General features: G+C 60.9%; 45 protein-coding genes. 28 read left to right on the plus strand and 17 right to left on the minus strand.

Translation table 11 applies throughout. From position 1 onward, the window contains the following. The 8 genes from CYR52_RS22705 to tssJ form a co-directional block, all read left to right on the plus strand. Positions 1-575 (plus strand): hypothetical protein (locus CYR52_RS22705; protein WP_101828934.1); only part of this gene is annotated, 575 nt, incomplete at its 5' end. A 58-nt stretch (positions 576-633) separates the two neighbouring features. Further along, positions 634-1401, plus strand: a complete 768-nt coding sequence (locus CYR52_RS16075; protein ID WP_101828935.1) for a hypothetical protein — start codon at positions 634-636, stop codon at positions 1399-1401. Positions 1402-1685: 284 nt separating this feature from the next. Beyond that, the gene (locus tag CYR52_RS16080; protein WP_072933541.1) at positions 1686-1952 is read left to right on the plus strand and encodes a PAAR domain-containing protein; all 267 of its coding nucleotides are present in this window, start codon (positions 1686-1688) and stop codon (positions 1950-1952) included. A gap of 186 nt (positions 1953-2138) precedes the next feature. Further along, complete coding sequence (locus CYR52_RS16085) at positions 2139-3128, plus strand: type VI secretion protein (RefSeq protein ID WP_241522426.1); 990 nt, start codon at positions 2139-2141, stop codon at positions 3126-3128. Next, positions 3112-6540: an ImcF-related family protein gene (locus CYR52_RS16090; RefSeq protein ID WP_101828937.1), complete on the plus strand. Its 3429-nt coding sequence runs from the start codon at positions 3112-3114 to the stop codon at positions 6538-6540. Before CYR52_RS16085 ends, CYR52_RS16090 begins: the two co-directional genes overlap by 17 nt. Positions 6541-6752: 212 nt before the next feature. After that, positions 6753-8516, plus strand: a complete 1764-nt coding sequence (tssF, locus tag CYR52_RS16095) for a type VI secretion system baseplate subunit TssF (protein WP_101828962.1) — start codon at positions 6753-6755, stop codon at positions 8514-8516. Continuing rightward, entirely contained in the window at positions 8480-9574 is a 1095-nt protein-coding gene (tssG, locus tag CYR52_RS16100; RefSeq protein ID WP_101828938.1) for a type VI secretion system baseplate subunit TssG, read from the plus strand. The genes tssF and tssG overlap by 37 nt, the downstream gene beginning before the upstream one ends. After that, positions 9555-10088: a type VI secretion system lipoprotein TssJ gene (gene tssJ, locus CYR52_RS16105; protein WP_277622369.1), complete on the plus strand. Its 534-nt coding sequence runs from the start codon at positions 9555-9557 to the stop codon at positions 10086-10088. The genes tssG and tssJ overlap by 20 nt, the downstream gene beginning before the upstream one ends. 314 nt (positions 10089-10402) lie before the next feature. On the opposite strand, the gene araA is transcribed toward tssJ, so the two are convergent. Together araA and CYR52_RS16120 are read right to left on the minus strand one after the other, a co-directional pair. Next, positions 10403-11908: an L-arabinose isomerase gene (gene araA, locus CYR52_RS16115; RefSeq protein WP_072933549.1), complete on the minus strand. Its 1506-nt coding sequence runs from the start codon at positions 11906-11908 to the stop codon at positions 10403-10405. A 52-nt stretch (positions 11909-11960) separates the two neighbouring features. Beyond that, complete coding sequence (locus tag CYR52_RS16120) at positions 11961-13670, minus strand: ribulokinase (RefSeq protein ID WP_101828939.1); 1710 nt, start codon at positions 13668-13670, stop codon at positions 11961-11963. Positions 13671-14047: 377 nt separating this feature from the next. On the opposite strand from CYR52_RS16120, the gene CYR52_RS16125 reads away from it, so the two are divergent. The 6 genes from CYR52_RS16125 (at position 14048) to CYR52_RS16150 (ending at position 20992) form a co-directional block, all read left to right on the plus strand. Continuing rightward, positions 14048-15031, plus strand: a complete 984-nt coding sequence (locus CYR52_RS16125; protein WP_072933553.1) for an arabinose ABC transporter substrate-binding protein — start codon at positions 14048-14050, stop codon at positions 15029-15031. Between the two features lie 71 nt (positions 15032-15102). Further along, a complete protein-coding gene (gene araG / locus CYR52_RS16130) occupies positions 15103-16638 on the plus strand; it encodes an L-arabinose ABC transporter ATP-binding protein AraG (RefSeq protein WP_072933555.1) in 1536 nt (511 codons plus the stop codon). A 14-nt stretch (positions 16639-16652) separates the two neighbouring features. Further along, entirely contained in the window at positions 16653-17669 is a 1017-nt protein-coding gene (gene araH / locus CYR52_RS16135; RefSeq protein ID WP_072933556.1) for an L-arabinose ABC transporter permease AraH, read from the plus strand. Positions 17670-17793: 124 nt separating this feature from the next. Beyond that, complete coding sequence (gene araC / locus CYR52_RS16140) at positions 17794-18726, plus strand: arabinose operon transcriptional regulator AraC (RefSeq protein WP_072933558.1); 933 nt, start codon at positions 17794-17796, stop codon at positions 18724-18726. 100 nt (positions 18727-18826) lie between these two features. Beyond that, positions 18827-19870, plus strand: coding sequence for an oxidoreductase (locus CYR52_RS16145; RefSeq protein WP_101828940.1), 1044 nt, complete (start codon positions 18827-18829; stop codon positions 19868-19870). Between the two features lie 90 nt (positions 19871-19960). Next, a complete protein-coding gene (locus tag CYR52_RS16150; protein WP_101828941.1) occupies positions 19961-20992 on the plus strand; it encodes a bile acid:sodium symporter family protein in 1032 nt (343 codons plus the stop codon). Positions 20993-21188: 196 nt separating this feature from the next. Here the strand turns inward: CYR52_RS16150 and CYR52_RS16155 are convergent, their stop codons facing one another. The 4 genes from CYR52_RS16155 to CYR52_RS16170 all read right to left on the minus strand — a co-directional run bounded on the left by CYR52_RS16155 (position 21189) and on the right by CYR52_RS16170 (position 25419). Beyond that, the gene (locus CYR52_RS16155; protein WP_072933562.1) at positions 21189-22298 is read right to left on the minus strand and encodes an endonuclease/exonuclease/phosphatase family protein; all 1110 of its coding nucleotides are present in this window, start codon (positions 22296-22298) and stop codon (positions 21189-21191) included. Between the two features lie 120 nt (positions 22299-22418). Further along, positions 22419-23420 carry an adenosine deaminase gene (gene add / locus CYR52_RS16160; RefSeq protein WP_072933191.1) on the minus strand — a complete coding sequence of 334 codons (1002 nt, stop codon included), beginning with the start codon at positions 23418-23420 and terminating at the stop codon, positions 22419-22421. 154 nt (positions 23421-23574) lie between these two features. Continuing rightward, positions 23575-24672: a diguanylate cyclase gene (locus CYR52_RS16165; protein ID WP_101828942.1), complete on the minus strand. Its 1098-nt coding sequence runs from the start codon at positions 24670-24672 to the stop codon at positions 23575-23577. Between the two features lie 201 nt (positions 24673-24873). Further along, positions 24874-25419 carry a YfaZ family outer membrane protein gene (locus tag CYR52_RS16170; RefSeq protein ID WP_072933195.1) on the minus strand — a complete coding sequence of 182 codons (546 nt, stop codon included), beginning with the start codon at positions 25417-25419 and terminating at the stop codon, positions 24874-24876. A gap of 342 nt (positions 25420-25761) precedes the next feature. On the opposite strand from CYR52_RS16170, the gene CYR52_RS16175 reads away from it, so the two are divergent. Next, positions 25762-26493: a YoaK family protein gene (locus CYR52_RS16175; protein ID WP_079205337.1), complete on the plus strand. Its 732-nt coding sequence runs from the start codon at positions 25762-25764 to the stop codon at positions 26491-26493. 47 nt (positions 26494-26540) lie between these two features. On the opposite strand, the gene CYR52_RS16180 is transcribed toward CYR52_RS16175, so the two are convergent. Both CYR52_RS16180 and malX read right to left on the minus strand, forming a co-directional pair. Further along, positions 26541-27737 (minus strand): MalY/PatB family protein, encoded by a 1197-nt coding sequence (locus CYR52_RS16180; RefSeq protein ID WP_101828943.1) that lies wholly within the window; start codon positions 27735-27737, stop codon positions 26541-26543. A gap of 53 nt (positions 27738-27790) precedes the next feature. Next, on the minus strand, positions 27791-29401 hold the full coding sequence (malX, locus tag CYR52_RS16185; RefSeq protein WP_101828944.1) for a maltose/glucose-specific PTS transporter subunit IIBC: 1611 nt from the start codon (positions 29399-29401) through the stop codon (positions 27791-27793). Positions 29402-29615: 214 nt separating this feature from the next. Here malX and malI point away from each other — a divergent pair, with 214 nt between their 5' ends. Then, on the plus strand, positions 29616-30647 hold the full coding sequence (gene malI, locus CYR52_RS16190) for a Mal regulon transcriptional regulator MalI (RefSeq protein WP_072933204.1): 1032 nt from the start codon (positions 29616-29618) through the stop codon (positions 30645-30647). Between the two features lie 66 nt (positions 30648-30713). On the opposite strand, the gene CYR52_RS16195 is transcribed toward malI, so the two are convergent. Both CYR52_RS16195 and manA read right to left on the minus strand, forming a co-directional pair. Then, complete coding sequence (locus tag CYR52_RS16195; protein ID WP_101828945.1) at positions 30714-32276, minus strand: YdgA family protein; 1563 nt, start codon at positions 32274-32276, stop codon at positions 30714-30716. A gap of 142 nt (positions 32277-32418) precedes the next feature. Then, complete coding sequence (manA, locus tag CYR52_RS16200; protein ID WP_072933208.1) at positions 32419-33597, minus strand: mannose-6-phosphate isomerase; 1179 nt, start codon at positions 33595-33597, stop codon at positions 32419-32421. A 215-nt stretch (positions 33598-33812) separates the two neighbouring features. On the opposite strand from manA, the gene fumC reads away from it, so the two are divergent. Next, positions 33813-35210 (plus strand): class II fumarate hydratase, encoded by a 1398-nt coding sequence (gene fumC, locus CYR52_RS16205; RefSeq protein WP_072933210.1) that lies wholly within the window; start codon positions 33813-33815, stop codon positions 35208-35210. Between the two features lie 51 nt (positions 35211-35261). Here the strand turns inward: fumC and tus are convergent, their stop codons facing one another. Together tus and CYR52_RS16215 are read right to left on the minus strand one after the other, a co-directional pair. Continuing rightward, the gene (gene tus / locus CYR52_RS16210; RefSeq protein ID WP_072933213.1) at positions 35262-36203 is read right to left on the minus strand and encodes a DNA replication terminus site-binding protein; all 942 of its coding nucleotides are present in this window, start codon (positions 36201-36203) and stop codon (positions 35262-35264) included. A gap of 161 nt (positions 36204-36364) precedes the next feature. Then, the gene (locus CYR52_RS16215) at positions 36365-37696 is read right to left on the minus strand and encodes an MFS transporter (protein WP_072933215.1); all 1332 of its coding nucleotides are present in this window, start codon (positions 37694-37696) and stop codon (positions 36365-36367) included. 130 nt (positions 37697-37826) lie between these two features. Here CYR52_RS16215 and CYR52_RS16220 point away from each other — a divergent pair, with 130 nt between their 5' ends. The 4 genes from CYR52_RS16220 to CYR52_RS16235 all read left to right on the plus strand — a co-directional run bounded on the left by CYR52_RS16220 (position 37827) and on the right by CYR52_RS16235 (position 42534). Then, positions 37827-38732, plus strand: a complete 906-nt coding sequence (locus CYR52_RS16220; protein ID WP_072933284.1) for a LysR substrate-binding domain-containing protein — start codon at positions 37827-37829, stop codon at positions 38730-38732. A 136-nt stretch (positions 38733-38868) separates the two neighbouring features. Next, positions 38869-40086 (plus strand): sugar metabolism global transcriptional regulator Mlc, encoded by a 1218-nt coding sequence (gene mlc, locus CYR52_RS16225; protein ID WP_072933217.1) that lies wholly within the window; start codon positions 38869-38871, stop codon positions 40084-40086. Between the two features lie 171 nt (positions 40087-40257). Then, on the plus strand, positions 40258-40926 hold the full coding sequence (gene bioD, locus CYR52_RS16230; RefSeq protein WP_072933219.1) for a dethiobiotin synthase: 669 nt from the start codon (positions 40258-40260) through the stop codon (positions 40924-40926). Between the two features lie 117 nt (positions 40927-41043). Next, complete coding sequence (locus CYR52_RS16235) at positions 41044-42534, plus strand: MDR family MFS transporter (RefSeq protein ID WP_101828946.1); 1491 nt, start codon at positions 41044-41046, stop codon at positions 42532-42534. 59 nt (positions 42535-42593) lie between these two features. On the opposite strand, the gene CYR52_RS16240 is transcribed toward CYR52_RS16235, so the two are convergent. Then, positions 42594-42902, minus strand: a complete 309-nt coding sequence (locus tag CYR52_RS16240; RefSeq protein ID WP_072933223.1) for a DUF1161 domain-containing protein — start codon at positions 42900-42902, stop codon at positions 42594-42596. Positions 42903-42992: 90 nt separating this feature from the next. After that, positions 42993-43358 carry a DUF1283 family protein gene (locus CYR52_RS16245; RefSeq protein WP_072933225.1) on the minus strand — a complete coding sequence of 122 codons (366 nt, stop codon included), beginning with the start codon at positions 43356-43358 and terminating at the stop codon, positions 42993-42995. A gap of 152 nt (positions 43359-43510) precedes the next feature. Here CYR52_RS16245 and CYR52_RS16250 point away from each other — a divergent pair, with 152 nt between their 5' ends. Further along, complete coding sequence (locus tag CYR52_RS16250) at positions 43511-43837, plus strand: YnfA family protein (RefSeq protein WP_101828947.1); 327 nt, start codon at positions 43511-43513, stop codon at positions 43835-43837. A 44-nt stretch (positions 43838-43881) separates the two neighbouring features. Here the strand turns inward: CYR52_RS16250 and ydfG are convergent, their stop codons facing one another. Together ydfG and CYR52_RS16260 are read right to left on the minus strand one after the other, a co-directional pair. Further along, complete coding sequence (gene ydfG / locus CYR52_RS16255; RefSeq protein WP_072933240.1) at positions 43882-44631, minus strand: bifunctional NADP-dependent 3-hydroxy acid dehydrogenase/3-hydroxypropionate dehydrogenase YdfG; 750 nt, start codon at positions 44629-44631, stop codon at positions 43882-43884. Positions 44632-44736: 105 nt separating this feature from the next. Continuing rightward, complete coding sequence (locus tag CYR52_RS16260; protein ID WP_072933242.1) at positions 44737-46188, minus strand: MFS transporter; 1452 nt, start codon at positions 46186-46188, stop codon at positions 44737-44739. A 567-nt stretch (positions 46189-46755) separates the two neighbouring features. Here CYR52_RS16260 and guaD point away from each other — a divergent pair. The 6 genes from guaD to dcp all read left to right on the plus strand — a co-directional run bounded on the left by guaD (position 46756) and on the right by dcp (position 56064). Continuing rightward, positions 46756-48069, plus strand: coding sequence for a guanine deaminase (gene guaD / locus CYR52_RS16270; RefSeq protein WP_101828949.1), 1314 nt, complete (start codon positions 46756-46758; stop codon positions 48067-48069). 105 nt (positions 48070-48174) lie between these two features. Further along, positions 48175-48810, plus strand: coding sequence for a TetR/AcrR family transcriptional regulator (locus CYR52_RS16275; protein ID WP_072933248.1), 636 nt, complete (start codon positions 48175-48177; stop codon positions 48808-48810). Positions 48811-49000: 190 nt separating this feature from the next. Continuing rightward, positions 49001-50428: a xanthine dehydrogenase small subunit gene (gene xdhA, locus CYR52_RS16280; RefSeq protein WP_101828950.1), complete on the plus strand. Its 1428-nt coding sequence runs from the start codon at positions 49001-49003 to the stop codon at positions 50426-50428. Next, a complete protein-coding gene (gene xdhB / locus CYR52_RS16285) occupies positions 50421-52835 on the plus strand; it encodes a xanthine dehydrogenase molybdopterin binding subunit (protein ID WP_175578998.1) in 2415 nt (804 codons plus the stop codon). The genes xdhA and xdhB overlap by 8 nt, the downstream gene beginning before the upstream one ends. Beyond that, positions 52822-53610 carry a xanthine dehydrogenase accessory protein XdhC gene (gene xdhC, locus CYR52_RS16290; RefSeq protein ID WP_101828952.1) on the plus strand — a complete coding sequence of 263 codons (789 nt, stop codon included), beginning with the start codon at positions 52822-52824 and terminating at the stop codon, positions 53608-53610. The genes xdhB and xdhC overlap by 14 nt, the downstream gene beginning before the upstream one ends. A 303-nt stretch (positions 53611-53913) precedes the next feature. Continuing rightward, entirely contained in the window at positions 53914-56064 is a 2151-nt protein-coding gene (dcp, locus tag CYR52_RS16295) for a peptidyl-dipeptidase Dcp (protein WP_241522427.1), read from the plus strand. 152 nt (positions 56065-56216) lie between these two features. On the opposite strand, the gene CYR52_RS16300 is transcribed toward dcp, so the two are convergent. Next, positions 56217-57650, minus strand: a complete 1434-nt coding sequence (locus CYR52_RS16300) for an MFS transporter (protein ID WP_101828953.1) — start codon at positions 57648-57650, stop codon at positions 56217-56219. Positions 57651-57671 lie beyond the last annotated feature (21 nt).

The raw sequence follows: 57671 nt of genomic DNA on the forward strand, positions 1-57671 counted from the left end.
TGGTAAAAGAACCCAGTTATAAAGGCATTCAAATTCCTTTGCAACAGCAAGAAAGGAGCGATATCTGGCAGGGCAAAGTGGCCATGACCGGGGGCGGGGCCTGTGGCTGGACACTGAGTAAATTTAATTTGGGCATTGAGTATATCGATGCCACCCATTTGGGTAAAGAGTTAGTTCCCGGTACGGCAGTTGGTGCTACTATTGCATTTGATGATGATGCATCACGGAATGGAAAATTTTATGATATATCAAGTGATCTATTAAAATATTCACCTAAATATTACCCGGTGATAATAAGGTGGAGTAAACAAAAAAACGGAAAAGCAGCTGATAAATTATATCTCTTTGGTAAGGAGGATGCTTTTTGGAATGTTAGGCTGTATTTAAAGAATGAAGTTACTCCTTCAGTGAGCTATCATCCAACTATTGAGGAAGGTAAAGTTGTCGAAATGCTATTTCCTTATGAAAAAAAAGAAGGAGCCATGTATGCATTTGTTTATCCTAATGGGGAAAAGGTTTTAACAACAAGTATAAAACCTGATTTTGAGAAAGTTGAGAAGCTTAATATAAAATAAAAATTATCCTTAATATAGGTTATAAAATTAACATTCTTGACCGCATAGGAAATTAATAATGTATAAGTATTTTAATGTCATGAATATTTGCCTGTATATGTTTATTCTAAGCGGATGTGTAAATGAAACTAATAGCACCTTGTCGCCTCCCCCTGAGACTAAATGGGTCAATGTTGAAGTTAAAAACCCTTCACCTTATACAAAACCCTTTCCTCTTGAGGTAACGTATATTTCCCATAAATGCCAGAAAAAAAGAATCAGCGGGTTTGATGGTTCTCTGGTAAAAGAACCCAGTTATAAAGGCATTCAAATTCCTTTGCAACAGCAAGAAGGGAGCGATATCTGGCAGGGCAAAGTGGCAATGAGCGGGGGCGGGACCTGTGGCTGGACACTGAGTAAATTTAATCTGGGTATTGAGTATATTGATGCCACCCATTTGGGTAAAGAGTTAGTCCCCGGTACGGCAGTTGGTGCCACTATTGCATTTGATGATGATGCATCACGGAATGGGCAGTTTACCTCATTTTATGGAGATATAAAATTAGAACCGAAATATTACCCTTATATAAGAGAAAGGAATATTTCTTATAGAACAAAAGAGCTTTCTCTTTTGGGGAAGGAGAGTTTTCTTAGTTATAGAGCTTTCAATTCGGAAAGAATAATTTTCTCCCCTGACTTGGATGAGAGTAAAGTTGTTAAGAACATAGAGCCTATGAAGAAAGAAAAAGGTGTTTACACTAAAATAATTTACCCTGATGGGAGTATGGTATCGGATGGAACTGTATTTCCTGATTTTGAAAAGGTTGATAAGATGAAAATTAGATAATATTTTTTATTAAAAGTAGGGGTGTGTGAATCCAGATGTGGCTTGATAATTTATAGTGAATATGAACTTCTCCTTTCGAAGATTAATAATGCGATGTCAAATGTCACGTTATATCGTAAAAGTTAATAGAAAGACTTTTTCTCTGCCACGCTAATAAAAGTGCTGTGGGCGTGAAGCTCTAACGTTTTTATCTGCCTGCAAGATAAATTTTTCCGTTATTTTTACAAGGTCACAGAAATTTTTATATATTTATTAAGCCTTAATTATTAGCTTAAAGGTGTTTTATGTTCAAAGGTCTTGTATTACTCGGTGACAAAACCACACACGGCGGTGCCGTTATTTCCGCTTCCTCTACCATGATTGTTAATGGCAAAAAGGTGGCCTTGATCGGTGATAAAGTGAGCTGCCCAATCCCTGGGCACGGCACCAACCCGATTGTTGAAGGCTCCTCAGAATGGTTCTCTGACGGCAAAGCGGTTGTGGTGAATGGTTGCCGCTGCCAGTGCGGATGCCAGGTTATCTCCAGTGCGCCGGATTGCGCGATAGGGTAAATCATGGGTTGGGATCGTCAAAAGCCGCTTACGACAGCGCCTCCCGCGCCGTTTTCCACCGGGCGCTGGTTATTCAGTGGCGGGCTGGCCGTGATTTCAGGTGGGCTGCTGTTTGTTTTACATGCCTCCGGGGCGCTGAGTATGCTGGGCGCCGTCAATATCTGGTTGTTCTCTTTAAGCCCGGTATTGCTCTGGCTGCTGACGTTCAGCCTGTGCGGCTATTTTTACGGGCGCAGGCTGGCACACGTTCAATTCCTGCAACAGGAAGCTGATTACGCGCAGCAGCAATGGACTGCCTGGGCAGAACGTTACCTCGCCGTGTTGGCAAGCTGTGTCATGCTGCCTGACCATCTCTCAGCCACACTGTTGCAGCCCGGTACGGCAGGTCTGGTGCAGCGCCAGGGGCAGGTGCGCCGTATCGATTATTTAACAGAAGATAAACCCGCCTTTGTGGCGGCGCTCGACGGTTTGCTTGCCGGTATACAGGATGCACTTCTGGCGCTGCCGCGTGAGTTGCCTCTTCAGGTCACCTTAGCCACTGATGAACCGGAAACACCGCAGGCCCTGTCCACCCTGTTTGGTCATTGCTGGCAGCAAAAGTTTCCTGGTTACGCGGAACCGGTATCGCTGAACATCATGGGCCGTTTATCTTTCCTCACTGTAGATGAACGGCTTAAGCAACCTGAAGCCACAATTCAGTTAGTTCTGATAGTGCAATTACAGGGGGGTGAAGAGTATTCCGACGGCCTGGCTGCACTCTTATTGACCAGTGATGATGCAGCACACAAATATGCCTTATCCCATCCGGCACGGTTGCTGCGCCCGATGCCGCTGGATGCGGACAATCTCATCGAAGAGCTGATGCTGTTTCTGACCACACAGGCTCAGGCGCAACGCACCATTACTATTCTTGGCGACCATGAAAAATGGGCGGCAGCATCTGCCGGGCTGACTACCACAGGAAATGCGCTGGGCACCGCCTGGCGTGCAGAAGATATTCAGATTATTGAGCGGTATTGCGGTATCCAGGGGCCATTTTCACCCTGGCTGACCGCGGCCCTGGGCGCGTATTTTGTCGGCCTCGGGCAGCGGTCATGGTTAGCGTTATCTGCCGCAGGCGCAGAAAGCGTTGTCTATACCATCACAACAGGACGTGGGGATGAACATACTGAGTAGAGTAGGGCGTATCGGAGGGAAAACCACTCTGCTGCTGGTGGTGCTGAGTGTGGCCGGCTGGTTTATCTGGCATTACGGTGAAAAAATAGGGCTCGATACTAACAGCAACAAAGTACTGGGTTTACTGGGTGCTTGTATCTTCGGCACGGCACTGTGTTTTCTTCCTGTTCTAAGAAGTCTGGTGCGTCAGCGGGCGCACCGTCAGGAAGCGAAGCAGCAACATATTTTACCGGACGGTGAAGAACGCCTGGCGCAGACCCCACCGCGCCACGTTACGGTCAATGAACTCCGTACTGCCCTGAGCCAGATTTACGGCCGTTTCTGGTTTTGCAAGATCCGTATTCTGCTGCTCACCGGCAGTGCTGCGGATGTGGAAAAACTCGCACCCGGCCTGAGCACCCATTACTGGCAGGAGGAGGCAGGCACGGTGCTGCTGTGGGGCGGTGAGCTGGCTGCGTCTGTGGACAACCGCTGGCTGGATGCCCTGCGTACCCTGCGCCGTCGTCCGGTGGATGCACTGGTCTGGGTCACGTCAGCCTTTGACCGGCGCACCACGCTGGCCTGCCGGGACACCACCCCACCGCTCAGCGCCGACAGCATGGACAGCGTGGCACAGGCGTTATCAGCCCGCTATAAACAGCTTGGCTGGCGGCTGCCGCTGTATGTCTGGTCACTGCATCAGGAGGATGAGGGGAGCAGGGAGACAGAAGGCAAGCCGGGCAACGTCCCGCGCATCACCCAGTCGATTGGCTGCCTGCTGCCTGCGGGCTGCCCGCCTGATGAGCTGGCCGCTCAGCTGGCCGGGCTGGTGCCGGGCCTGATTGCCCAGGGAACGCAGCAGACCTGCGCCGATACCAACCAGCCGTTTTTACTGCAGCTCGCGGCCCAGCTGGCCCATAACCTGGTGCCGGTCACCGCGCCGCTCAGTATGCTGCTGAACCCCTATCGTCCGTTACCGCTGGCCGGGGTGATGTTCAGCTCTGCCTCCGTCAATGCCGGGCGCAGCGTGCCCCATCACTGGGGCAAAGATAATCGCTGGGATGTGATGCTGGACTCCCTTGCCCGGCTGCCTGCCGGGCTGGCCGCAGAGAGGCTGGGTATCGCCTGGCGCAAAATGCTGGCCACCGCGGCGGCAGGCGCCATGGTGCTGTGGGGCGCGGGCATGGTGATGTCATTTTTAGTGAACCGCGATGCGATTGTGACTGCCGGGGCGCAGGTCACCCGGGCGGCAGATGCGGCGCAGCCGGTAGCGATGCGGCTGGAGGCGCAGCTCGGGTTACAGCAGAGGCTGGACACCCTCCAGTACCGGCAGCAACGGCACGCCCCCTGGTACAGCCGCTTTGGCCTGAGCCAGAACAGCGCACTGCTGGCCGCGCTCTGGCCGCGTTACGCCGCAGGCGCGCTTCCATTACTGCGGGACGCGGCAGCGCGCCACCTGGAGCAGCAGCTCACCACCCTGACACAGCTCCCGCCGGATGACCCGATGCGCGACAGCCTGATAAAACCCGCCTATGACCAGCTGAAGCTTTATCTGATGCTGGCGCGTCCGGAGAAGATGGAGGCCGACTGGTTCAGCCGCACGCTGCTGGCGGACTGGCCGCGACGGCGCGGGTTGCCGGACGGCACCTGGCAGGGAAGCGGGGCACTGCTGCTCGACTTTTATGCCCGCCACCTGCCGCAGCACCCGGCATGGCGCCTGGCACCGGATGAAGCGCTGGTCAGCCGGGTACGCACGCTGCTGGTACGCCAGATGGGGGTTCGCAACAGTGAGTCTTCGCTCTACCAGAAGATGCTGCGGCAGGTGGCCCGGCAGTATGCGGATATGCGCCTGGCAGACATGACCGGCGATACAGAGGCAGAACGCCTCTTTACCACCGGGGAAGTGGTGCCCGGCATGTTCACCCGTAAAGCCTGGGAAGAGGCCGTTGAGCCGGCGATTGAGAAGGTGGTCAGCGGCCGCCGGGAGGAGATGGACTGGGTGCTGAGTGACGGCAGACAGGCTCTGTTGCCGCAGGAGACGCCGGAGGCGCTGCAGGCGCGTCTGAAGGCGCGCTACTTTGCTGATTTTGCGGAAAGCTGGCTTGCGTTCCTTAACAGCCTGCAGTGGCAGCCGGCCGGCACGTTGTCGGAAGCGATTGACCAGTTGACCCTGATGGCAGATGTGCGCCAGTCGCCCCTGATCGCGTTAATGAACACCCTGAATATACAGGGGAAAACCGGCCAGACCGGCACGGCCCTGTCGGACTCGCTGGTAAAATCCGCGCAAAATCTGCTGAACCGTGATGAACAGCCTGTGATTGACCAGCAGGCGGGCGTGCATGGGCCACTGGCCGCGACCTTCGGCCCCTTGCTGGCGCTGACGGACACCAGCAGTGACGGGCAGGGCGATACGCGGCTGAGCCTGCACACCTTCCTGACCCGCGTCACCCAGGTGCGACTTAAACTGCAGCAGGTGGTGAACGCCGCCGACCCGCAAGCCATGACCCGCACGCTGGCGCAGACGGTGTTTCAGGGCAAAGCCGTAGACCTCACCGAAACCCGCGATTACGGCAGCCTGGTGGCCGCCGGCCTGGGTCAGGAGTGGAATGGCTTTGGGCAGACGGTGTTTGTCCGGCCGCTGGAGCAGGCCTGGCAGCAGGTACTGACGCCCGCGGCCGCCAGCCTGAATGCCCAGTGGCAGGCAGGGGTGGTGGAGGCGTGGAACAGCACCTTCGGCGGCCGCTATCCGCTGAAAAACAGCAGCAGTGAGATCTCCTTACCGCTGCTGGCGCACTACCTCAACAACGACAGCGGGCGTATCACCCGTTTTCTGCAGACCCGGCTGAACGGGGTGCTGCATAAAGAAGGCAGCCACTGGGTGCCGGACAGCATCAATGCCCAGGGGCTGCACTTTAACCCGGCGTTTTTAAGTGCCATGGACACACTGAGCCACCTGGCTGATGTGGTATTCGCGCAAGGCGAAGCAGGCCTGCATTTTGAGCTGCGTCCCGGCACAGCCCAGGGGGTGATGCAGACCGACCTGGTGATAGACGGCCGGACACTGCGCTATTACAACCAGCTTCCGGTCTGGACGCGGTTCAGCTGGCCCGGAGACACCGAGGCGCCGGGGGCGGCGTTAAGCTGGGTCAGTACCGAGGCCGGCACCCGGCAGTATGCCGACCACCCCGGTGCCTGGGGGCTTATCCGGTTGCTGGAGCAGGCAACGGTGACGCCGTATCCCGGCGTAAGCAGCAGTTTTACCCTGAACTGGCAGGCGCCGGACGGCCGGGCGCTGAACTACACCCTGCGCACCGAGGCGGGTGCCGGTCCATTGGCCTTGCTAAGGCTGCGGGACTTCGTGCTGCCGGCACACATATTTGATGTGGAGTCTACCGGCGCGGCCGACGCTGCAGACGACGAGGAGAGGTATTGATGATGATACTGAGCGCACTGCTTAACGCCTGCCACACTTTATGGATAAGTAAAATGGAATAAAAAATTATTCGGCTGTTGTATTGATGGGGTTTTTATTTTTATGCCCAACTTTTTTATTTACTGTGGCTCTGTTGCCAGCCATCAAAAAATAATGCCTCTGAATCCTCCTCCCTCTTTTGACTTTTTATTAATAAACCGACCCTGACTATGATGAAAGACCTTACCCTGCGTTATTTTGACGCCGAGATGCGCTATTTGCGTGATGCGGCAAAAGAGTTTGCGCAAACACACCCTGATCGCGCCGCTATGCTGGATCTGGATAAGCCCGGCACGCCTGACCCTTATGTAGAGCGATTATTTGAAGGCTTCGCCTTTTCGATGGGGCGGCTGCGCGAAAAAATTGATGATGATCTGCCGGAATTTACTGAAGGGCTGGTAAGCATGTTATGGCCGCATTATTTGCGTACCATTCCCTCTCTGTCCGTGGTGGCGCTGTTTCCGCACGTCCCGCTGATGAAAATGGCTGAAACCGTACCCGCAGGAACAGAAATTTATTCCCGGCCAATAGGGCCTAAACAGACCGTCTGCCGGTACCGCACGACGCGCGATACGCTGCTCACCCCCTTGACCGTGTCCAGGGTAGTGATGACCACCGAGCCGGATGGGCGCTCGGTGCTGCGCGTGCGGCTGGCGTGCAGCCCGCAGGCAGACTGGTCACAAGCCGATTTACGTCGTCTCTGTTTCTATCTGGCAGGCGATGCGGCGGTCAGCAGTGCGTTACATCTGGCGCTGACCCGGCACCAGGTCGCGCTTTACCTGCGGTTGCCTGAACAAACTGACAGGATAAAACTGGATGGGTGGTTCTCGCCTGGTGGGTTTGCGGATGATGATTTGCTGTGGCCAAAGGGAGAGAGCGCCTTCACCGGCTACCAGTTGCTGTTGGAATATTTCACCTTTCGTGAAAAGTTTATGTTTGTACATCTCAATGGGCTGGAGACGGTGTCGCTGCCTGCCGGCATTACGCACCTGGATATTGAGGTGGTGTTTAATCATCAATGGCAAAACGATCTGCCGGTAACAGACGAGGCGCTTTACCTGCATTGTGTGCCGGTCATTAATCTGTTTTCTCTGGAGGCTGATCCCCTGCTGATTAATGGCCTGGAAAGCGAATATCTGCTGCGCCCGCGTCGTCTGCAGGACGGACATACCGAAATTTACTCGGTTGATGCCGTGACCGGCTCACAACGTACTTCAGATGCCGCCTACGTGCCCTTTACCAGTTTCCGGCACCAGGGCGGCATGCAGCGCCGGCATGCACCAGAACGCTATTACCATACACGGGTAAAACGGGGGGTGACCGGGCTGTATGATACCTGGTTGATCCTGGGCGGCCAGCAGTGGGAGGCAGACAGGCAATTCGTACATGAGACGATCTCCCTGAAAATTACCGGCACCAACGGCCAGTTACCGCGTAAGGCGTTGCAGAGCACGTTACTTGACCGTTGCGAAGCCGTCTTACAGACCCCGTTGAGCGTACGTAATCTCTGTAAGCCGACTCTGCCTGCCTATCCCCCGGCAGAAGATCGCTTCCAGTGGCGGATATTGAGCCACCTGGGTTCAAGTTACCTCAATCTGATGAGCAGTGCGAAAGTGCTGCGCGGTACGCTGGCGTTATATAACTGGCACGGTGATGAACTCAATAACCGGCGGCTTGATGCCATTCTTGAGGTACGGCAGCACCAGATCCAGCGTTTTGAAAAAGGCTTTCTGCTGCGGGGAATCGATATAGAGGTAACGCTGGACGGTAACGGGTTCACCGGCGAAGGTGATATTCATCTGTTCGGTGAGATGCTCAATCGATTCTTTGCCCTCTATGCCGATATTCACTTATTTAACCAGCTTACCCTTATTGTTCAGCCACAGGGCAAATGTATCCGATGGAAAGAGAACCACAACTCACGCCTGCCCGGTTAATTGAGCAGATGCGCGATAAACTGCCTTATACCCAGTTTTATCGCTTCTGTTGGTTGCTGGAGCAAAGCCAGCCAACGGCGCCTGCGCTGGGCAGCCACTGGCAGGTCAGACACGACCCGGTGCGTTTTCGTCCTGATCCAGGCATGGGGTTTCCGGCCAGTGAATTTAAGCGGGTGGAAATGCCGGAGCACCCGCACCTGCCGCCGACCATTCGCACCACCTTTATGGGGCTATATGGGGTGGAGTCACCACTACCCACCGCGTATATCGATGATATTGCCCAGCGCAGGGAGGGGTATGAGGCAGTCAGCGATTTTCTGGATATCTTTAATCACCGGCTGATTACGCAGTTCTACCGCATCTGGCGAAAGTATTCTTATCCGGCAACGTTTTCACCCGGCGGTACAGATACAACGTCGCAGTATCTGCTGAGCCTGTGCGGTCTGGGTATTGAGGGGTGCGCACAGGAAGTGAATACACCGGTTTCCCGCTTCCTGGCGTTAACCGGCATGATGCGCCTGCCTACACGCACCACCGAGGGCCTGGTCGCACTGGTTGCACTGCTCGCGCCGGAGACAAACGCGCAGGTTATCCCGCATGACCGGTGCCGCATACCGTTACGTCATCCGCTTGCCGTGAGCGCGCGTGACCCCGTCAGTCTGTGTACCAGCCCGGTTATGGGCAGCCACGCGGTGGAGGTCAACAGCCAGGTATTACTGCATCTCAAGACAGATAACGCTGACGAAGCCAAAGAGTGGCTGCCGGGCGGGCAACTGCATACCGATTTGCTCGCATTGCTGCATGTCTATCTGGGGGCACGGCTGCATGTGCGTTTACAGCTTTCCCTGGCACGCTCGCTGCTGCCTGATGCACAACTTTCTTGCCGGCCTGAAAGCAGGGGTGTGCTGCTGGGCAGAACCGCGGTGATGCGGGCACCACGTACAGCGGCCACTCAACATAACACTGACATTATCACCATTAATCTGGGCCGTTATCAGCGCGTTCAGGAAAATTTTCACCGAAGGGAGATCGATGAACATGGCGATTATCGCTGGTAAACCTCATTTGACATTATTGATGTTGGCCATCATACCCGTCTTAAGCGGGTGCGGGCTGACCCAACAGGTCAGTGACGGGACTGTCGCGGTGACAAAATCTATTTTTTATAAACAGGTTAAAACACTGCATCTGGATATCCGGGCGCGCGACGCGATAAACAATAATGCAGCAGGTGCTCCGCTGGCGACGGTAGTGCGTATCTATCAGCTCAAAGATCGCGCCGTATTTGACGGAACCGATTATCCCTCACTGTTTGCCAAAGACAGCCAGGCCCTCAGCGCCGATCTGGTCGCAGAAAAAGATATCCGGCTGCGGCCAGGTGCAGCCGTGGCCATCGATATGCCGATGGACGAAAAAGCGCAATATGTGGCGGTAGCCGGAATGTTTCTGTCACCTGACATTGCGGGTAATAGCTGGCGGGTGGTACTGAGCCGCGACGACCTTGATCCGGATAAGGCACGCCATATTGAACTGAATCACCATGGAATGACCCTGCTGCCGGAGAAAAATTAGTGAACACATACAACGGCCCATCATTTTATGAAGCCCTGCCCGGCAATTTCTCGGGTGGGCTTGATCTTCATCAGGTCATTCTTTCGATGCACGACAATATGCACGCATCCTGAACTGCCGCGTGGGCATGTTGAGCCTTGTCCGGGCACCGCCCCGGAATAGATGACGTGCTGGCAGACATACGGGTATTAATTACAAAAGGATTATCGTAAAAAATAAGGCCGGTCACGTTAAGTGATTGGCCTTATTTTTTTATTCTCTTTTTGCGTGTTCAGTTTTATATACCAGCCGCTGACCTCCGCGGCCGGGCAGGCTTATTTGGCGCAGATCTTGTAGTAGACCTCATTCCAGCGCAGCGCGTCCTTGAAGGCCGGCAGCGTGGTCTGGTTGTCAATCACCAGCAGTTCGATATTGTGCATCTCTGCGTACAGGCGCATATGCTCCAGGTTCAGCGCCTGGCTGAACACCGTGTGGTGTGCGCCGCCGCCGAGGATCCAGGCTTCCGCCGCGGTCGGCAGGTCCGGCTGAGCTTTCCAGATAGCGCGCGCCACCGGCAGTTTCGGCAGCGGGTGCGGCTGCTCCACGGTATCGACCACGTTGACCAGCAGGCGGAAACGGTCACCCATGTCGATCACGCTGGCGTTCAGCGCCGGGCCGGCCGGGGTGGAGAAGATCAGGCGCGCCGGGTCCGCTTTGCCGCCGATGCCGAGGTACTGGGCGTCGAGGGTCGGTTTCTGCTCTTTGGCGATGCTCGGGCAGACTTCCAGCATGTGCGAGCCGACCACCAGATCGTTGCCGCTCTGGAAGTTGTAGGTGTAATCCTCCATAAAGGAGGTGCCGCCTTCCAGCCCGCTGGCCATCACTTTCATGATGCGCAGCAGCGCGGCGGTTTTCCAGTCACCTTCGCCGCCGAAGCCGTAACCTTTCTGCATCAGGCGCTGTACCGCCAGGCCCGGCAACTGCTGCATCCCCCACAGGTTTTCGAAGTTGGTGGTAAAGGCACGGAAGTTGCCCTGTTCCAGGAAGCGGGTCATGCCCAGCTCAATGCGCGCCGCGTCCAGCAGGTTTTCCCGTTTGTCGCCGGTGGATTTCACCGCGTCGGTGAGCGTGTAGCTCGCCTCATACTCCTCGATCAGCGTATCGACATCGCCTTTGCTGACTTCATTGATCACACTGACCAAATCGCCGATGCCGTAGGCGCTGACGCTGTAGCCGAACTGGATCTGTGCGCCGACTTTGTCCCCTTCGGTCACGGCCACTTCACGCATGTTGTCGCCGAAGCGCGCCACTTTCAGCTGCTGGCTCTCCTGGCGGGCGGCGGCCACGCGCATCCACTGGGCGATGCGGCGGTGGGATTCGCCGTCCTGCCAGTGCCCGGCGATCACGCTGTGCTGCTGGCGCATCCGCGCGCCGATGAAACCGAACTCACGGCCGCCGTGCGCGGTCTGGTTCAGGTTCATAAAGTCCATGTCCATGGTTTCCCACGGTACCTGGGCGTTGAACTGGGTATGGAACTGCAACAGCGGCTTGTTGAGGATGCTCAGCCCGGCGATCCACATCTTGGCCGGGGAGAAAGTGTGCAGCCAGGTGATGATGCCGATACAGTCGTTCTGGTAGTTGGCGTCGCGGCAGATGGCGGTGATCTCATCCGGCGAGGTGCCGAGCGGTTTCAGCACCAGTTTCACCGGCAGGCCGGCCTCTTTGTTCAGGCTGTTGACCACCTGCTCGGCGTTCTCCTTGACCTGGCGCAGGGTTTCCGGCCCATACAGGTGCTGGGTGCCGATCACAAACCATACTTCTTGCTGTTTAAATGCGTCCATTTTCAACTCCTGACAAAAAAGGGGGGCGGGTGACGGGCACCCGCCGGAAAAATTAGGCAAGGGGTTCCGCCACCGGGGCGGCAGGCTGGGCCGGGGCGTGGGCGAAACGCGGCTCGGCGGCGGCGCACCACTGCTGGTAACGCTCATACAGGCGCTGGAACTCCGCGACCCGCACCGGGTCGGGTTGCAGCGTGCGTTCGATGGCGCAGGCCATCTGCTGCTGGGCGTCCGGCACGCTGGCGTACTCGCCGGCGGCTACCGCGGCAAAGATCGCCGCACCCAGCGCACAGCATTGGTCAGAGGCGACAATCTGTAGCGGGCGGTTCATCACATCGGCGCACACCTGCATGATCACCGGGGATTTGCGGGCGATGCCGCCCAGCGTCAGCACGTTTTCCACCGGGATGCCCTGTTGTTCGAAGCACTCCATGATGGCGCGCGCGCCGAAGGCCGTGGCCGCGATAAAGCCGCCGAACAGTGCCGGGGCCTCGGTGCCGAGGTTCAGGTCAGTGATCACACCTTTCAGGCGCTGGTTGGCATTCGGGGTGCGGCGGCCGTTGAACCAGTCCAGCACCAGCGGCAGCGTCTCGAGCGACGGGTCCTCCGCCCAGGCGCGGGTCAGTGACGGCAGCAGATCCGCTTCAATCTGTTTCAGCTGCGGGGCCAGCGCCGGGTTGGCGGCGGCGGCCTGTTTCAGCGGCCAGCTCAGCAGGCGGCTGAACCAGGCGTACATGTCGCCGAAGGCGGATTGCCCGGCCTCCATGCCGATCATCCCCGGCACCACGCTGCCGTCCACCTGGCCGCAAATCCCGGCGATGGCGCGGTCGTTGACGCGCTCTGCATCCGCCAGCAGGATGTCGCAGGTGGAGGTGCCGATCACCTTCACCAGCGTATAGGGTTGCGCCCCGGCGCCCACGGCACCCATGTGGCAGTCAAACGCGCCGCCGGAGAGCACCACGCTCTGCGGCAGGCCGAGGCGTTCTGCCCATTCGGCGCTCAGGGTGCCGACCGGCACCTCCGCGGTAAAGGTGTCGGTGAACAGCGGGTAGGGCAGGTTCTCCACCAGGCACGGGTCGAGCGCTTCAAAGAAGTCACGCGGCGGCAGGCCATCCCACGACGGGTGCCACAGCATTTTGTGGCCGGCACTGCAACGCCCGCGCAGCAGGTCGCCCGGCGCGGTTTTCCCGGCCAGCAGCGCCGGTACCCAGTCGCACAGCTCCACCCAGGAGGCGGCGGCGTCACGCACGGCGGCATCCTGGCGGGAAACATGCAGGATCTTGGCCCAGAACCACTCAGAGGAGTAGACGCCGCCGATGTAACGGGTGTAATCCGGGAAGCGGCCGCTGCGGCACAGGCGGTTGATCTCTTCGGCTTCTTCAATCGCCGTGTGGTCTTTCCACAACACGAACATGGCGTTCGGGTTGTCAGCAAATTCAGGGCGCAGCGCCAGCACGCGGCCTTCGGCATCCACCGGGGCGGGCGTCGAGCCGGTGGAATCCACGCCGATGCCGACCACCGCCGCGCGTTGTTCTGCACTTAAGCGGTTGACCACGTTGCGAAGAGCCTGCTCCATCGCCTCGATATAGTCGAGCGGGTGGTGGCGGAACTGGTTGTGCGCCGGGCGGCAGTAGCGGCCCTCCTGCCAGCGTGGGTAGTACACGACATCCGTCTCGAGTTCAGTGCCCCGTTGGCAATCCACTGCCAGCGCGCGTACCGAATCGCTGCCGAAATCAAGGCCGATAGCAATGGCACCTTGCGTCATTCTGGGTACTCCTTTGGTTCTCAGGGTAAGTGCTGACTACCATAGGAGCGTGGGGGGGCGCAGGGTGAGGAGCCGCTTGCTGCAAGTATGCACTTTCCTGCTTCTTTGAATGTTTCTGTGATGTCAGTCAAAAGTTAATGGTTGGCTAAATTTGCTATATCTATGCACTTTCCTGCTGTAATCCCCAGATGTGATAGCGCTCTACATTTTGCGTCTTGATTCCCGTTAAAACTTACCCCGTCTTACAGAGGGTGTGCGGCCGCAATGCGCCTGAACCGGGCACTCACGGCAAGCCCACCCCGTTTTACCTCTACTGATAGCGTTTTCACACCGCCCGTTGCACCGGGTGAACAACACCAATAAGACCGGAGAGCATCATGCATAAATTCACTAAGGGACTCGCTGCCGTCGCGCTGGCTGCGGTTATGTCACATTCAGCTATCGCCGAAACCATGAAACTCGGTTTCCTGGTCAAGCAGCCCGAGGAGCCGTGGTTCCAGACGGAGTGGAAGTTCGCTGATAAAGCGGGCAAAGATCTCGGCTTTGATGTGATCAAGATTGCGGTGCCGGACGGCGAGAAAACGCTGAACGCCATTGACAGCCTGGCCGCCAGCGGCGCGAAAGGGTTTGTCATCTGCACGCCGGACCCGAAACTTGGCTCGGCCATCATGGCGAAGGCGCGCAGCTATGACCTGAAAGTGATCGCGGTGGATGACCAGTTCGTGACCGCCAAAGGCAAACCGATGGAAACCGTGCCGCTGGTGATGATGGCCGCCACCAAGATTGGCGAACGCCAGGGGCAGGAGCTGTATAAAGAGATGCAGAAGCGCGGCTGGAACGCGGCTGAAACCGGCGTGATGGCCATCACCGCCGACGAGCTGGACACCGCCCGCCGCCGCACCACCGGCTCAATGGACGCGCTGAAAGCCGCCGGGTTCCCGGAAAAACAGATCTACAAAATCCCGACCAAATCCAATGACATCCCCGGCGCGTTTGATGCCGCCAACTCGCTGCTGGTGCAGCACCCGGAAGTGAAAAACTGGCTGATCATCGGCATGAATGACAACACCGTGCTGGGCGGCGTGCGCGCCACCGAAGGCCAGGGCTTCAAAGCGCCGAACGTGATCGGCATCGGCATCAACGGCGTGGACGCGGTCAGCGAACTCTCCAAAGCGCAGGCCACCGGCTTCTACGGCTCACTGCTGCCAAGCCCGGACATCCACGGCTACAAGAGCATCCAGATGCTGCATGACTGGGTAGAAAAAGGCGCTGAACCGGCCAAATTCACCGAAGTCACCGACGTGGTGCTGATCACCCGTGACAACTTCAAACCGGAATTGCAGAAGAAAGGGCTGATGTGATCCTGCGGCGGCCGTCACGGCCGCCGTTTCCCGCACCCGAACCTGTTCCTGTTACCCATGAGGTCAATGCCATGACAACGCAGTCGCCCTACCTGGAGTTTTGCGCCATCGGCAAGCAATTTCCGGGCGTGAAAGCGCTGGACGACATCAGCTTCCACTGCCGCGCCGGTGAGATCCACGCCCTGATGGGCGAAAACGGCGCCGGTAAATCCACGCTGCTGAAGATCCTCAGCGGCAATTACACCCCGACCAGCGGCGAAATCCGCCTGAAAGGGCAACCGGTCGCCTTCAGCTCCACCACCGACGCGCTGAACGCCGGGGTCGCCATCATCTACCAGGAACTGCACCTGGTGCCGGAGATGACGGTGGCGGAGAACATCTACCTCGGCCAGTTGCCGCAAAAGCGCGGGCTGGTGAACAAAAAACTGCTGCGTTATGAGGCGGAGTTGCAGCTGAAACACCTGGGGCTGGAGATTGACCCGGACACCCCGCTGAAATACCTCTCCATCGGCCAGTGGCAGATGGTGGAGATCGCCAAGGCGCTGGCGCGCAACGCCAAAGTGATCGCCTTTGACGAACCGACCAGCTCGCTCTCCGCCCGCGAGATTGAGCAGCTGTTCCGCGTGATCCGTGAATTGCGCGCCGAAGGGCGGGTGATTTTGTATGTGTCGCACCGCATGGAGGAGATCTTTGCGCTGAGCGACGCCATCACCGTGTTCAAAGACGGGCGCTATGTGCGCACCTTTGACGACATGGCGCAGGTGGACAACGAAAAACTGGTGCAGGCGATGGTGGGGCGTGACCTCGGTGACGTCTACGGCTACTCGCCGCGCCCGCACGGCGCGGTGCGCCTGAAAGTCGATAACGTGAAAGCGCCCGGCGTCCGGACGCCCATCTCGCTCGAGGTGCGCGCCGGGGAGATTGTCGGCCTGTTCGGGCTGGTGGGGGCCGGGCGCAGTGAGCTGATGAAAGGGCTGTTTGGCGGCACGCGCATCACCGGCGGCCAGCTTTCGCTCGACGGCCAACCGCTCACCATCCGCTCGCCGATTGACGCCATCCGCGCCGGGATCATGCTCTGCCCGGAAGACCGCAAAGCGGACGGCATCATCCCGGTGCATTCGGTGCGTGAAAACATCAACATCAGCGCCCGGCGCAAAACCCTGACCGCCGGTTGCCTGATCAACAACGGCTGGGAAAGTGCCAACGCGGACAAGCATATCCGTGGGCTGAACATCAAAACGCCGACCGCCCACCAGCTGATCATGAACCTCTCCGGCGGCAACCAGCAAAAGGCGATTTTAGGCCGCTGGCTGTCGGAAGAGATGAAAGTGATCATGCTCGATGAGCCGACGCGCGGCATTGATGTCGGGGCCAAACATGAGATTTACCACGTGATCTATGAGCTGGCGAAACAGGGCATTGCCGTGCTGTTCGCCTCCAGCGATCTGCCGGAGGTGCTGGGCCTGGCCGACCGGATCCTGGTGATGCGGGAAGGCGCGCTCTCCGGCGAGCTGACCCACGACGAGGCCACCGAAGAGAAAGCGCTCAGCCTGGCGATGCTGCGCACCCCTGATATTGCCCCCGATGCCGCTGCGGCGGTTGCCTGATTGAGGAATGCATGATGTCCAGTGTTACCACGCCTGCTATGAAAACAAAAAGCCTTAAGCCGGAAAATGGCCCGGTAAAAGCCCGTGGCCTTGGCCTCTCCCGCGTCTGGGACAGCTACGGCATGTTGGTGGTGTTTGCCGTGCTGTTTATTGCCTGTGCGGTGTTTGTGCCGAACTTTGCCTCGTTCATCAACATGAAAGGGCTGGGGCTGGCGATTTCGATGTCCGGGATGGTGGCGTGCGGGATGCTGTTCTGCCTCGCCTCCGGGGACTTTGACCTCTCCGTCGCCTCCGTCATCGCCTGCGCCGGGGTCACCGCGGCAGTGGTGATTAACCTGACGGAAAACCTCTGGATCGGCGTTGCCGCCGGGATGGGGCTGGGCCTGATCTCCGGGCTGGTCAACGGCTTTGTCATCGCCAAACTGAAGATCAATGCGCTGATCACCACGCTCGCCACCATGCAGATTGTGCGCGGGCTGGCCTACATCATCTCTGACGGCAAAGCGGTCGGCATTGAGGATGAGCGCTTCTTCGCGCTGGGCTACACCAACTGGTTCGGCCTGCCGGCACCGATCTGGATAACCGTCGGTTGTTTGATCCTGTTCGGGTTCCTGCTGAATAAAACCACCTTTGGCCGCAACACGCTGGCGATCGGCGGCAACGAGGAAGCCGCTAGGCTGGCCGGGGTACCGGTGGTGCGCACCAAAATCATCATCTTTATCCTCTCCGGGCTGGTATCCGCCGCGGCAGGCATCATCCTCGCCTCGCGCATGACCAGCGGCCAGCCGATGACCTCTATCGGCTATGAGCTGATCGTGATCTCCGCCTGCGTGCTGGGCGGCGTGTCGCTGAAGGGCGGCATCGGCAAAATCTCCTACGTGATTGCCGGTATCCTGATCCTCGGCACGGTGGAAAACGCCATGAACCTGCTGAATATTTCGCCGTTCTCGCAGTATGTGGTGCGCGGCGCCATCCTGCTGGCAGCGGTGATTTTTGACCGCTACAAACAAGCGGCCAAGCGCACGGTTTGATGCTGCAAAGGTGAACAAACCCGCATCTTGTTCACAATTTCATAACCTTATCGGGCGGCAGGCTTGTCGCCCGGTAGACTTGTCTGCACTCTGCTAAGTTAACGCGTTGATGTTGGAGGCTCAGATGTATCACCGCATGATCCAGGAACCGCAACCAAACCCGCTGCTGCCGGGGTATAACTTCAATGCTTATTTAGTCGCCGGGCTGACGCCGATCATGGCCGAGGGCCCGCTTGATTTCTTTGTTGACCGGCCGGGCGGCATGAAAGGTTACATCCTTAACCTGACCATCAAAGGGCAGGGCAAAGTGTTTGACGGCGAACAGACCTTCTATTGCAACCCCGGTGACCTGCTGCTGTTCCCGCCGAAAGCCTCACACCATTATGGCCGTTCCGCCAACAGCGACTGCTGGTACCACCGCTGGGTCTATTTCCGCCCGCGCGCCTACTGGGCCGACTGGCTGGAGTGGCGCAGCAAAACCAATGACGTCGGGCGGCTCACGCTGCCGGACAACACCCTGCTGCTGGAGTTCGACCGGCTGTTTGCCAACATTGAGCAGACCCAGCGCTCCGGCCGCCGCTTCTCCGAGGAGCTGGGCATGAACCTGCTGGAGCGCCTGCTGCTGAGGGCGATGGAAGAGGATCCGCAAAGCCCGCAGAAAATCCTCGACCCGCGGGTGATTGAAGCCTGCCAGTTCATCACCGGCAACCTGGCGGGGGAGTTGCGGATTGATGAGGTGGCGCGCCACGTCTGTTTGTCACCGTCACGGCTGGCGCACCTGTTTCGCGAGCAGGTCGGCATCAATATCCTGCGCTGGCGGGAAGACCAGCGGGTGATCCGCGCCAAGCTGCTGTTGCAGACCACCCAGGAGTCGATCGCCACCATCGGCCGCGTGGTGGGCTACGACGACCAGCTCTACTTCTCCCGCGTGTTCCGCAAGCGGGTCGGCGTCAGCCCCAGTGATTTCCGCCGCCGCAGCACCGAGATTAACTACCCGGCACGCCCCTACCGGGAACGCCCGTGGCCGGAACAGGAGGTCGCCGGTTACCGCTATTAGCCGTTGCTGATGTTAAAATCAGTTAACAATTAATTTACTCTTGTTCTGCCGCCTGTCATGGTGTCAAATCGTGACAGGTTACTGTTCAAGAGGATGTGAAATGGCTGAAAAAATTCGTGTCGGGCTGGTGGGTTACGGCTATGCCAGTAAAACCTTCCATGCGCCATTGCTGGCGGGAACGCCGGGCCTGGAGCTGGCGGCGGTCTCCAGCAGTGACGCCGGGAAGGTCGCGGCGGACTGGCCTTCGCTGAAGGTGGTAAAAGACCCGCAGGCCCTGTTTGATGACCCCACTATCGATCTGATGGTGATCCCCACCCCAAATGAAACCCACTTCCCGCTGGCGCAGGCGGCACTGACCGCCGGTAAACATGTGGTGGTGGACAAACCCTTTACCGTGACGCTGGCGCAGGCGCGCGAGCTGGAGAAACTGGCGGGCCTTACCGGCAAGGTGCTGTCGGTGTTCCATAACCGCCGCTGGGACAGCGACTTCCTGACGCTGAAATCGCTGATCGGCGAAGGCAGCCTCGGCGACATCGTCTATTTTGAATCCCACTTTGACCGCTACCGCCCGGAAGTCCGCAACCGCTGGCGCGAAGGCGGCGGCCCCGGCAGCGGCATCTGGTTTGATCTCGGCCCGCACCTGATTGACCAGGCGCTGCAACTGTTCGGCATGCCGGACAGCCTCTACGTTGACCTCGGTATGCTGCGCCCCAACGCCCGCGCCGTGGACTACTTCCACGCCATCCTCAGCTACCGTAACCTGCGCGTGGTGCTGCACAGCACCGTGTACGCCGCGGCCGAAACCCCGCGCTTCACCGTGCAGGGCACCGCGGGCAGCTACGTGAAATTTGGCCTCGACCCGCAGGAAGATCGCCTGAAAGCGGGTGAGCGCCTGCCGCAGGAGGATTGGGGCTATGACATGCGTGACGGCGTGCTGACGCTGGCGCATGACGGCATCATGGCGGAAAAGTCCGTGCTGACGCTGCCGGGCAACTACCCGGCCTACTATGCGCAGGTGCGTGACGCCATCAATGGGCAGGGCAATAACCCAGTCACCGCTGCGGACGCGATCCGGGTGATGGAGCTGATTGAGCTGGGGCTGGAGTCGGCCGGCCAAAAACGCGCCTTGCCGGTCAGGGCGTAATCATGATGCAGGTGCCGGTACGCCGGTGCCTGTTTTTTTTGGGGCTGTGTGCGTTAAAGCGCGTTAATTTACGATGGAAGGGAATGTGTCATGTCCTGGTTGCAACGTCTGCGGGTAGACACCTTTTTGCTGGTTCTGGTGGGGGTAGTGATCATCGCCTCCCTGTTCCCGTGTGAAGGCAACACCAAACTCTTTTTTGAATACCTGACCACCGCAGCGATTGCGCTGCTGTTCTTTATGCACGGCGCGAAGCTGTCACGCGAGGCGATTATCGCCGGGATGGGCCACTGGCGGCTGCATCTGGTGGTGTTCCTCAGCACCTTTGCCCTGTTCCCGCTGCTGGGGCTGGCGATGAAAGCGCTGGTGCCGGTGGGCATCCTGACGCCGACCGTTTACCTCGGCTTCCTGTACCTCTGTGCGCTGCCTGCCACCGTGCAGTCGGCCATTGCCTTTACCTCGGTGGCGGGCGGGAACGTCGCGGCGGCGATTTGCAGCGCCTCTGCCTCCAGCATCCTCGGCGTGTTCCTGTCGCCGCTGCTGGTCGGCGCGCTGATGCAGACCCAGGACGGCGGCAACAGCCCGGACATCCTGCACGCCATTGAGTCGATCATCCTGCAACTGATGGTGCCGTTTGTGGTGGGCCACCTGTCGCGCCCGTTGATCGCCAACTGGGTGCAGCGCCACAAAAAGCTGGTGAACATCACTGACCGCTCCTCGATCCTGCTGGTGGTCTACACCGCGTTCAGTGCGGCGGTGGTGGAAGGGATCTGGCAGCAGATTGACGGCTGGTCACTGCTGTCGATTCTGGTGATGTCGCTGGTGCTGCTGGCGATTGTGCTGGTGATCAACACCTGGGCCGCGCGGCTGCTGAAGTTCAGCACGGCCGATGAGATAACCATTGTGTTCTGCGGCTCCAAGAAAAGCCTGGCGAACGGCATCCCGATGGCCAACGTGCTGTTCCCGGTGGCGGCGGTCGGCGCGATGGTGCTGCCGCTGATGATTTTCCACCAGGTGCAGCTGATGGTCTGTTCGGTGCTGGCCGCCCGCTATGCGCGCCGTACCGCGGCAGAGCAGGCTGCCGCCGCCCCGGCACCGGCGGTGAAAAGCCCGGCGCGCCGTTAACGCTCTTCTCATAGCGCGCCATTAACACGACTCGCCCGGCGCGCCGTTAACCCCTTTCTCCCGGCGGGGGCCTTTCCCGCCATTTTTGTGCCAGAAAGAGGCTGAACCAGACCCTCCTTTGTGGTTGGGCCGGGCTGGCGATGCCGGGCAACCGGAGCCGGGGGAGAGGCCAGCGCGGCTATCCTCCGGCCGGCGGCTAAATATCGAGGTCCACCCACAGGGCGGCATGGTCAGACCCGGCGTTGATCGGCTCTTTGATCTCCGGGTAGGCCTCCCATTTCACCGGGCGGACGCCGGGCCACATGCCTTTGCGCAGCACGCCGCCCGCTTTCACCTTATCCCACAGTGCCGGTGACAGCAGGATATAGTCGAGCTTGTTATCCGCGTTGCAGTTGCCCCAGGTGCCGGGATAGCCGCCCTGATCGAACGCCGGGTGGGTGAAGGCGTCACGCAGATCCGTCTCTTTCAGCAACGGGGCCAGCGGGTCACTCTCCGGCGTGTCGTTGAAATCCCCGACAATCGCGATCAGCGGGTGGCCTTCGCCGATCCGCTGCTGGTAAATCGCCTTGATCCGCTCTGCCTGCCGGCGTCGGCGGGCATCTGAACTGCCTTTGCTGCCGTAACCTTTACTTTTCAGGTGGTTGACCAGCACCCACAGCGTTTCGCCGGAGGCCAGCGGGATGCTGTATTCCGGGCAGTCACGCGAGAAGACCAGCGCCTCGCCGTCGCGGTCATCCACGTGGCTGCGCATCTCGCCGATCGGGTAGTCCGGGCCGGTCATCAGCCCGACATCAATGCCGCGCGTGTCGTTGCCGTCGATCACCATCACATGGCGGAACGGCTCACCGCCCATCGCCCTCACGATCTCCTGGTTAAACGCTGCCAGCGACGGGCGGCTCTCCGCCTCAATCACCGCCAGGATGTCGGTTTGCAGGTCAATCATCACTTTGGCGGTGACGCGCATCGCAATTTCATCCACCGGCTCCTCGATAAGCTCCAGCGAGCCGACCCAGTCCGCACGCCCCCCGGCCGTGATCTCCAGGCCCCCGGCCCGCGGGCGTTTCAGCAACGCGCCGTGGTTGCGCCGCAGAATCACAAACGGGCCGGTGTCTGAACGCTCCAGCCCCAGATCCTTCATCAGCGACACCATTTTTTTCTTCATCGCGTCGGTGTAGGTGATCTCGCCCAGCAGCTCATTCAGGGCGGCGAATTTCTCCAGCACCGGCTTGCCTTTGCTCCAGCCGGTCTGGTCCATGACCGCGGCGCGGTCGAACAGGTTTTCCACGTTATACGATGCAAGACGCATAGCCTTCTCCTGTGTTGCGCTGCTTTCAGCGTAGTCAGGGCAGGCGGTTTTACCAGCAGGGGGAGGCGGAATCAGAAAAGGGCGGGCAGGGGCGCAGGCGGGGAGCCTGCGCCGGGGGGCTTAGCGGGCGCTGACTTTATCGCGCAGTGCCTGTTTTTCGGCGTCGCTGATAAACGCCATCGTCAGGCCGTTCTCCTGCGCCTGGCGGATCTCCGCGGCCGTCAGCCCGGCTTGCGGGGCCGCGACCTGGTACTCGTGCGGCAGTTCAATGCCCTGGACGGCCGGGTCATCGGTGTTGATCGAGGCCAGCACGCCGTGGCGCAGGAAGGTGGCCAGCGGGTGTGCGGCCAGCGAGGAGACGGTGCTGGTCTGGATGTTGGAGGTCAGGCAGGATTCGATGCCGATCTGATGCGCCGCGAGGAAATCCATCAGCGCCGGGTCTTCCACCGCTTTCACGCCGTGGCCGATGCGCTCTGCGCCCAGTTCACGGATCGCCTGCCAGATGCTGTCCGGCCCGGCGGCTTCCCCGGCGTGCACGGTGATGCGCAGCCCGGCGTCACGTGCGCGGGTGAAGTGGCTGAGGAACAGGCTGCCGGGGAAACCGAGCTCATCCCCGGCCAGATCCAGCGCGGTGATGCCGTCGCGGTTGGCCAGCAGGCCGTCCAGTTCACGCAGGCAGGCCTCTTCGCCAAAGGTGCGGCTCATGATGCCGATCAGCCGCACGTCAGTGCCGGCATCACGGCTGCCGGCACGCACGCCGTCAATCACCGCCTCGACCACACCCTCGACCGGCAGGTTGTGGGTCATCGCCATGTAACCCGGTGAGAAACGCAGCTCGGCGTAGTGGATGCCGGCCCTGGCGGCGTCTTCCACGTTTTCATAGGCGATGCGGCGGCACGCGTCCAGCGAGCCGAGCACCGCCACGCCCAGATCCAGCTTTTGCAGGAAACTCACCAGATCCGGTTCATTTTTCATGACCTGCACATGCGGGCGCAGCGCCTCCAGCTCATTGGCCGGCAGGGGGTGGTTGAACTGGCGGCCCAGTTCCAGGATGGTTTGTGCACGGATGTTGCCGTCAAGGTGGCGGTGGATATCAGTCAGGGGCAGGCGGGGATCAATCATGATGTGCACTCTTAGGTCAGTAAACCGTGATAGGTAAAAGTGCATATCAGTATAAAAACAAATGGATGAAAATTTCCATCAGGTTGCAGTAGAAAGTGACGATAATCACATTATTGCGTGCTGCATCGCATTTCTCTGCAACCTGTTCCGGCGGTTATTTCACCAATGACGCCGTTTCTGTGATGTTAACCGGTATACCTTCCGCCAGAAAAACACCGTTACGGCCACTGCGTTTGACGTGGTAGAGCGCGTGGTCTGCGTTGCGCAACCATTCATGGATCGACGCGGCGTCACCGGCCGGGGCAATGCCGATGCTCACCGAACAGTGGAACGTGGCGGACGCGGGCAAGCGGATACGGGCGATTTTCTCTCGCAACCTCTCTGCCAGCATCAGGATGCGCGTATCATCGGCGTTGCGCACAATCACCCCCAGCTCATCGCCGCCGAAACGGGCAGGGATATCCTCCAGCCCGACCTCTTTGCGCAGCAGCGCGGAGATCTCCGCCAGCAGGAAATCCCCGGTTTCATGGCCGAAGGTATCGTTGACCTGCTTGAAGTGGTCAACATCCAGGATCATCAGGTAGGCGGCGCTCTCACCGCGCCGGGTGCGCAACAGCTCACTCTCCAGCCGCCGTTCAAACAACCGGCGGTTAGGGATTTGCAAACCGGGGTCCATCAGGGCGATCCGCTCCAGCTCGCGGTTTTTGCTGCGCAGGCTCAGGGTCAGATGGTATGACACCGCGCTGAGCGCCAGGATATAGCAGGTGGCCAGCGGCAGGGTCAGCCACACGGTCAGCGTGCTGAACGTGAGGTGCAGCGGCATCCCAGCGGCCGTCCAGACCAGCAGGAACGCCGCGAAAAAGGCCGCCAGCGCCGGTTTCAGCTGCGGCCAGCCGCCCGCCGAGTAGCGGTCAGCCGCCAGGATCGCCATGATAATCAGCGAAGGGACGGGGCTTAAGCCCATCAGCGCCACCCACACCCCGCCGAAAGCGGCGTCCAGGGTCAAATGGCGGCGCTCCCGGCCTATCGGGTCCGGGGCTGCGCGCGCCAGCCGGTAAGCCACCACGGGCCAGACAAAAGCATTCACCCCCAACAGGATACAGAAATCCTGATGGCTTTTTATCGCCAGCAGCACCGACAGGATCGGGATAAAGCATAAGAAGGTACCCAACTGACGCATGATAAACATCCGGCGCACAAACCGGAGAGCACGTAACGTCAGGTGACTGTCGTCAGGGGAGTAATAGTTCATGGGGGGACAACGTAGCAGGAAGGTAACAGGCAGTTTACCGGTTTTTTAACAGAAACCAGATCATATTTTGCGAATTTTCTTATAGGAACAACGCGATGCCTGTGGCGCTTTTCCGGCTTTTATCAGGCAGGAAAGCATGTTATGCGGGAAAGCAGGAAACCGGGCCGCCGTGGCCGCCCGGTGATGGCCGGAAAAAACCGGTCAGAAACGCAGGGAGGCGCCAACGTAAGGGCCGTCAACCAGGACGTTGTCCTTGCGGCCGCCCTTGTTGTCCAGCTCAACGTACTGGTAACCCACACGCAGGTTCAGCAGGGAGATCGGCGTGAAGCTCAGGCCGCCGGAGGCTTCCTGATAGTTGTCCAGATGGTCGGAGAACGCTTCCGGCGCGTAGTAGTACTCGCCATACAGGCCCCACATGTTGTTGAAGCTGTATTGTGCACCGGCACCCACGGCCACGCCGAAGCCGTCTTTACCGTCTTCCGGGTGGGTGAACAGGGCTTTGGCCGTCGGGGCCACACGCAGCGGGCCGGCATCAATGTTGTAGCCCAGCGCCACGCCGGTGGTGCTGCCGTCGTGATCGCTGCGCAGCCAGTTACCTTTCAGGAACAGGCCGGGGGAGGTAGTGCCCAGGCCCACATTCAGGTTGGTGTTGTGTTCACCCACATCCACGCTGCCTTCGATGGCCTGCGCAGCACCGCTCATCAGCACCAGGCTGACCACACTCCCGGTAACAAGTTGCTTAAACATACTTCCACTCCCTTAAGGACAATAAATAACGGCGGAAAGGGTAAACAGCCGGGGCAGGACAGACAACGTTATTCAGTAACATTTACGTAATAATATGTTTCATTAAAGGAAATGTTGCCGTTAATCCGCCTGATGATCGCGCGTACGCACCGGGCCGGGCGGGCATCTTTACATTTCTCGATAAAAAACTGCGACAACTTGATAAATGAAAGTAAATGTAACAAATTGATCTAGATCAATTTTTGCTCGCCGCCTCACAGACCCGCTGCCAGGTTATATGCTGTAGGGAGCATCGCCGTTTGCAGGATGCCTTGTCCAAAACATGAGATAACGGGTGGTAATGTGCTGATAAAAAAGAAGCGGGTGAGATCGCATACGGAAGATCGTTATCTGGCGCTGGTGCTGGCCACCACGGCAGGCATATTGAACGCGATGGCGTTGGGGGCGTTTGGTTTTTTTCCCTCCCACATGACCGGCAACGCCTCACAGATTTCCAGTGAAGTGTCGAGTTCTGACCTTAACGATTTGGTGTTTCTGGCGGTGCTGATTACCGCCTTTGTGATTGGGTCGGCCAGCGCCCGTTTTGTGGTGGACGCCGGTTTGCGCAATAAAATACGCACCATTTACTGCTTTGTGATTCTGGCGGAAGGGGTGGCGCTGACCCTGACGTCGGTGTTTGAGGCGATGCGCTACTCGCCGCACAATAACCGCGAGATCCTGGTGTTGCTGGGCTTCCTGATGGGCATCCACAACTCCACCTCCACGCAGATCTCCAATGGCCGGGTACGCTCAACCCACATCACCGGCACCCTGACGGACGCCGGTATCGCGCTCGGCTCCTTTGTCTCCTCATTGATAACCCGCGCCGCGCCGGACGACCGCCGCCCGCACAAGAAACAGCTGAACACGCACCTGACCACCGTGTTCTCCTTCCTCTCAGGCTGTATCGCCGGCCTGTTGCTGTTCAAGGAGTTCGGCTTTAATGCGATGACCATGCTGGGGATTTTCCTGGTGGGGGTGGCATTGTTGTCGCTGGTGGATACCCTGCGCACCGCGCGCAAGAGCCTCTATTGATCCTTGGGGGATACCCTTAACAAAAAGCCGCCCGCAGGCGGCTTTTTTTATCGTCCGGCCGTGTCAGGCGGGGGGAGCAAAGTGGTGATGGCGTTAATCAGGGCCGTGATGCCGGCGTCCAGCTTGCTGTGCGGGCAGCCCACATTCAGCCGCAGGAAACCGGCACCCTCTGCGCCATAGGTGGTGCCCGCCATGATCGCGACGCGCTCCTGCTCAATCAGTACCTGCTGGAGCTGCTGGTCATCCAGCGCCAGCGGCCGCAGATCGAGCCAGGCGAGGTAGGTGGCCTGCGGCGGCTGCCAGTTAAGCTGTGGGAACGCGCTGTTGAGCCGCGCTGCCAGGTGCCGCAGGTTCCCCGCCAGATAGCGGCGCAGGTCATCCAGCCACGGCGCACCCTCCCGGTAAGCGGCAATGTGTGCCACCAGCGCCAGCACCGCAGGGGAGGAGAGGCCGTCACGCCCTTTCAGGTGCGCCAGGTAAGCCTCACGCGTGACGTTGTCACTGATAAAGCCATAGGCACCGGTCAGCGCCGGGATATTGAAGGATTTCGAGGCGGAGGTCAGCAGTGCCCACGGCGTGCGCGCCACCTGTGGCCAGGGCAGGTGGCGGTTGTCGCCCCAGACCATATCCATATGGATTTCATCGCTGATCACCCGCACGCCGTGGCGTTCACACAGCCGTGCCATCTGCTGCAATTCGTCCGCCTGCCAGACTTTGCCGGTCGGGTTATGCGGGCTGCACAGCAGCAGGATTTTGCATTCCGGCCGCGCCAGCAGCGCCTCCAGGTGGGCCATATCGGCTCGCCAGGTGACGTTGTCACGAGTGAGCGGGCAGGCCAGTACCTGCCGTTGGTTGCCTTCAATCGCCTTGTAAAAGGCATCATAGGCAGGGGTGTGGATCACCACGCCCTCACCGGGCGCTGACCAGAGCCGGATAAGTTCGGCCACCATATAGATAACTGACGGGCCGTACACCGCCATCCGGGTATCGACAGGGGTGTCAAAGCGCGACTGATACCAGTGGCGCAGTGCGCCGAGGAAATCCTCATGCTGCCAGCGGCTGTAGCCCAGTACGCCGTGTGCTAGCCGCTGTTGCAGGGCGGCCAGCACACAGGGTGCGGTGGGGAAATCCATGTCTGAGATGGTAAACGGCAGCAGGTCTGCCCGGCCGAAGCGGTCGGCAACAAAGTCCCACTGCGTGCACCAGGTGCCGTGCCGGTCAACCGGGGTAGAAAAATCAACCATATCCCTTTCCTTTGTTCTTGGCGTCAGCGGGGCGGTCAGGCCGCCCCATGACGTTACGCTGTCACTAATGGGGCCTGCCGCTCAACGGCGATCAGCGCGTCCAGCTCATCTTTGACCGATTGCACCTGCGGGCCAATCACCACCTGCACGTTATGCTCATTCAGATGCACCACACCAATCGCCCGCAACGCTTTCAGCGCTGCGTCATCCACCGCCGCCATCTCGTTGACCGACAGGCGTAACCGGGTGATGCAGTTATCCAGCGAGATAATGTTGCCCGCGCCGCCCAGGGCCGCCAGGATCGCCGGGGTGTTGTAGCCCGATTTGCTGCCGCTGGTGGCTGGGGCAACACTGACGCTTTCGCTGCTGTCCGGCTCGCGGCCGGGGGTGTTGAGGTTGAAGCGCAGAATGGCAAAACGGAACAGCCCGTAGTAGACGGCGAACCACACCGCAGCCACCACCGGCACCCAATACCATTTGGTGGCGGTGCCGTGCAGGATGCCGAACACCACGAAGTCGATCAGGTTGCCGTCAGTGTTGCCGATGGTGACGCCCAGCAGCGCCATCATGGTAAAGCCCAGCCCGGTCAGCAGCGCGTGGATCAGGTAGAGCACCGGGGCCACAAACAGGAACAGGAACTCAATCGGCTCTGTGGTGCCGCCAATCACGCAGGCAACCACACCGGAGATCAGCAACCCTTTCACCTTATGCCGGTTACCGGGGCGGGCGCAGTGGTACATCGCCAGTGCGGCACCCGGCAGGCCGCCAAGGAACGCCGGCATCTTACCCTGTGACAGGAAGCGGGTGGCGCTGTTGGCAAAGCCGTGCGTCTCCGGGCAGGAGAGCTGCGCCTGGAAGATGGTCAGCGCGCCGCTCACCGGCTGGCCGCAGACCTCCAGTGTACCGCCCGCCTCGGTGAAGCGGATCAGCGCCACCAGAATGTGGTGCAGACCAAACGGCAGCAACAGCCGCTCGCCGCTGCCGAAAATCATCGGCCCGAACATCCCGGCCCCGCTGATCATCCGCCCCAGCGCGCTGATCCCGGCGGCAAACCACGGCCAGACCAGCGGCACCAGCAGCCCGGCGATGCCCAGCACCACGGTGGTAATGATCGGCACAAAACGCGTGCCGCCGAAAAACGCCAGGGCATCCGGCAGGCGGATGGTGTGGAAGCGCGAATGCAGCAGGTACACCAGCACCCCGACAATCACCGCGCCGAGGATCCCGGTGTCGATGGAGGGGATCCCCAGGATCATCTGGATGTTGTTGGCTTTCAGCACTTGCGGGTCGCTGGTCGGCAGCACACCGTTGGCGGTGAGGTAGAAGTTGGTGGCGAGGTTCAGTACCGCAAAGCCGACAAAACCAGAGAATGCCGCCACGCCTTTATTGTCCCGCGCCATGCCGAGCGGAATGGCGATGGCAAACATCACCGGCAGGAAGCTGAAGGCAAAGGAACCGACTTTGCTCATCCAGGTAAACAGCAACTGGAACAGCGGGTGGCCGAGCGCCGGTAACAGGGTGATGACATCACGGCTGCTGAGTGAACTGCCGATGCCGAGCAGGATGCCGCAAAAAGAGAGCAGGGCAACCGGCAGCATAAAGGTTTTGCCGAGGCTCTGGAAAAACTCCCAGAGGGTGATTTTGGGCCGGGTGGGCACAGACATAGATGCTCCTTGCAAACGTCAGGTAAACGGGAAGTAAACTGGGTAAAATGCCGGGTTAAATCGGGTAAAATAAGATAAAACGTTTTACCATCGTGGTCTGCGGGGCGGATCACAGTTGCTCAGTGCTGTGTATCGGCACGGCAAAACGTGGGCTGCCGGGGTACAATGCCGCTTTCGTTTTAATTTTTCGTGAGTTGCTGACAGGTAAGGGCCTATGACGCCAAAAAAGATCACCATCAACGATGTGGCTGACCACGCCGGGGTGTCTGTCACCACCGTGTCGCTGGTGGTCAGCGGCAAGGGGCGCATCTCCCCACAGACCGCCGCCAGGGTGCAGCAGGCGATCCAGGCGTTGGGCTATGTGCCGAACCGGCAGGCGGTGACGCTGCGCGGCGGCCGCTCCGGCGTGATTGGGCTGATTGTGCGTGACGTCTGCGACCCGTTTTATGCCGAGGTCACGGCCGGGTTGAGTGAGGTGCTGGAGGCGCAGGCGCGGGTACTGTTCCTGACCCAGAGCGGCCGCGAGGGGCTGGGCAGTTTGCGGGCGGCAGAGAGCCTGCTGAAACAGGGCGTGGACGGCATCGTGCTGGCCGGAAACCTGTTGCACGGGCCGGATGTGCGCCAACGCGCCGCGGCGGCCGGGGTGCCGCTGGTGTGTGCGGCGCGCGCCAATGCGCTGGAGGGGATGGATCTGGTGCGGCCGGATAACCAGCTGGCGGCGCGGCTGGCGACCGGGCACCTGGTCGCCGAAGGGCATAAGCAGATCGCCTACATCGGCGGGGCCGGGCACTCCCTGACGCGCGCTGAGCGGCTGGGCGGTTTCTGCGCCACCCTGTTGCAGTACGGGTTGCCGTTCCGCCCGGAGTGGATGGTGGAGAGTGGGGTACACCGGCACGGCATGGCGGCGAAAGTGGAGGCGCTGTTACGCCGTTACCCGCAGATCACCGCACTGGTCTGCCATGACGCGGCAGTGACCCTCGGCGCCTATTTCGGCGTGCTGAATGCCGGGCGCAACGTCGGCGGGCAGGCGCTGGAGGGGCTGTATTCGCCGCAGGTGGCGCTGGCCGGTTTTGGCGAGGACGCAGATGACGCGCTGGCGGAACTGCCGCTGACGCGCGTCTCTGCCGCCGGGCGCGAGGTGGGGCGCAGCGCGGCGGAAAGGCTGCTCCAGCGGATTGACAACCCGGACGCCACGCCGCAACAGTGGGTGGTCGCCCCTGTGCTTATCGCCCGCGCACCGGGATAACCGGGGCATAAAACGCGCGCATAAAAAAACCGGCCCAGGGGCCGGTTGGTCAGCAGGCTGTGTGGCTTATTGTGCCGGAGCCGGAGCCGGAGCCGGGACAGGTGCCAGCGGTGACGGCGGCACGGCCGGGGCGGCCTGCGGGGCCGGGGCCACGTCAGCCGGGCCGCCAAAGATGCCGAACAGGCCGGCAAACTGTTGCAGCGTCATCTTCTGGCCGTTCAGGTCAACGATGTTATCGGCAAAGTGGAAGCGGGTGGTGATGGTGTCATCTTTCACGGTGGTCAGTTTGAACATCTGGCCCATCGCCGCCAGGCCCTGCACCTGCTGTTTCGCCAGCTTCCCCGCTTCCTCTTCACTGTATCCCTGCATTTTACCGATCTGGGTCGCCATCTGGGTCGCCATCGGCATCGGGATGGTCAGGGTGGCATCCAGGTTACGTACCAGTTGGGCAATCAGCTGATCCTGCGTTTGGGCGGCGGGCTGGCCCGCGGCCGGGTCGCTGAAGTTCAGGTTCAGCGTGAAGGTGCTTTCACCGGCGCTGTTTTTCCAGCTCAGCGGGCTGACGCTGATGCTCGGGCTGCCTTTCAGCAGCAACGGCAGGTTCTGGCTGAACAGCGCGGCCGCCTGGGCCTGGTACACCTCAGGGTCAAGCTGTTCGCCCTGCTGCATCAGCTGCATCGCCTGCTGGTTATAGTTGTCGGAGAACTGCTTGAGCGCGGCGCTGTCGAGCTTGTCCAGTTTCACCGTCAGCTTGCCGGAACCGAGATCCGCCCCCTGGACTTTCAGCGCACCGAGGCTGTAGTCCAGTTGGCCGTTAATCGCGTTGTTCTGCTCGCCGAAGTTGCTGTTGAGGCGGACATCCTCCAGCGTGGCGGCATCTTTGCCTTCCACATTGAAGATAACCTGTCTGGCGGTCAGGTGCTGTTCGCCCAGGCCAATCTGGGCCGTGCCTTTGTGGGTATTGCCGGCGGCGTTCACGCCGGAGAGGGTAATTTTCTCCAGCTGGCCGAACTGGTTGCGCGAGGTCAGGGCAATGCTGTCGCTGCTGGCGTCAGCTTTGATGCGGTCACCGTCGCGGGAGACCTCGGCATTCACCGTCGCACCGGAGAATTGCAGGCGGGTGGCGTTGTTCTGGTAGTCGATCGGCACCAGGGTAATGGCGGATTCGGTATCACCACTGTAGGCGATGCGCGTCTCGGCGGTGGCCGGGGAGACGCCCTTGGTCATCTCAAACAGCCCCTTGACGGCGGCGGTGTTGGCCAGCTCGCTGTGCACGGAGGCCATCGCCGGGATCAGGTTGAATTTCTTCAGCTGCGCCAGCGGGAACGGGCCGTGGTCGATGGATTCATTAAACGCCACTTCCTCGCCCGGTTTCAGGGCTTTCTCCCCTTGTGCTGCCGGGTCCGGCTGGAGCACAAAGCGCGCGCGGCTGCTGAACAGGTGGCGCTGGTAATCCTGGTACACCAGCCGTACGCCCGCCTGTGGGAACTGCGAGGCGATCTGGCTGTTCGCCTGCGCCACGATGTCGCCGATGCGCTGTTCGAACTGTTTGCCGGTGTACCAGGCCGCGCCGGTCCAGGCAGCGCCCAGCACCACAATCACACTCACGGCAACTAACGATTTTTTCATAATCCGCTCATCCTTTTTTGGGCACGGAAAAGGTCCGTGCAAAATGTCCACGCGCTGCCGGCAAAAAAAAACGCCCGCAGGCGTTTTTCGTTAACTGGCCGGCCCCAGTTTAGCAAGAAATGGGGCGCGGCGTCGGGGGGAATCAACCCAGCTGGTTGAACACCCGCGCAATACGGCCGATGCCGCTCACGTTCACCGGGGATTCAAATGCGCCGATAAAGCAGGATTCGCCCGGCTTCAGCACGACCTGCTCGCCGTTTTTCTCCAGCACGGTTTCGCCTTCCACGCAGAACACGATCGCCGCGCTCTGTTGGGCCAGCGTTTGCGGTTCGGCAGAGAGGTCATGCAGCGAGAAGGCGAAATCCTCGACCGGGATCGGGAAATTCAGCTCGCTGCCGCGCTGCGCCGGCTGAGTCAGCAGGGTGGCGGCGGGTTTCGGCTCAAACTTCAGGTTCGCCATCAGTTCCGGGATGTCGATATATTTCGGCGTCAGCCCGGCGCGCAGCACGTTGTCGGAGTTGGCCATCACTTCCAGCGCCACGCCGTTCAGGTAGGCGTGCGGGGTTTCGGCATACAGGAACATCCCTTCGCCCGGCTGGAGGGTGATGACATTCAGCAGCAGCGGCGAGAACAGGCCGCTGTCATCCGGGTAGAAAGTGGCGATGCTGCGGATGGCATCCCAGGTTTCACCCTGCTGGCTGTTCAGGGCGGCTTTCAGCACGCCCAGCGCCAGGGATTTGGTTTCGCCTTCCATGCTCAGCAGCCCGGCAAACAGCGTCGCCAGGTGATCGGCGTCCGGGTGTTGCAGGAACGCGGCGATGTCCGGGTGCGCACCGGCCACCGGTTGCAGCAGGGAGATGATGTCGCTCAGCTCACGGAAACCGTTCAGCGCCTGGAACGGCGTCAGGGCAAACACCAGCTCCGGCTTGTGGTTGGCGTCTTTGTAGTTGCGCTCGGCGGCATCCAGCGGGATCCCGGCCTCGTTCTCTTTGGCAAACCCGACTTCCGCCGCGGCTTTGCTCGGGTGTACCTGAATCGACAGCGGCTGGTCAGCGCACAGCACCTTGAACAGGAACGGCAGTTCGCCGAAGCGATCGGCTACCGCACGGCCGAGCCAGGTGGCCGGGTCATCCCCGATCACGTCGCGCAGCGCACGGCGGTTGCCCTGCGCATCCGTGACCTGGGAGCTGCTTTTAGGGTGCGCGCCCATCCAGAGTTCGGCCATCGGCTTGCCCTGCGGGTTGGCAATACCATACAGGCGGGTCAGCGCATCCGGGCTGCCCCAGGCATAGTTCTGAACCGCGTTGTGCATCTTTTGCATGTGGCTATCCTGCTCATGAAGAAAATAGGGGGATTTTGAAAATTCTGTTTAGTAAACAGTGAGTACAGGTGATTATCAATAAGGAAAATCTAATAAATCAAACTGCGTCGCATAATGCGCTGCTTTTCTGTGTCACTATACTAGGCTGTGCCGTGGGACTGATGGGAACGTCCGCGGCACATTCATTTATGTGCTATGTATCTAAGGAGAAAGTAATGGCAGCCACTCGCATTGAAAAAGACTCAATGGGGCCGATTGAAGTTCCTGCAGAACAGTTGTGGGGCGCGCAAACCCAGCGTTCATTAGAGCATTTCCGCATTTCCTCGGAAAAAATGCCCACTGCGCTGATCCACGCCCTGGCGCAGACCAAACGCGCCGCCGCCAGCGTCAATATGGATTTGGGCCTGTTGCCGGCTGAGCGCGGCAACGCGATCCTGCAAGCCGCAGACGAAGTGCTGGCTGACAAGCACAGCAATGAGTTCCCGCTGTCAGTCTGGCAGACCGGCTCCGGCACCCAGACCAACATGAACATGAATGAAGTGCTGGCCAACCGCGCCAGCGAGCTGCTGGGCGGTGAGCGCGGTGACGGCCGCCGGGTGCACCCGAACGATGACGTCAACAAGAGCCAGAGTTCCAACGACGTCTTCCCGACGGCGATGCACGTCGCGGCGGTGATCGCCGTGCGTGAAACCCTGCTGCCGGAGCTGAAAACCCTGCAACAGACGCTCTCTGACAAAGCCGACGCGTTCAAAGACATCGTCAAAATCGGCCGTACCCACCTGCAGGACGCCACGCCGCTGACCCTGGGCCAGGAGATTTCCGGCTGGGTGGCGATGCTGGCCCACAACCTGAAGCATATTGAAGCCTCCATCCCGCACCTGTGCGAGCTGGCACTGGGCGGCACCGCGGTCGGCACGGGCCTGAACACCCACCCGGAATACGCCGAACGTGTGGCGAAAGCGCTGGCTGACCTCACCGGCCAGCCGTTTGTCACCGCGCCGAACAAGTTCGAGGCGCTGGCAACCTGTGACGCACTGGTGCACGGCCACGGCGCGCTGAAAGGGCTGGCAGCCTCGCTGATGAAGATCGCCAACGATGTGCGCTGGCTCTCCTCCGGCCCGCGTTGCGGCATCGGCGAAATCTCCATCCCGGAAAATGAGCCGGGCAGCTCCATCATGCCGGGCAAAGTCAACCCGACCCAGTGCGAAGCGATGACCATGCTGTGCGCGCAGGTCATGGGCAACGACGTGGCCGTCAACATCGGCGGTGCATCCGGTAACTTCGAGCTGAACGTGTTCCGCCCGATGGTGATCCATAACTTCCTGCAATCGATCCGCCTGCTGGCAGACGGGATGCGCGGCTTCAATGAGCACTGCGCGGTGGGCATTGAGCCAAACCGTGACCGCATCACCCAGCTGCTCAATGAGTCGCTGATGCTGGTCACCGCCCTGAACACCCACATCGGCTATGACAAAGCGGCCGAGATCGCCAAAAAGGCGCACAAAGAGGGGCTGACGCTGAAAGCCTCCGCGCTGAAACTGGGCTACCTGACGGAAGAACAGTTTGACGAGTGGGTGCGCCCGGAAGAGATGGTCGGCAGCATGAAGCTGTAAGCCGTCCCCCGGAAAGCAAAAAGCCGGCGATTGCCGGCTTTTTTACGCCTGTCAGTTGACCAGGTGGTCGGTGTAAAGGTGCAAACGCGGGATCAACAGGTGCAGCGGCTGCGCCGCCGGGCGGTATTTGTGCTTGATGTTGGCGGCGTCGTAGTCGGGCAGGGCGCCAAGTTTGGGGGCCTTGACGTGCGAACCGACGCGGCCGCACAGCACAATCAACGGCATCGGGCAGGGGTGCTGCACCTGCTTCTGCTGCGCCGGGTACCAGGCGCGGGCAATCGGCTGCACTTTCACCGGGCGGCGGATCTTCAGCGCCGCATTTTCCGGCAGCCGCATCACGTCATTGATTTCACGCGTGATGTGCTCGGCCCACTGCTCACGGGTATAAGGTGCCACGGCACGCCCGGCTTTGAGGCTGCGGTTAAGCTGTTCGACAATCTCTTCCCGCGTCACATTTTTAATGATGTGCTTGTTCGCCCAGCCAAAGCGCACGGAACCCGGCTCCAGCAGGCAGGTGATGGTGCGGTAGGCGTTCAGGGTAATCAGCCCGCGCAGGTGGGTGTGCACAAAGTCAAAACGCTGCTCACGCTCCAGGCCGGATTCCACCGTCACGATGTGTTCCAGCTCCGCCTTCAGTTTGTTCACTTCCTCAATCAGCAACTGCACCGCCTGTTGCTCGTCCGGCGTCACCACGTAGCAGAGCACCCCCGGCAGCCTGACCGCCGCCTTGCTGCTGATATTTTCAGCATTGTCATGGATGAACAACCGGCGGAAATGCTGCAACGCCCGCTGGTGCGCCTCAATGCCCATCAGCGGGGTGACGGCAATCTGGTCTGCCGGGTCATTCTCTTTGCCTTTCTCGATTTCCGGCAGCACAAACACCCGTGCATCCTGTAACGGTAATTTGCCCAGCAGGTGGGTAAGGTCATCCAGTGCCAGTTCCAGCTCATGAAAACACTCATTCATGCGGCCAATCAGCTCATAGTTACTCATTCACCCCTCCAATTAGTTACAACACACTTTATACTGCATATAAAACAGGCTGGCTACCTTAACTTCACGGTTTTATGCGCTTAACAGGGAAAACAGGGCATCACAGAGGGGGAAAGAAGGAAAAAAGGGCAAAGCCGGGTGCACGCGGCACCCGGTCAGGGTCAGGCAAGGGCGCGTTTTTCCGGCAGGGATTTCAGGCGCAGTGCTACGGCCAGGCCGACAAGCAGCATCACGCTGATGTAGCCCACCACCCCCAGCCAGCCAAAGCTGTGCCAGAAGAAGCCGCCGCCGGTGCCGGCCACGCTCGACCCGGCGTAATAGCAGAAGAGGTAAAGGGAGGAGGCCTGGCCTTTGGCGCGGCGGGCGCGGCGGCCGATCCAGGCGCTGGCGACCGAGTGCGCGGCGAAAAAGCCGCCGGTGACCAGCATCATCCCGAGCAGGATCACCGGCACCGGCGACAGCCCGGTCAGCAGTATCCCGGCCAGCATCATGCCGATGGCCCCCATCAGTACCGGGCCGGGCCCATAGCGGGTGGAGAGCAGCCCGGCTTTCGGCGAGCTGTAGGTGCCCATCAGGTACACCACGGACAGCACGCCGACAATCGCCTGGCTGAGATGGTAAGGCTGGGCCAGCAGCCGGTAACCGATATAGTTAAACAGCGTCACGAAACTGCCCATGATCACAAAGCCTTCCACAAACAGCAGCGGCAGCCCGGCATCACGGAAATGCAGGCGGAAGTTGATCAACAGGTTGCGCGGGCGCAGGGAAGCGGGGCGGAAATGTTTCGACGGCGGCAGAATGCGCCAGAACATCAGCGCCGCTGCCAGGGCAAATACGCCCACCACGCCGACCGCCACCCGCCAGGAGAAGAAATCGGACAACACCCCCGACACCAGGCGGCCGCTCATGCCGCCGATGGAGTTACCGCTGATGTACAGCCCCATCGAGAACGCCACAACGCTTGGGTGGATCTCCTCACTGAGGTAGGTCATCGCGACCGCCGCCACACCGCTCAGCGCCAGCCCGACCAGCGCCCGCATCAGCAGGATGCCGTTCCAGCTGGTCATTACCGAACAGAGCAGCGTACAGACCGCCGCCAGCAGCAGCGCCACCCCCATCACCTGCTTGCGTCCTACCGCATCGGAGAGCGGCCCGGTAAACAGCAATCCAATCGCCAGCATCCCGGTGGATGCCGAAAGCGAGAGGCTGCTGCTGGCGGGCGAGATGCCGAAATCCTGCGACAGGATCGGCAAAATCGGCTGCACGCAGTAGAGCAGGGCGAAGGTCGCCAGCCCGGCGGAAAACAGCGCCAGCGTCACGCGGATAAACTGTGGCGTGCCGCGTTTGATAAACGGGGTGGCGGCGCGCGGCGCAGCGGGAATAATCAGGGTACGGCGGGCGTCAGTCGGCAGTGGGTGTTGGTGGGCAGCGTCACTGTCATTGGCTGCGTCGCTCGTAGAAGGGGCGTTCACGGAGCGTTGGGGGCTGTTCACGGTCAATCCTTATGTGGGTGAAACAAAAATGGGAATGAAATCATCAGAAATTTGGTGTGATGAAAGCATAGGCAGGTCACATTTTTCTGTCTAATATATTAATAATCACAATTGATACTTTTAAAATATGATGAACATTGAACTGCGCCATTTGCGGTATTTCATCGCGGTGGCAGAGGAGCTGCACTTTGGCCGGGCGGCGGAACGGCTCAACATTTCCCAGCCGCCGCTGAGCCTGCAAATCCAGACGCTGGAACAGCAGATTAACGCCCGCCTGCTGACCCGCACCAACCGCAGCGTCAGCCTGACGCAGGCGGGCGAACAGTTTTTGCGCCATGCCTACCAGATCCTGGCGCAGGTCAATGACGCGGCCGAGCAGGCGGCGCGCATCCACCGCGGTGAAGTCGGCGAACTGACCATCGGCTTTACCTCCTCGTCGCCGTTTATCGGCAGCATTTCACGCAGCCTGCGCCGTTTCCGCCAGCTCCACCCGCACGTGCATATCCAGATGGAAGAGCTGAACACCAAGCAGCAGATCGGCCCGCTGCTGGAGGGCAAGCTGGATCTGGGGGTGATGCGCAACACCGTGCTGCCCGAGGCGCTGCACTACCAGCTGATGCTGCGCGAGCCGCTGGTGGCGGTGCTGCCGGAGGATCACCCGCTGGCGGCCGGTAATCCGTCGCATTTGCCGGTACAGGCGCTGGCCGACCAGCCGTTCGTGTTCTTCTCCCGGCTGGTGGGCACCGCGCTGTATGACGAGATCCTTGACCTGCTGGCTGCGGCGGGCATCCGCCCCTATATCACCCAGGAAGTGGGGGAGGCGATGACCATTATCGGGCTGGTTTCCTCGGGGTTGGGTGTCTCGATTCTGCCCGCCTCGTTTATGCGGCTGCGCATCAGCGGCGTGCGTTACGTGCCGCTGGAGGACCCGCACTTCGCCACGCAGGTGTGGCTGGTCAGCCACCGCCACCGCCCCCTGGCCGCCCCGGCGCAGGCCCTGCTTGATTTGCTGCTGGAAGATCGCGGGCTGGCGTGATCTGCCCTTACGCATTTCAGGGTGAATTTGTGCGTTAAATCACATAACGAATCAAATAGTTGTGCCTGTGCTCCCAATGGATTGGGATGTCGAATATGATTTATTTTGAGGCGCGAAAAATAGCAGGAGCAGGTACGTGATTGTCGATGGGCAGCCTGGGCATATAGACCAAATCAAACAAACCAATGCAGGGGCTGTGTATCGACTGATCGACCAATGCGGGCCGGTTTCGCGCATTGAGCTTTCCAAACTGGCGCAGCTTGCGCCGGCCAGCATCACCAAAATCGTCCGTGAATTGCTGGAAGCCCACCTGGTGCAGGAAACCGAATTCCAGGATGTCGGCAGCCGCGGCCGCCCGGCGGTAGGGCTGGTGCTGGACACCGACGCCTGGCACTACCTCTCCGGCCGCATCGGCCCCGGCAACCTGACCCTGGCCCTGCGCGATCTCAGCAGCCGGCTGGTGGTGGAGGAGCAACTCCCGCTGCCCGCCGACGCTGACGAGCCGCTGCTCGATCGTCTGCTGGCGGCCATCGACCAGTTTTTCATCCGCCACCAGCAGCAGCTTGAGCGCCTGACGGCCATCGCCATCACCCTGCCGGGCATGATTGATGCCCAGGCCGGGATCGTCCACCGTATGCCTTACTACCCGGTTGATGAGATGCCGCTCGGCCCGGCGCTGGCGCAACGCACCGGGGTGCCGGTGTTCCTCCAGCATGATATCGGTGCCTGGACGATGGCCGAAGCGCTGTACGGCGCGTCATTCGGTTCGCAGAATGTGATTCAGGTGGTCATCGACCACCATGTCGGTGCCGGGATCATCACCGGCGGCCGGGTGCTGCACAGCGGCAGCCGCAGCGTCGCCGAGATCGGCCATGTGCAGGTCGACCCTTACGGCAAGCGCTGTTACTGCGGCAACCACGGCTGCCTGGAAACGGTGGCCGGGATCGACAGTTTGCTGGCGCTGGCGCAGCAGCGGCTGAAAGGCTCCATGAGCTCGCAACTGCACGGCGTGCCGCTGACGGTGGACGCGCTGTGCGATGCGGCGCTGGCCGGCGACCCGCTGGCGCGGGACCTGATCCTGGATGTCGGCAACAATGTCGGCCGCATCGTGGCGATTATGGTCAACCTGTTCAACCCCGATAAAATCCTGGTCGGCTCCCCGCTGAACCGCGCGGCCTCCATCCTCCACCCGGCGATGATGGCCTGCATCCGCCGGCAATCGTTGCCCAGCTACAGTGAGGCGCTGCAACTGGAAGCGACCCGTTTCCACAACCACGGCACCATGCCGGGCGCAGCGCTGATCAAGGATGCGCTCTATAACGGCTCGCTGCTGGTCAAGCTGTTGCAGGGGTAATCCGGGGTCAGATCATATTCGCCGTAGTTATGGATGTTCACCAAACAAAACCTTGCGCTATCTCAAGATAGCGCCTGCCCCTCATCCCCTAGACTGACCCGATAACGTGAGCACCGCAGTATTGCCTGCGGTAATTTTTTGATTCAACACGATTTTCGGAGCAGACCCACCATGTTGACACAGGTATTTGTCACCGGCACCGATACGGATGTCGGTAAAACCATCGTTTCACGCGCCCTGTTACAGGCGCTGGCTGCGCAGGGGGCCGAGGCGGTGGGGTATAAACCGATTGCCACGGCGTGCACGGAGACGGCAGAAGGCTGGCGCAGCAAAGATGTGCTGACGTTGCAGGCCTCATCGGCGGTAAGCCTGCCGTATGAGGCCCTGAATGTGCTGTCGCTGGCGGAGGATGAGCCTTACGCCGCCCCGGCTGACAGCACGCTGTTTAGCCGTATGTCGGACGGGCTGGCCACGCTGAAGGCGCGCGCCGGGTGCGTGGTGGTCGAGGGCTGCGGCGGCTGGCGGACGCTGCTGGATGAGCAGCACAGCTATGCCGACTGGGTGATCGCGCAGCAACTGCCGGTGATCCTGGTGGTCGGCATCAAGCAGGGCGGGATGAACCATGCGCTGCTGACGGCGCAGGCGGTGCTCAACGACGGGCTGCCGCTGCTGGGCTGGGTGGCAAACCGCATCAACCCTTGCCTGGCGCACTACGCCCAGACCATTGATCTGCTCAGCCGCAAGCTGCCTGCGCCGCTGCTGGGTGAAATTCCGTACCTGCCGCGGGCGGAAACGCGCGATCTGGGGCAGTTCCTCGACCTCCGCCCGCTGGCACTCTGACCCCCGCTTTTTGCTGCTTTTCGGCACCCCTCGCAAAAATCCCCTGTGGCCCGCCCGGTATGGCGGCGGGCTGATATACTCACAGGGAGAATAAAATCAGCGAATTGCGAAGGTTGAATGAAACAGCACGAAAATTCCCCGCACCCGATCCCGCATCGCGGCCGGATACTGGCCGCCTGTATGCTGGCGATGTTTATGGCGGCGATTGAAGTCACCATTGTCGCGACCGCCATGCCGACCATCATCGGCGAGCTGGGCGGTTTTTCCCTGCTTGGCTGGGTGTTTGCCGTCTACCTGCTGACGCAGGCCATCAGCGTGCCGATTTACGGGCGGCTGGCGGACCTCTACGGCTGCCGGCGGATGTTCTTTATCGGCACCCTGATTTTCCTGCTCGGGTCGGTGCTGTGCGGCATGGCACCGTCGATGCTGTGGCTGATCCTGTTCCGCGCCTTGCAGGGGCTGGGCGGCGGGGCCATTATGCCGATCGCGTCCACCATCATCGCCCATATCTACTCGCCGGTAGAGCGCTCCAAAGTGCAGGGTTACCTGTCGAGCGTCTGGGGCGTCTCAGCGGTGATCGGCCCCCTGCTGGGGGCGTTTATCGTCGGGCATTTCAGCTGGGCGCTGGTGTTCTGGATCAACGTGCCGATCGGTATCGTGGCGATGGTGATGCTGGCGCGCTACCTGCCGGAGGCGGAAAAGGGGCAGCGGCACCCGCTTGACCTGGCAGGGACGGCCTGGCTGACCCTCTCTGTCTCGGCGTTGCTGCTGGCGCTGTTACAAGCCGACGCGCTCGGCATGGCGATGGTGCCGCTGCTGGCGGTGGCGCTGGTGGGCGGGGTGATGCTGGTGCGGCAGGAGCGGCGTACGCCGGAGCCGCTGTTTCCGCTGGCGCTGTGGCAGAGCCGCGTGATTGTGGCGGGCAACGTCGGCGGGCTGGTGATGGGCGCGGTGCTGATGGGCATCAGCGCCTTTTTGCCGACCTTTGTGCAGGGCGTGATGGGCGGCACGCCGCTGGAGGCGGGCACCACGCTGGCGCTGGTGTCGGTGGGCTGGCCGCTGGCCAGCACCCTGAGCGGCCGCCTGATGCTGGTAACCTCATACCGCTTTACCGCACTGTGCGGCGCGCTGCTGCTGATTGCAGGCAGCCTGATCCTGCTGCTGGTGCAGCCGGGGCAAACGCTCTGGTGGGCGCGGCTGGCCGCCTTTACCATCGGCGCGGGGATGGGGCTGAGCAACACCACCTACCTGGTGTCGGTGCAGAATGCCGCAGAAGCCTCGATGCGCGGCATCGCCACCGCCTCGACGATGTTTTCGCGGCTGATTGGGTCGGCGTTCGGCACGGCCATTCTGGGCGGCACGCTGAACCTCAACCTGCAACAGCGTTTGCCGGGTGTCGATGACCCGGTGCAACAGCTGATGGATGGCCCGCAACGCCAGGCGCTCAGCAGCGATCGCCTCCAGTGGATCACCGATCAGGTCGCTGTCTCGCTGCATTGGGTGTTCGTGGCGGCGGCCGTGATGGCGGTGCTGACGCTGATTGCCGTCTGGCTGATGCCGCCGAGCCAGCGCCCGGCCGAGCCGGAAGCGCAGGGCAGCCGCCCCTGAGGCAAAAAAATCAGGGCACCCGAAGGTGCCCTGACAGAACGGACGGCGCAGCCACGGGATCAGTGTGCCGGGGCGGCGTCCTGGCTGGTGCCGGTCTGTGGGCTGGCGGTCGCTTCCACATCGCTGCTGCCGTCACCGGTTTTGCTGTACACAATCTTCTGTGTGTCGTTTTCACAATGGCCGACAACCTGGCCGCCGGACTGGTCAGCCTGATCGTTCGGGACAATATCCAGGGTAAAGCCGGATTCGGGCACGCCGTTGTTAATGATTTTCTGGCTGATATCCGCTTTCACGCTTTCACAGGAGGCCTGCGCCGCCAGCGGGGCGACCGCCAGTACCGCGGCTGCAAACAGTAAAGATTTCTTCATCATTCAGTCCTTAATTAAATAAAGTCATCAGGCAGTAAAGATAGCAGCCAAATTTCCTCTCCGTAGGAAATTTAACTTAAGTCAATGTTTTTAAGGATTAATCTGACGGCCAGTGCGGCGATCTAGACAACGCTCGGTGTTGGCTTCCCAATAGGCATTCAGATTCATGCTTTTTTCACAGTCCTCTTTCATGTCAATCGCGGTGTCAAACTTATCAAACTCTTTCTCGGCGCGGCTGTTGACCTTTTTGCGCAGCATCCGGGTATCATCCCACTGCTCTTTGTTCTGGCGCGCCTCTTCATTGGAGAGGGCGTTATCACCGTTGCCGTTGAAGATACAGGTGCCGCTGGCGCAATTGGTTGCGGCTGAGGCCGGAACCTGCCAGGCCGCACAGAGCGCGACCAGGGCAACGGGCGCAATCCTGCGCAGCAGCCGGGGCATAAACATTGTATTCATCATCTCATCCTTATAGGTTATCCGCCGCAGGCCACCGCCTGCGCTGGCGCCGCAGCCCGGTTTACCGGTTGCGGTGATCCTTAATTATAACACCTCAGGGCGCGGCCACCAGCCGGGCGCGCGCCCGGTTTACCCGGCATTGAAGGAGCCCCATGATAAAAACGACCCTGCTGTTTTTCCTCACCGCGCTGGCGGAGATCACCGGCTGTTTTCTGCCCGGGCTGTGGCTGAAAAAAGGGGGCGGGGCCTGGCTGTTGTTACCGGCCGCCCTGAGCCTGATGCTGTTTGTGTGGCTGTTGACGCTGCACCCGGCAGCCAGCGGCCGTGTCTATGCGGCGTATGGCGGGGCGTATGTGTTTACCGCACTGGTGTGGTTGCGGCTGGTGGACGGCGTGCGCCTGAGCAGCACGGACTGGGTGGGGGCGCTGGTGGCGCTGGCCGGGATGCTGATCATTGTCTCCGGCTGGCGCAATGGCTGAACCGGGCAGGAAAAACGCGGGGCAGCGGCGCCCCGCAGGCGGCATTATGCGTCGCGGTGCACCTTCAGCCCGGCAAAGGACTGGCTGACCGGCATGATCTCCAGCCGGTTAATGTTGACGTGCGGCGGCAGGGTACAGGCCCAGAACACCGACTCGGCGATATCGTCCGGCATCAGCGGGTTGGCGTTGTCATAGGTCTGGCTGGCTTTGTCATCATCGCCCTTGAAGCGGACATTGGAAAACTCGGTGCCGCCCACCAGCCCCGGCTCGATGTCCGTGACGCGCACCTGTGTCCCGGCCAGGTCGGCGCGCAGGTTCAGGCTGAACTGTTTCACGAACGCCTTGGTGGCCCCGTACACGTTGCCGCCCTGATACGGCCAGCTCCCGGCGATTGACCCCATATTGACCACATGCCCGCGGTTGCGCTCCACCATACCCGGCAGCACGGCGCGGGTCATAAACACCAGCCCTTTGGTGTTGGTGTCGATCATGGTTTCCCAGTCATCGCTGCTGGCTTTGTGCGCCGGCTCCAGCCCCAGTGCCAGCCCGGCGTTGTTGACCAGCACATCAATCTCGCGCCATCCGGCGGGCAGCGCCGCCAGCATCGCCTCAATCTCCGCCCGGTTGCGCACATCCAGCTGCGCCACATACACCTGATCCCCCAGCGTCTCTTTCAGCGCATCCAGCCGGGCCTGGCGGCGGCCGGTGGCAATCACTTTATGTCCCTCATTGATGAAACGGCGGGTAATGGCTTCGCCAAAACCGGCTGTGGCACCGGTAACCAAAATAATCATGTCATTGTTCCTTAATGGGTTAATGGTCTTCAGTGAATGATGTGTCTTATCGGTTGTCTGCGTCTTTCAGGGTAGCAGAGCCCCGGCTCTGCGGCCGGATAATGCTTACTTGGCAGAGTCCGCCGGGGTTTTGCGCCGCCCCCCGGCCGCCTCCTGCAAGGTTTTCTGCCGCACGTTGTCCCCGGCAGTGTGGCCGAGCGTAAAGGTGTCCGCCACCGCCAGCAGGGCCAGCAGCCCCATCATGATAAAGGCGAAGTGGAAGGCGGCCAGCGGCGGCCCGGCTTCGCTGCCCGGCGTCAGCCACTCCCCGGCGCGCAGCGCCAGCGCACCGAGCGCAATGCCCAGCCCGCCGCCAAGCTGTTGCGACATATTAAACAGCGTGTTGGCCCCGCCCATGCGCGGTTGCGGCACCTCGGAGAAGGCCAGCGTATTGAGCGCGGTAAACTGCATCGACCGCGTCAGCCCGCTGACGAACAGCAGCGCGGCAATCAGCGCCACCGGCGTGGCCGGGGTGATCAGCGCGCAGGCGAAAATGGTCAGTGCGTTCAGCACGCCGTTCACCCACAGCGTGGTGCGGAACGGGAAGCGGTAAAGGATCGCCGAGGTAAAGGGTTTCATCACCAGGTTCCCGGCAAACACCGCCAGCACCAGCAGCCCGGCATGGAAGGCGTTCATGCCGAAGCCGAGCTGGAACAGCAGCGGCAGCAAAAACGGCACCGCGCCGATGGCGATACGGAACAGGCTGCCGCCGAATACCGTGACGGCGTAACTTTTCAGCCGCAGCGCCCAGAGGTCCAGCACCGGGTAAGGGGTGCGCCGCGCGTGCCAGATCGCCAGCGCGCCCAGCAGCAGGCTGATGATAATGCACAGCGGCGGCAGCCAGGGGCGCTCCGCCACGCCGTTAAACAGATCGAGGCCGAACATCAGGCCAAAGCAGGCAAGCCCGGTGAGCATAAACCCGGTGATATCAAACGGTACCGTCTGGTCGCCCGGCTGGGCGGGGATAAGCCGCAGGCTGAACCAGATGGCGACCAGCCCCAGCGGCAGGTTAAGCAGGAAAATCCAGTGCCACGACGCATAAGTGGTGACGAACCCGCCCACTGCCGGGCCGAGGATCGGCGCCACCAGCCCCGGCCAGGTAATGGTGGCGATCGCTTTGATCAGCCCCGATTTCGGCGTATTGTGCAGCACCACCAACCGGCCGACCGGCACCATCAGCGCCCCGGCAAAGCCCTGTAACATCCGGGCGGCGGTAAACGTCATCAGGTTGACGCTCAGGGCGCAGAACAGGGAAGAGAGGGTAAACAGCAGCAGCGCGGCGGTGAACACCCGGCGTGCACCGAAGCGGTTGGCGATCCAACCGCTGGCCGGGATAAACACCGTCAACGTCAGGATATAGGCAGACACGCCGATGTTCAGGTCTACCGCTTCCACACCAAAGGCGCGCGCCATCTGCGGCAGTGCCGTCACAATCACCGTGGCGTCGAGGTTTTCCATAAAAAAGGCCCCGGCCACCAGCAGCGGCAGGGCCGGGCCGTCCGTGGTGGTGCGCTTCATTGCGGCCTCCTGGGAGTGTCCATCGTGCTGCTGCCAACAGAGAAACCAGATCCGGACATGGCACCGCCTTTTTAATGAGGGGAAGGGCAGAAGAGTGTTGAGCATAACCGATCCCGCTTGACCGTCAACCGGTGTACCGGCCGCCCGGTGCGCCTGAGGCTGCACCGGGCAGAGCATTATTTTCCCGGAGGAAAGGCGGCCAGCAAGAGATGCCTTTGCACGTCGCTGTCACAGCAAAAACTGGCGACTTATCTTGCGGTGAAAAAAATCCTGCCCGGCGGCTTTTTTCTGCCGGTGATGCACAAACGGGGTGCAGGCACCGCGCAGGCCGGAAAAGGGCGGCCGCGCAGCAAACGGTTGCGTTACGCGGGCAACCGTTTGCCTGTTTTTGCACCTGCGCCCCGCAGCAAAAAAAACCGTTGTGGTCAGGGTGAGTGGCCGGTGTGTTAAAAATAAAACACTGTGTTACAAACACTTAGCGAAAAAATTTCTGCCCTGGCATACCCCTTGCTGAACGCTGATGAACCATACTGATAATACGAAGCGTCTTCTGATAAGGGCAGAATCATGAACCAGACAGTCACCCGCGCCATTCGCGGCAACTTTTTTGACCTCACCGGCAGCGTCAGTGACCCGGATGAGATAACCGACCGGGTGCGGTATGTGGAAGATGGCGTGCTGCTGCTTAACGGCGGCCGGATTGTCTGGCACGGTGACCGGATGGCACCACAGGCGCAGTTGCCGGAGGGCATACCGGTTGAGGATTACCGCGGCAAACTGATCGTGCCCGGTTTTATTGATACCCATATCCACTACCCGCAGACGGAAATGGTCGGGGCCTATGGTGAGCAGCTGCTGAGCTGGCTGAAAAATTATACCTTCCCGACCGAAGCGCAATACGAGTGCGCCGGGCACGCGGCGGAGATGTCACAGTTCTTCCTCCGGCAGTTGCTGGCCAACGGCACCACCACCGCGCTGGTGTTCGGCACCGTCCACCCGCAGTCGGTGGAGGCGCTGTTTACCGCGGCGGAAGCGTTGCAGATGCGGCTTATCGCCGGGAAAGTGATGATGGACCGCAACGCGCCGGAAGCCCTGCTGGAAGAGGCGGAAACCAGCTACACGCAAACGCGCGACCTGATCCGCCGCTGGCACAACCGCGGCCGCCTCGGTTATGCGCTGACGCCGCGCTTTGCGCCGACCTCTTCCCCGGCGCTGCTCGAGGCGGTGCGCCGCCTGCGGGATGAATTCCCTGATACCTGGGTGCATACCCACCTCAGTGAAAACAGCGACGAAGTGGCGTGGGTCAGGGCGCTCTACCCGGATCACGCCCACTATCTCGGCGTTTACCATGATTACGGCCTGACCGGCAAAAAAAGCGTGTTCGCCCACTGCCTGCATTTGTGTGACGACGAATGGGCCTGTATGGCCGCCAGTGATTCCGCCATCGCCTTTTGCCCCACCTCTAACCTGTTCCTCGGCAGCGGGCTGTTCCGCCTGCAAAAAGCGTGGGAACAGCGGGTGCGGGTCGGCATCGGCAGTGACATCGGCGCGGGGACTACCTTCAGCATCCTCTCCACGCTGGGCGAAGCGTACAAAGTGGGGCAGTTGCAACAGTACCGCCTGTCAGCCTTTGAGGCGTTCTACCACGCCACCCTGGGCGGCGCGCGCGCCCTGCACCTCGACGACAAGATCGGCAATTTCGACCCCGGCAAAGAGGCGGATTTCGTGGTGCTGGACGGCAACGCCACCGCGCTGCAACAACTGCGTGCCGCCAACAGCACGACGCTGGCGGAGAAACTTTTCGTGCTGATGACACTGGGGGATGACCGCAACATCCACGCCACCTGGGTCAACGGCGAGCCGGTCTACCGCGCCGGGTAAACCGCGCCCGCGGCGGGGGTGCGCCTGACCGCATTCCCCGCTACACTGCCTCTACGCCGGGCGCACGCCCCAGAATGAGGCAACCAGCAGGGACCACGCACCACCATGAACAGTGAAACCAATGGGCGCGGGCGCATCGCCCGTGAACGGATGCTTGATGTGATCCGCAGTGCGGCCATCAGCGAATTCAGCGAGAAGGGCTTTTCCGGGGCCACCACGCAAGCGATTGCCCAGCGTGCCGGGATGAAAAAAACCCAGTTACATTATTACATTGCCGGTAAAGAGGAGCTGTATGAGGAGCTGTTGCAGCGCGTATTAACGCTGTGGGACGACATTATGCGGTTTGACCCGGCGCTGACGGAGCCGTCCGCGGTGCTCAGCCGCTATATCCGCAACAAGTTGCACTTCTCGTTTACCCAACCGGCGCTGTCACGCATCTTCACCAGTGAGGTGCTGAGCGGCGGCCACTATCTAGAGAAGTACTGGCCGCCGGCGACGGAGAATATCCGCCAGAAAGAAATGCTTATTAATGAATGGATTACGCAGGGTCTGATCCGCCCGCTGGATGCGCGCCTGTTTATTATGCACATCTGGGCGATCACCCAGTACTACGCCGACTTCGCAGTGCAGGTGAAAAATATGTACCGCGACCCGCAGGATTCCCCGGCCACCCAGGAACACATTATCCGCGAAGTGACCGATCTGGTGCTGCGCGGCTGCCTGCCATCGCCCCCGGCATAAATTAACAAAATGTTTACCTGGCACTGAAATTGCTTAATTAACTGACAATATCTGACCGGTTGTACAAATCATCTGTACAGGAAAGTCAGGGTACAGAAAGGTCGCTTGTACAGACACTCACCTGTACAGCCCTGTCATCTTATTAAGCCGGTGCCGCGCAGGCGGCACCCCAGCGCCACAGGGTAACGTTATGATCCAATTTCTGCTTAACCAACGCCTGCACCGTGAAAGCCGGCTCGACCCGAACACCACCGTGCTGACCTGGCTGCGCCGCCACCAGCAGCGTTGCGGCACCAAAGAGGGGTGCGCCTCCGGCGACTGCGGGGCCTGTACCGTGGTGCTGGCCGAACCGGCCGGCGACCGGTTGCGCTACCGCACCGTGAACGCCTGCATCACGCTGGTCAGCGCGCTTGACGGCAAACAGCTGATCACCGTGGAAGATCTCAAACAGCGCGACCAGTTGCACCCGGTGCAGCAGGCGATGGTAGATTGCCACGCCTCGCAATGCGGGTTCTGCACGCCGGGCTTTGTGATGTCGCTGTTTGCGTTACAAAAACAGCACGGGCAGGGCAGTACCGAACAGGCGCTGGCCGGGAATCTCTGCCGCTGCACCGGCTACCGGCCGATTGTGGCCGCGGCTGACCACCTGGCAGCGCAAGGCACCAAAGACGACCAGTTCGATCAGGCCGAGGCACAGACGCTGGCGCGGCTCAATGCCCTGGCACCGGCGGGGCTGCGGCAACTCAGTGATAACGGCCAGCGCTGCCTGATGCCGGACTCGCTGGCCGCACTGGCTGAGGCCTTTCTGGCCGAGCCGCACGCGCAGCTGGTGGCAGGCGGCACCGATCTGGCGCTGGCGATCACCCAGCGCAGCCAACATTTCCCATTATTGATTTCACTCAATCAGGTGCCGGAACTGCGCACTATTGAACAGCATCCGCACCACGTATCAATCGGGGCCGCCGTGCCGCTCACGGATTGCCTGCCGGTATTGCGGGAACAGATCCCGGCGTTTGCCGACCTGATGACGCGCTTTGCCTCACAGCAAATCCGCAATCAGGGCACGCTCGGCGGCAGCCTGGCGAACGCCTCGCCCATCGGGGACGCCGCCCCGGCGCTGCTGGCGCTGAATGCCTCACTGGAACTGCGGCGCGGTGCAGAGACGCGCACCCTGCCGCTGGATGACTTCTTCCTGAGCTACCGCCAGACGGCGCTGCAACCCGGCGAATTTATCGCACGTATCCTGATCCCGCATGTGACAACGTCACTAAAAATCTACAAAGTGTCGAAGCGCCAGGAAGACGACATCTCGGCGGTTTGCGCCGCCTTCAGCCTCGACATCCGGCACGGTGTGGTGCAGGCCGCCCGGCTGGCCTACGGCGGCATGGCGGCGATCCCGGCGCGGGCGCGGCATACGGAACAGGCGCTGGTGGGCCAGCCGTGGCAACTCTCCACGCTGGAACTGGCCTGCCGGGCGCTGGCCGACGATTTCACCCCCATCAGTGATTTCCGCGCCGGCAGCGCCTACCGCCTGTTGGTGGCGCAGAACCTGCTGCGCCGCGCCTATTTCGAACTCTCCACCCCGCACCAGCCGATCAAGGTGACTGACTATGTCTAAAGCGATCCCGGTGATGAGCCAACAAGAGATGGAAGCCCGGTTCCGTGCCGGGCTGACGAGCGGCGCAGGCCGCAGCCGGAAACATGAGAGCGCCGAAAAGCATGTCACCGGCGAAGCGGTCTATATTGATGACCGGTTGGAGTTTCCCAACCAGCTCCATCTGGTGCCGCGCCTGAGTGAGGTGGCGCACGCGGAGATCCTGCGGATTGACGTTGCGCCCTGTTACGCCTTTCCCGGTGTGGTGCGGGTCTTCACCGCGCAGGATGTGCCGGGCGACAATGACATTGCGCCGCTGACGGTGGGCGACCCGCTCTATGCGGACGGCAAAGTCGAGTACCTCGGGCAGGTGGTGCTGGTGGTGGCCGCGGATGACCCGCTCACCGCGCGCCGTGCTGCCCAGGCCGCAATCATTGAGTACCGCGAACTGCCGGCGATTTTTGATGTGAAAACGGCGTTGCAGGCCGGGCATCTGGTTGAGGCGAGCCACCACCACCGGCGCGGGAATTCCGCCGCCGCACTGGCCGCTGCCCCGCGCCGCATCCAGGGCGAGCTGCATATCGGCGGGCAGGAGCACTTCTACCTGGAGACGCAGATCGCCTCCGTGATGCCCGGCGAAGACGGCAGTATGCTGGTCTACAGCTCCACCCAGAACCCCACAGAAGTGCAGAAACTGGTGGGATCGGTGCTCGGGGTGCCGATGCACAAAGTGGTGATCGACATGCGCCGGATGGGCGGCGGGTTTGGCGGTAAAGAGACGCAGGCCGCCGCCGCGGCCTGCCATGCGGCCCTGGCGGCGCGGCTCACCGGCCGCCCGGCCAAAATGCGCCTCTCCCGCCAGGACGACATGATGATGACCGGCAAGCGCCACCCGTTCTACGTGCGCTATGACGTCGGGTTTAACGACCACGGCGTGATCCACGGCATTGAGATTGACCTGGCGGCCAACTGCGGCTACTCGCTGGACCTCTCCGGCTCCATCGTTGACCGGGCAATGTTCCACGCCGATAACGCCTACTACCTTGGCGACGTCACCATCACCGGCCACCGCTGCAAAACCCACCTCGCGTCCAACACCGCCTACCGCGGCTTCGGCGGCCCGCAGGGCATGATGGCGATTGAAAACATCCTCGACCATATCGCGCGCGAAACCGGCCACGACCCGCTGGCGGTGCGCCGCGCCAACTATTACGGCGGGCCGGGGCGTGACGTCACACCCTATTACCAGACCGTGGAACAGAACCTGCTGCATGAGATCACCGACGAGCTGGCGCAGAGTGCGGACTATGCCGCCCGGCGGGCGGAGATCGCCGCGTTCAATGCCGCCAGCCCGGTACTGAAACGCGGGCTGGCGCTGACGCCGGTAAAATTCGGCATCTCCTTTACCGCCAGCTTCCTCAACCAGGGCGGGGCGCTGGTGCTGGTCTACACCGACGGCAGCATCCAGCTGAACCACGGCGGCACCGAGATGGGCCAGGGGCTGAATACCAAGGTCGCGCAGGTGGTGGCCGAGGTGTTCCAGGTGGACATCGACACCATCCAGATCACCGCCACCGACACCGGCAAAGTACCGAACACCTCACCGACGGCCGCCTCGTCCGGCACCGATCTCAACGGCAAGGCGGCGCAGAATGCGGCAGAGACCATCAAACAGCGGCTGATCGCCATGCTGATGGCGACCCATCAGGCGCAGGCGGACGAGATTGTTTTCCGCAACGGCGTGGTGCGGGTGAAAGATCGCTACTACAGCTTTGCCGAGGTGGCGCGGCAGGCGCACTTTAACCAGGTGTCGCTCTCCGCCACCGGCTACTACCGCACGCCGAAAATCTTCTACGACCGCGACAACGCCGCCGGCCACCCGTTCTATTACTACAGCTACGGCGCGGCCTGCGCGGAAGTGGTCATCGACACCCTGACCGGCGAGTACCGGCTGTTGCGCACTGACATCCTGCATGACGTCGGTGCCTCGCTGAACCCGGCGATCGACATCGGCCAGGTGGAGGGCGGTTTTGTGCAGGGCATGGGCTGGCTCACCTGCGAGGAGCTGGTCTGGGATGTGCGCGGGCGGCTGCTCACCAACAGCGCGGCCAGTTATAAAATCCCGGCGATAGGCGACGTGCCGCCGGATCTGCGGGTCAAACTGCTGGAGAACCGCAAAAACCCGGAGGACACCGTGTTCCACTCGAAAGCCGTGGGCGAGCCGCCGTTTATGCTGGGCATCGCCGTGTGGTGTGCGCTTAAGGATGCGGTCGCGGCACTCGGCCATTACCGGCACTCACCCCGGCTTGACGCCCCGGCGACGCCGGAACGGGTGTTGATGGCGGTGATGGCGATGCAGCGGCAGGCTGACCGTGAGGTTGTGACCCCCGTGCCGGAAACCGGGCAGGAGCAGGCCTATGCGACACGATGAGTGGCTGACGACCCTGAATGACCTGCAACAGCGCGGCGAATCCTGCGTGCTGGTGACGGTAGTGGAGCACCACGGCTCCACCCCGCGTGACAGCGGCAGCAAAATGGTGGTCACGGCTGACCGCTGTTACCACACCATCGGCGGCGGCAACCTGGAGTTTCAGGCGCTGGCGCAGGCCCGGACGCTGTTGCACAGCGCCGCGCCGGCCACCCGGCTTGAGCGTTTCCCGCTGGCAGCCAGGCTTGGGCAGTGCTGCGGCGGCAGCGCCACGCTGCTGTTTGAGCCGCTGGTGCAGCGGCAGCCGCTGATTGCGGTGTTCGGGGCCGGGCATGTCGGCCGGGCGCTGGTGACCCTGCTGGCGACCCTGCCATGCCGCATCCACTGGGTAGACAGCCGCGCGGCGGAGTTCCCGGCCGTGCTGCCGCCGGGGGTGGTGCAGCAGGTGGCGGAGGAGCCGGAAGAGGTGGTGGCCACACTGCCGCCGGGCAGCTATTTCGTGGTGCTGACGCACGATCACCCGCTCGATCTGGCGCTCAGTGAACAGATCCTGCGCCGGGACGATTTCCGCTACTTCGGGCTGATTGGGTCGGCCACGAAACGCAAACGCTTCGATTACCGCCTCAGCGGCAAAGGCATCAGCGACGCCGGTTTGCAACGGATGCGCTGCCCGATCGGGCTGCCGGATGTCACCGGCAAGTTACCGGCAGAGATTGCCGTGGCAATTGCCGGTGAAATAATCGCCTGTTATCAGGCTGACCGGAAAAATCTTGCGTAACATTTCGCAAAAAAGCATGACAGCATTTTGCTGAAGCAGGCAATGCCACCTATGCTCATGAGGTCATTTATCAGCAGCTTAGCCGGCGGCGAGGGCGCAACCGGCTCACAGGGAGGCGTCTTTCCGCTTATGGTCACTTCTATTGCACGCAACGGCGCACGCCGTCACACGCTATCGTTCTATTCCAGCCGTTCCCCGTTTCCCGCCTTACGCCTGTCGCCGCTGTTGCTGGCGCTGACCGTGGCCTGGGGAGGCAGTGTCCTGCCGGCCGGGGCGGCCCCCACCACAGCACAGGAGACGGCCATGCCGAGTGAACAGCAAAGCCCATCGTCACCCACGGCGGTACTGCAACGCCTGGAGAACCCGTTTTTCTCCGTCAGCCCGCTGAGTATGCAGGCCCCGGCCTTTGATAAAATCAAAGAGAGCGATTACCGCCCGGCGCTGCTGGAGGGCATCCGCCAGAAGCAGGAGGAAGTGGAGAAGATCGCCGCCAACCCGGACGCCCCGACCTTTGAGAACACGCTGGTGGCGCTGGAGCGCACCGGCAGCCTGCTGACGCGGGTCAATAACGTGTTTGGGGCCATGACCTCCGCCAATACCAGCGATAACCTGCAAAAACTCGATGAGGAGATCGCCCCGAAACTGGCGGCGCTGGGGGATGCCATCCAGCTCAACAGCGCGCTGTTTAAGCGCATCGACACCCTCTACCAGCAGCGCGACAGCCTGGCGCTGAACCCGGAGGATCGCCGCCTGCTGGAGGTCACCTGGCAGGATTTCGTGCTGGCCGGGGCCAGACTCTCTGACGCCGACAAAACCGCGCTGAAACAGCTTAACCAGGAGGCGGCCACCCTCAGCACCCGCTTTACCCAGCGGTTACTGGCGGCCACCAAAGCCGGGGCGCTGACAGTGACGGATCAGGCACAGCTGGCCGGGCTGAGCGAGCCGGAGATGGCGGCCGCAGCCGCGGCGGCCAAAGAGCGCAACCTGGAAAACCAGTGGGTTATCGTGTTGCAGAACACCACCCAGCAACCGGCCCTGCAAAGCCTGGAAAACCGGGCCACCCGGCAGGCGCTGTTTGAGGCGTCCTGGAACCGGGCGGAAAAGGGCGACGCCAACGATACCCGGCTGATGATTGCCCGGCTGGCGCAGGTGCGCAGCCAGCAGGCTAAATTGCTGGGCTTCCCGACCTATGCCGCCTGGAAACTCCAGGACCAGATGGCGAAAACCCCGGAGGCGGCGCTGAAATTTATGCATGACATCGTTCCGGCCGCCACCGAGCGGGTGAAGCGCGAGGCGCAGGATATTCAGGCGCTGATCGACAGCCAGAACGGCAATTTCAAACTGGAGGCGTGGGACTGGCAGCACTACGCCGAGCAGGTGCGCAAAGCCCGCTATGACCTGGATGACACACAGATCAAACCCTACTTTGAGCTGAACAATGTGCTGCAAAACGGTGTGTTCTACGCCGCCCAATTGCTCTACGGCCTGACATTCAAAGCGCGCCCGGATCTGCCGGTGTACCACCCGGATGTGAAGGTGTACGAGGTGTTTGATAAAAAGGGCAAATCGCTGGCGCTGTTCTACACCGACTATTTTAAGCGTGACAACAAAAGCGGCGGCGCGTGGATGAGCAACTTCGTTGACCAGTCGAAACTGCTCGGCACCCGGCCGGTGATTTACAACGTCGCCAACTTTGCCAAACCGGCCGAAGGGCAACCGGCACTGCTCACCTGGGATGAGGTGATCACCCTGTTCCATGAGTTCGGCCATGCACTGCACGGCATGTTTGCTGACCAGCAATACCCGTCGCTCTCCGGCACCAACACCGCGCGTGACTTTGTGGAGTTCCCTTCCCAGTTCAATGAGCACTGGGCGGATGACCCAAAAGTCTTTGCCCGTTTTGCCCGCCATTACCAGACCAAAAAGCCGATGCCGCAGGAGCTGCGCGACAAGATCGAAAAAGCCTCGAAATTCAACAAAGGCTATGAGATGACCGAGCTGCTGGCCGCGGCGTTGCTGGACATGCACTGGCACGCGCTGACCGCTGATCAGCCGGTGCAGGATGCCGACGCCTTTGAGGCCGCCGCACTGAAACAGGACGGGCTGGACATCAGCTATGTGCCGCCGCGCTATCGCTCCAGCTACTTCCAGCACATCTGGGGGAACGGCTATGCCGCCGGGTATTACGCCTACCTCTGGACGCAGATGCTGGCGGATGACGCCTTCGAGGGCATCAAAGCGCAGGGCGGGCTGACGGCGAAAAACGGCCAGCGCTTCCGCGACATGATCCTGTCACGCGGCAACAGTGAGGATCTGGAGCAGCTCTACCGCGACTGGCGCGGCCAGGACCCGGAAATTGGCCCGATGCTGAAAGAGCGCGGCCTGACACCGGAAGAGGAGGCACCCGCCCCGGCAGCGGCCCCAGCCCCGGCAGCCAAGCCGATCAGTAAATAGCAAAACCGCAGTAGCCGGTACCCCGGCCCCGCAGGACGCGGGGCCGGGTTTTGAGGTCGTAGTGTTGAGGTCGTGGTTTTGAGAACGTGGTTTGAAGGTGTGGTTTAAGGCCATGGTTTAAGGCGAAGGTGTCACATAGTGGCACGGGCGCCTTACGCCGTATCCCGTACCACCGGCTCCGCGGCGTTTACGGCGGTGGCCTGCCGGATGCCAATCAGCGCCAGCAGCGGCACCGGGATAAACACCAGGCAGAGCCAGAACGCGGCCTCTGATGCCCCGGTTTCGCCGCCCGGCGCGTTAATCCCGGCGGCATTGGCGACCATACCGGCTAATGCCGCCCCCATCGCGGCGGTAAAGGACTGCACCAGCGTAATAGATGACCCGGCGCGGTCTTTGTCCCCGGCCTGTGCATGCAGCAAAATGCCTGCCAGCAGGTGCGGCCAGCCGACGCCCACGCCATAGCCTGTCGCCAGCAGCCCGGCTGACAGCCACAGCAACACTGCCATGCCCCCGGCAGAAGGTGCCGGTAACCAGACCAGCAGCAACACAATCCCGAACGTCATCAGCAACGGCCCGGCCAGCATCGCCCGCCGCGCCCCACGGGCGCCCAGCCCGGCGCTGCACAGTTCGCCCAGCGTCCAGCCCACCGACATCACCGCAAATAAGTAACCGGCCAGCAGCGGCGACTGCCCATGCAGCACCTGCAACAGGTAGGGCAGGTAGATATCAAACCCCATGCCGACCATCAGCAGCGCCACGGCCAGGTAAAGCCCGCCCAGCGGGGAGGAGAGTTGCAGCGACCCCACCGGCAACAACCGCACCGCCGAGCGGGCCTCGATCCGGCTTAGCACCCACAGCATCACCGCCACCAGCGCCACCCCGGCGAGATGGACGCGCCCATCGGCAGAGAGGCCGGTCACCGCCACCACCAGCACCGAAAGTACCAGCAGCGCGAGTTGCCGCCAGGCCAGCGGCTCCGGCGGCTGGCGGTGCGCATTGCCGCGCGGCAGCACCCACTGCGCGCCGAGGATAAACAGCAGCGTTAACGGCAACATCAGGCCGAATGCCCAGCGCCAGGCGTGCCAGTTGGCGAATATCCCGCCAATCGCCGGGCCAACCAGGGTGGCAATGCCCCACATGGCTGAGATCAACGCCATTGCCCGCGTCCACAGCGCCGGGGGAAACATCAGGTGCACCATGGCGTAGGAGAGCGCAAACAGGAACCCGCCGCCCAGCCCCTGCACCGTGCGCCCCACCAGCAGCAGCGGCATGGTCGGGGCCAGCGCGCAGGCCAGGCTGCCGAGGCTGAAAAACAGCGCCGCCACCGCATAGGCCGGGCGTGGGCCTGCCCAGCGCAGCAGCCGGGTAGAGAGCGCCGCGCCGAGCAGTGCGGTGACCACAAACAGGGTGGTGCTCCAGGCATACAGCGCCAGCCCGCCGATCTCCTGCACCACTGAAGGCAAAATGGTGGTGGTCAGCAGATTATTGGTGGCGTGGAGCGCCACCCCGCCGGAAAGCACCAGTGCACTGCCGCGCTGGCCGGGGGCGAACAGCGCGCCCCAGCCAGAATGTCCATGACGTTCCATCGATCACTCCTGAGTTATTTT

The organism is Chimaeribacter arupi (assembly GCF_002858805.1).
Classification (GTDB): Bacteria; Pseudomonadota; Gammaproteobacteria; order Enterobacterales; family Enterobacteriaceae; genus Chimaeribacter; species Chimaeribacter arupi.

Coding starts and splice junctions, on each gene's coding strand:
- CYR52_RS16075 (WP_101828935.1), top strand. CDS start 634: ATGTATAAGTATTTTAATGTCATGAATATTTGCCTGTATATGTTTATT.
- CYR52_RS16080 (WP_072933541.1), top strand. CDS start 1,686: ATGTTCAAAGGTCTTGTATTACTCGGTGACAAAACCACACACGGCGGT.
- CYR52_RS16090 (WP_101828937.1), top strand. CDS start 3,112: ATGAACATACTGAGTAGAGTAGGGCGTATCGGAGGGAAAACCACTCTG.
- tssF (WP_101828962.1), top strand. CDS start 6,753: ATGAAAGACCTTACCCTGCGTTATTTTGACGCCGAGATGCGCTATTTG.
- tssG (WP_101828938.1), top strand. CDS start 8,480: ATGGAAAGAGAACCACAACTCACGCCTGCCCGGTTAATTGAGCAGATG.
- tssJ (WP_277622369.1), top strand. CDS start 9,555: ATGGCGATTATCGCTGGTAAACCTCATTTGACATTATTGATGTTGGCC.
- araA (WP_072933549.1), bottom strand. CDS start 11,908: ATGGACGCATTTAAACAGCAAGAAGTATGGTTTGTGATCGGCACCCAG.
- CYR52_RS16120 (WP_101828939.1), bottom strand. CDS start 13,670: ATGACGCAAGGTGCCATTGCTATCGGCCTTGATTTCGGCAGCGATTCG.
- CYR52_RS16125 (WP_072933553.1), top strand. CDS start 14,048: ATGCATAAATTCACTAAGGGACTCGCTGCCGTCGCGCTGGCTGCGGTT.
- araG (WP_072933555.1), top strand. CDS start 15,103: ATGACAACGCAGTCGCCCTACCTGGAGTTTTGCGCCATCGGCAAGCAA.
- araH (WP_072933556.1), top strand. CDS start 16,653: ATGTCCAGTGTTACCACGCCTGCTATGAAAACAAAAAGCCTTAAGCCG.
- araC (WP_072933558.1), top strand. CDS start 17,794: ATGTATCACCGCATGATCCAGGAACCGCAACCAAACCCGCTGCTGCCG.
- CYR52_RS16145 (WP_101828940.1), top strand. CDS start 18,827: ATGGCTGAAAAAATTCGTGTCGGGCTGGTGGGTTACGGCTATGCCAGT.
- CYR52_RS16150 (WP_101828941.1), top strand. CDS start 19,961: ATGTCCTGGTTGCAACGTCTGCGGGTAGACACCTTTTTGCTGGTTCTG.
- CYR52_RS16155 (WP_072933562.1), bottom strand. CDS start 22,298: ATGCGTCTTGCATCGTATAACGTGGAAAACCTGTTCGACCGCGCCGCG.
- add (WP_072933191.1), bottom strand. CDS start 23,420: ATGATTGATCCCCGCCTGCCCCTGACTGATATCCACCGCCACCTTGAC.
- CYR52_RS16165 (WP_101828942.1), bottom strand. CDS start 24,672: ATGAACTATTACTCCCCTGACGACAGTCACCTGACGTTACGTGCTCTC.
- CYR52_RS16170 (WP_072933195.1), bottom strand. CDS start 25,419: ATGTTTAAGCAACTTGTTACCGGGAGTGTGGTCAGCCTGGTGCTGATG.
- CYR52_RS16180 (WP_101828943.1), bottom strand. CDS start 27,737: ATGGTTGATTTTTCTACCCCGGTTGACCGGCACGGCACCTGGTGCACG.
- malX (WP_101828944.1), bottom strand. CDS start 29,401: ATGTCTGTGCCCACCCGGCCCAAAATCACCCTCTGGGAGTTTTTCCAG.
- malI (WP_072933204.1), top strand. CDS start 29,616: ATGACGCCAAAAAAGATCACCATCAACGATGTGGCTGACCACGCCGGG.
- CYR52_RS16195 (WP_101828945.1), bottom strand. CDS start 32,276: ATGAAAAAATCGTTAGTTGCCGTGAGTGTGATTGTGGTGCTGGGCGCT.
- manA (WP_072933208.1), bottom strand. CDS start 33,597: ATGCAAAAGATGCACAACGCGGTTCAGAACTATGCCTGGGGCAGCCCG.
- fumC (WP_072933210.1), top strand. CDS start 33,813: ATGGCAGCCACTCGCATTGAAAAAGACTCAATGGGGCCGATTGAAGTT.
- tus (WP_072933213.1), bottom strand. CDS start 36,203: ATGAGTAACTATGAGCTGATTGGCCGCATGAATGAGTGTTTTCATGAG.
- CYR52_RS16220 (WP_072933284.1), top strand. CDS start 37,827: ATGAACATTGAACTGCGCCATTTGCGGTATTTCATCGCGGTGGCAGAG.
- bioD (WP_072933219.1), top strand. CDS start 40,258: ATGTTGACACAGGTATTTGTCACCGGCACCGATACGGATGTCGGTAAA.
- CYR52_RS16235 (WP_101828946.1), top strand. CDS start 41,044: ATGAAACAGCACGAAAATTCCCCGCACCCGATCCCGCATCGCGGCCGG.
- CYR52_RS16240 (WP_072933223.1), bottom strand. CDS start 42,902: ATGAAGAAATCTTTACTGTTTGCAGCCGCGGTACTGGCGGTCGCCCCG.
- CYR52_RS16245 (WP_072933225.1), bottom strand. CDS start 43,358: ATGAATACAATGTTTATGCCCCGGCTGCTGCGCAGGATTGCGCCCGTT.
- CYR52_RS16250 (WP_101828947.1), top strand. CDS start 43,511: ATGATAAAAACGACCCTGCTGTTTTTCCTCACCGCGCTGGCGGAGATC.
- ydfG (WP_072933240.1), bottom strand. CDS start 44,631: ATGATTATTTTGGTTACCGGTGCCACAGCCGGTTTTGGCGAAGCCATT.
- CYR52_RS16260 (WP_072933242.1), bottom strand. CDS start 46,188: ATGAAGCGCACCACCACGGACGGCCCGGCCCTGCCGCTGCTGGTGGCC.
- guaD (WP_101828949.1), top strand. CDS start 46,756: ATGAACCAGACAGTCACCCGCGCCATTCGCGGCAACTTTTTTGACCTC.
- CYR52_RS16275 (WP_072933248.1), top strand. CDS start 48,175: ATGAACAGTGAAACCAATGGGCGCGGGCGCATCGCCCGTGAACGGATG.
- xdhA (WP_101828950.1), top strand. CDS start 49,001: ATGATCCAATTTCTGCTTAACCAACGCCTGCACCGTGAAAGCCGGCTC.
- xdhB (WP_175578998.1), top strand. CDS start 50,421: ATGTCTAAAGCGATCCCGGTGATGAGCCAACAAGAGATGGAAGCCCGG.
- xdhC (WP_101828952.1), top strand. CDS start 52,822: ATGCGACACGATGAGTGGCTGACGACCCTGAATGACCTGCAACAGCGC.
- dcp (WP_241522427.1), top strand. CDS start 53,914: ATGCCGAGTGAACAGCAAAGCCCATCGTCACCCACGGCGGTACTGCAA.
- CYR52_RS16300 (WP_101828953.1), bottom strand. CDS start 57,650: ATGGAACGTCATGGACATTCTGGCTGGGGCGCGCTGTTCGCCCCCGGC.